The sequence below is a fragment of the Candidatus Delongbacteria bacterium genome, from assembly GCA_041675285.1.
Taxonomy (GTDB): Bacteria; CAIWAD01; CAIWAD01; order CAIWAD01; family CAIWAD01; genus CAIWAD01.
Window position 1 is genome coordinate 403,583 of the sequence record JBAYTZ010000001.1, and the last position, 42,913, is coordinate 446,495.

The 42,913-nt window shown below is 66.9% G+C and carries 39 protein-coding genes, 1 tRNA gene and 1 riboswitch (1 of these 41 only partly in view); of the genes, 28 read left to right on the forward strand and 12 right to left on the reverse strand.

Annotation, left to right across the window (positions count from 1 at the left end):
• From WC326_01485 to WC326_01550, 14 genes are all read left to right on the forward strand, one after another.
• On the forward strand, nucleotides 1-863 hold the 3' end of the coding sequence (locus tag WC326_01485; protein ID MFA7329721.1) for a flagellar hook-basal body complex protein. The gene continues 1,051 nt to the left of window position 1, outside the view; only the last 863 of its 1,914 coding nucleotides appear in the window; the start codon falls outside the window, past its left edge; the stop codon is at nucleotides 861-863.
• A 206-nt stretch (nucleotides 864-1,069) separates the two neighbouring features.
• Complete coding sequence (locus tag WC326_01490) at nucleotides 1,070-1,837, forward strand: motility protein A (GenBank protein ID MFA7329722.1); 768 nt, start codon at nucleotides 1,070-1,072, stop codon at nucleotides 1,835-1,837.
• Nucleotides 1,837-2,523 carry a flagellar motor protein MotB gene (locus tag WC326_01495; GenBank protein MFA7329723.1) on the forward strand — a complete coding sequence of 229 codons (687 nt, stop codon included), beginning with the start codon at nucleotides 1,837-1,839 and terminating at the stop codon, nucleotides 2,521-2,523. Before WC326_01490 ends, WC326_01495 begins: the two co-directional genes overlap by 1 nt.
• A gap of 868 nt (nucleotides 2,524-3,391) precedes the next feature.
• Entirely contained in the window at nucleotides 3,392-4,384 is a 993-nt protein-coding gene (gene fliM, locus WC326_01500; GenBank protein ID MFA7329724.1) for a flagellar motor switch protein FliM, read from the forward strand.
• 39 nt (nucleotides 4,385-4,423) lie between these two features.
• Nucleotides 4,424-5,482, forward strand: a complete 1,059-nt coding sequence (fliN, locus tag WC326_01505) for a flagellar motor switch protein FliN (GenBank protein MFA7329725.1) — start codon at nucleotides 4,424-4,426, stop codon at nucleotides 5,480-5,482.
• Nucleotides 5,482-5,886 carry a flagellar biosynthetic protein FliO gene (locus WC326_01510; GenBank protein ID MFA7329726.1) on the forward strand — a complete coding sequence of 135 codons (405 nt, stop codon included), beginning with the start codon at nucleotides 5,482-5,484 and terminating at the stop codon, nucleotides 5,884-5,886. The genes fliN and WC326_01510 overlap by 1 nt, the downstream gene beginning before the upstream one ends.
• On the forward strand, nucleotides 5,883-6,689 hold the full coding sequence (gene fliP / locus WC326_01515; protein MFA7329727.1) for a flagellar type III secretion system pore protein FliP: 807 nt from the start codon (nucleotides 5,883-5,885) through the stop codon (nucleotides 6,687-6,689). Before WC326_01510 ends, fliP begins: the two co-directional genes overlap by 4 nt.
• A 37-nt stretch (nucleotides 6,690-6,726) precedes the next feature.
• The gene (fliQ, locus tag WC326_01520; protein ID MFA7329728.1) at nucleotides 6,727-6,990 is read left to right on the forward strand and encodes a flagellar biosynthesis protein FliQ; all 264 of its coding nucleotides are present in this window, start codon (nucleotides 6,727-6,729) and stop codon (nucleotides 6,988-6,990) included.
• 9 nt (nucleotides 6,991-6,999) lie between these two features.
• Complete coding sequence (gene fliR / locus WC326_01525; protein ID MFA7329729.1) at nucleotides 7,000-7,773, forward strand: flagellar biosynthetic protein FliR; 774 nt, start codon at nucleotides 7,000-7,002, stop codon at nucleotides 7,771-7,773.
• Nucleotides 7,774-8,014: 241 nt separating this feature from the next.
• Nucleotides 8,015-8,210, forward strand: a riboswitch (cobalamin riboswitch).
• 166 nt (nucleotides 8,211-8,376) lie between these two features.
• Nucleotides 8,377-10,278, forward strand: a complete 1,902-nt coding sequence (locus tag WC326_01530) for a TonB-dependent receptor (GenBank protein ID MFA7329730.1) — start codon at nucleotides 8,377-8,379, stop codon at nucleotides 10,276-10,278.
• A complete protein-coding gene (locus tag WC326_01535; GenBank protein MFA7329731.1) occupies nucleotides 10,278-11,192 on the forward strand; it encodes a helical backbone metal receptor in 915 nt (304 codons plus the stop codon). The genes WC326_01530 and WC326_01535 overlap by 1 nt, the downstream gene beginning before the upstream one ends.
• 21 nt (nucleotides 11,193-11,213) lie before the next feature.
• Nucleotides 11,214-12,014, forward strand: coding sequence for an ABC transporter ATP-binding protein (locus tag WC326_01540; GenBank protein ID MFA7329732.1), 801 nt, complete (start codon nucleotides 11,214-11,216; stop codon nucleotides 12,012-12,014).
• Nucleotides 12,011-13,030, forward strand: coding sequence for an iron ABC transporter permease (locus WC326_01545; protein ID MFA7329733.1), 1,020 nt, complete (start codon nucleotides 12,011-12,013; stop codon nucleotides 13,028-13,030). Before WC326_01540 ends, WC326_01545 begins: the two co-directional genes overlap by 4 nt.
• A 91-nt stretch (nucleotides 13,031-13,121) precedes the next feature.
• A tRNA-Gly gene (locus WC326_01550) sits at nucleotides 13,122-13,194 on the forward strand.
• A gap of 67 nt (nucleotides 13,195-13,261) precedes the next feature.
• Here WC326_01550 and WC326_01555 read toward each other — a convergent pair.
• The 5 genes from WC326_01555 to WC326_01575 all read right to left on the reverse strand — a co-directional run bounded on the left by WC326_01555 (nucleotide 13,262) and on the right by WC326_01575 (nucleotide 16,766).
• Nucleotides 13,262-13,414 carry a hypothetical protein gene (locus WC326_01555; protein MFA7329734.1) on the reverse strand — a complete coding sequence of 51 codons (153 nt, stop codon included), beginning with the start codon at nucleotides 13,412-13,414 and terminating at the stop codon, nucleotides 13,262-13,264.
• A gap of 9 nt (nucleotides 13,415-13,423) precedes the next feature.
• Nucleotides 13,424-14,545 (reverse strand): sodium ion-translocating decarboxylase subunit beta, encoded by a 1,122-nt coding sequence (locus WC326_01560; GenBank protein ID MFA7329735.1) that lies wholly within the window; start codon nucleotides 14,543-14,545, stop codon nucleotides 13,424-13,426.
• Nucleotides 14,546-14,794: 249 nt separating this feature from the next.
• Nucleotides 14,795-15,628, reverse strand: coding sequence for a T9SS type A sorting domain-containing protein (locus WC326_01565; protein MFA7329736.1), 834 nt, complete (start codon nucleotides 15,626-15,628; stop codon nucleotides 14,795-14,797).
• 365 nt (nucleotides 15,629-15,993) lie between these two features.
• Nucleotides 15,994-16,374 carry a NifB/NifX family molybdenum-iron cluster-binding protein gene (locus tag WC326_01570; protein MFA7329737.1) on the reverse strand — a complete coding sequence of 127 codons (381 nt, stop codon included), beginning with the start codon at nucleotides 16,372-16,374 and terminating at the stop codon, nucleotides 15,994-15,996.
• A 59-nt stretch (nucleotides 16,375-16,433) separates the two neighbouring features.
• A complete protein-coding gene (locus WC326_01575; GenBank protein MFA7329738.1) occupies nucleotides 16,434-16,766 on the reverse strand; it encodes a DUF134 domain-containing protein in 333 nt (110 codons plus the stop codon).
• Nucleotides 16,767-17,394: 628 nt separating this feature from the next.
• Between WC326_01575 and WC326_01580 the strand changes: the two genes are divergently transcribed.
• A complete protein-coding gene (locus WC326_01580; protein ID MFA7329739.1) occupies nucleotides 17,395-18,564 on the forward strand; it encodes a site-specific integrase in 1,170 nt (389 codons plus the stop codon).
• A gap of 270 nt (nucleotides 18,565-18,834) precedes the next feature.
• Here WC326_01580 and WC326_01585 read toward each other — a convergent pair whose 3' ends face one another.
• The 7 genes from WC326_01585 to WC326_01615 all read right to left on the reverse strand — a co-directional run bounded on the left by WC326_01585 (nucleotide 18,835) and on the right by WC326_01615 (nucleotide 29,488).
• Entirely contained in the window at nucleotides 18,835-19,905 is a 1,071-nt protein-coding gene (locus tag WC326_01585) for a YncE family protein (protein MFA7329740.1), read from the reverse strand.
• Nucleotides 19,906-20,038: 133 nt separating this feature from the next.
• The gene (locus WC326_01590; protein ID MFA7329741.1) at nucleotides 20,039-21,145 is read right to left on the reverse strand and encodes an ATP-binding protein; all 1,107 of its coding nucleotides are present in this window, start codon (nucleotides 21,143-21,145) and stop codon (nucleotides 20,039-20,041) included.
• Entirely contained in the window at nucleotides 21,145-22,506 is a 1,362-nt protein-coding gene (locus tag WC326_01595; protein ID MFA7329742.1) for a sigma-54 dependent transcriptional regulator, read from the reverse strand. The genes WC326_01590 and WC326_01595 overlap by 1 nt, the downstream gene beginning before the upstream one ends.
• A 74-nt stretch (nucleotides 22,507-22,580) precedes the next feature.
• Nucleotides 22,581-25,859, reverse strand: coding sequence for a CusA/CzcA family heavy metal efflux RND transporter (locus tag WC326_01600; GenBank protein MFA7329743.1), 3,279 nt, complete (start codon nucleotides 25,857-25,859; stop codon nucleotides 22,581-22,583).
• Nucleotides 25,860-25,884: 25 nt separating this feature from the next.
• Entirely contained in the window at nucleotides 25,885-27,540 is a 1,656-nt protein-coding gene (locus WC326_01605) for an efflux RND transporter periplasmic adaptor subunit (GenBank protein MFA7329744.1), read from the reverse strand.
• A complete protein-coding gene (locus WC326_01610) occupies nucleotides 27,537-28,799 on the reverse strand; it encodes a TolC family protein (protein MFA7329745.1) in 1,263 nt (420 codons plus the stop codon). The genes WC326_01605 and WC326_01610 overlap by 4 nt, the downstream gene beginning before the upstream one ends.
• Nucleotides 28,799-29,488 (reverse strand): hypothetical protein, encoded by a 690-nt coding sequence (locus tag WC326_01615; protein ID MFA7329746.1) that lies wholly within the window; start codon nucleotides 29,486-29,488, stop codon nucleotides 28,799-28,801. The genes WC326_01610 and WC326_01615 overlap by 1 nt, the downstream gene beginning before the upstream one ends.
• 784 nt (nucleotides 29,489-30,272) lie before the next feature.
• Here WC326_01615 and WC326_01620 point away from each other — a divergent pair.
• From WC326_01620 to WC326_01680, 13 genes are all read left to right on the forward strand, one after another.
• Nucleotides 30,273-30,980: a hypothetical protein gene (locus WC326_01620; protein MFA7329747.1), complete on the forward strand. Its 708-nt coding sequence runs from the start codon at nucleotides 30,273-30,275 to the stop codon at nucleotides 30,978-30,980.
• A gap of 62 nt (nucleotides 30,981-31,042) precedes the next feature.
• The gene (locus tag WC326_01625) at nucleotides 31,043-31,354 is read left to right on the forward strand and encodes a hypothetical protein (protein MFA7329748.1); all 312 of its coding nucleotides are present in this window, start codon (nucleotides 31,043-31,045) and stop codon (nucleotides 31,352-31,354) included.
• A 24-nt stretch (nucleotides 31,355-31,378) separates the two neighbouring features.
• The gene (locus WC326_01630) at nucleotides 31,379-32,134 is read left to right on the forward strand and encodes a hypothetical protein (GenBank protein ID MFA7329749.1); all 756 of its coding nucleotides are present in this window, start codon (nucleotides 31,379-31,381) and stop codon (nucleotides 32,132-32,134) included.
• Nucleotides 32,135-32,225: 91 nt separating this feature from the next.
• Entirely contained in the window at nucleotides 32,226-34,235 is a 2,010-nt protein-coding gene (locus WC326_01635; protein MFA7329750.1) for an ATP-dependent DNA helicase, read from the forward strand.
• On the forward strand, nucleotides 34,232-36,283 hold the full coding sequence (locus WC326_01640; protein ID MFA7329751.1) for a DEAD/DEAH box helicase family protein: 2,052 nt from the start codon (nucleotides 34,232-34,234) through the stop codon (nucleotides 36,281-36,283). The genes WC326_01635 and WC326_01640 overlap by 4 nt, the downstream gene beginning before the upstream one ends.
• Before the next feature lie 9 nt (nucleotides 36,284-36,292).
• A complete protein-coding gene (locus WC326_01645; GenBank protein ID MFA7329752.1) occupies nucleotides 36,293-37,684 on the forward strand; it encodes a toprim domain-containing protein in 1,392 nt (463 codons plus the stop codon).
• Nucleotides 37,685-37,689: 5 nt separating this feature from the next.
• Nucleotides 37,690-39,213 carry a hypothetical protein gene (locus tag WC326_01650; GenBank protein MFA7329753.1) on the forward strand — a complete coding sequence of 508 codons (1,524 nt, stop codon included), beginning with the start codon at nucleotides 37,690-37,692 and terminating at the stop codon, nucleotides 39,211-39,213.
• Between the two features lie 19 nt (nucleotides 39,214-39,232).
• A complete protein-coding gene (locus tag WC326_01655; GenBank protein ID MFA7329754.1) occupies nucleotides 39,233-40,624 on the forward strand; it encodes an AAA family ATPase in 1,392 nt (463 codons plus the stop codon).
• A complete protein-coding gene (locus tag WC326_01660) occupies nucleotides 40,614-41,228 on the forward strand; it encodes a hypothetical protein (protein MFA7329755.1) in 615 nt (204 codons plus the stop codon). The genes WC326_01655 and WC326_01660 overlap by 11 nt, the downstream gene beginning before the upstream one ends.
• Nucleotides 41,229-41,244: 16 nt before the next feature.
• Nucleotides 41,245-41,658: a hypothetical protein gene (locus tag WC326_01665; GenBank protein ID MFA7329756.1), complete on the forward strand. Its 414-nt coding sequence runs from the start codon at nucleotides 41,245-41,247 to the stop codon at nucleotides 41,656-41,658.
• Nucleotides 41,659-41,829: 171 nt separating this feature from the next.
• A complete protein-coding gene (locus WC326_01670; GenBank protein MFA7329757.1) occupies nucleotides 41,830-42,090 on the forward strand; it encodes a hypothetical protein in 261 nt (86 codons plus the stop codon).
• Nucleotides 42,087-42,572: a hypothetical protein gene (locus WC326_01675; GenBank protein MFA7329758.1), complete on the forward strand. Its 486-nt coding sequence runs from the start codon at nucleotides 42,087-42,089 to the stop codon at nucleotides 42,570-42,572. Before WC326_01670 ends, WC326_01675 begins: the two co-directional genes overlap by 4 nt.
• A 10-nt stretch (nucleotides 42,573-42,582) precedes the next feature.
• Nucleotides 42,583-42,798 (forward strand): hypothetical protein, encoded by a 216-nt coding sequence (locus WC326_01680; protein MFA7329759.1) that lies wholly within the window; start codon nucleotides 42,583-42,585, stop codon nucleotides 42,796-42,798.
• Nucleotides 42,799-42,913: the final 115 nt, after the last annotated feature.

The following is a 42,913-nucleotide window of genomic DNA, read 5'->3' on the forward strand; positions in this document are numbered from 1 at the left end:
GCGGCGTGGTGCTGGAGCAGGTGCCCATCGCCCTGGGCGAAGTCAACCCGCTGGACGGCCAGGTGACGGACGTGCTGGACCTGGGCGGCGGCGGGGTCACCGTGCTGGCGGCGGGCGGCCTGCAGGCCGGCACCTTCCAGGTGGCCACCGAGGACACCGTGCACGAGACCAGCATCGTGGTCTACGACAGCCTGGGCGCCAGCCACACCATGAGCGTGTCCTTCACGCGCGGCGAGGAAGCCAACATGTGGTACTGGGAGGCGACAGTCCCCCCGCCCGCCGGCACCATCTCAGGCAATACGGGCGTGGTGCGCTTCTCCGAGCAGGACGGCAGCCTGGGTTCCTTCACCTACGACAACGGCGCCGCCGCACTCAGTTTTGATCCGGGCAACGGTGCCCTGGTGCAGATCGGCCTGGACGCGGGCACGGTGGGCGCTCTGGACGGGCTGACCCAGACCGCCTACACCACCACCAGCCTGGCCATGAGCCAGAACGGCCGGGCCATGGGCGAGCTGGAGTCCGTCGACTTCCTGGACGACGGGCGGATCCAGGGCGTCTACTCCAACGGCGACACGCGCACGCTGGCCCAGGTGCTGGTGGCCGAGTTCACCAACACGGCGGGCCTGAGCGCGGCGGGGGGTTCCAACTTCGTGGAGACCGGCGCCAGCGGCACGCCCCGGCTGGGCCTGGCCGGCAGCGAACTCGCCAGCGTGATCAAGAGCGGCTACCTGGAGATGTCCAACACCGACCTGAGCAAGGAATTGACCGAGATGATCCTGGCCCAGCGCGGCTTCCAGGCCGCGGCCCGGGTCATCAGCACCAGCGACACCATCCTGGGAGAGGTGATCCAGCTCAAGCGCTGATCCCCCTCCCGACGCCTCGACGGGGGACGCCGGCCGGCGGAACGGGCCCACAGGGGGGACCCGCACCGCCGGCCGCGCGCATTTTTCCCGCCCGGGTGCGCTCCCGGGCTTGGTTCGGTTGCAGGAAAGTCGCGCGCGAGCCGATAAGGCCGAGGCAACGGGTTCCGCTCGGGTGGCAAGCGGCAGGTCAGGGAATGTGAGGGGGCATGGATTTCTCCACGCTCATCGGCTTGGTTGTCGGCTGGGGCCTGGTGGTCTGGGCCATCGCCTCCCAGCCGGGCGCCGGCTTTTTCGTGGACTTCGCCTCCCTGCTCATCGTGCTGGGCGGCACCGCCGGCTCGATCTTCATGAACTTCCCGCTGTCCAGCGTGCGCAGCATGAACAGCACCTTCCTCAAGGTGATCTTCCACCGCGAGCCCGGCCTGAACGACACCATCCAGACCCTGGTGCTGATCGCCGAGCGCGCCCGCCGGGAGGGCATCCTGGCCATCGAGGAGTCCCTGAATTCGGTGGAGGATGAGTTCCTGCGCGACGGCCTGCGCCTGGCCGTGGACGGCACCGAGCCCGAGATCATCAAGAGCATCCTGGAAATCGAGATGAGCACGCTGGAGGAGCGCCACCAGGCGGGCCAGTACCTCTGGCTGCAGGTGGGCACCTACGCCCCGGCCTTCGGGATGATCGGCACGCTCATCGGCCTGATCCAGATGCTCCAGGCCCTGGACGACCCCTCCAAGATCGGCATCGGCATGGCCACGGCCCTGGTCACCACCTTCTACGGCTCGATCATCGCCAACCTCATCGCCCTGCCCATCGCGGGCAAACTGGCGCTGCGCTCCAAGGAAGAACTGAACCGCAAGACCCTGATCGTCGAGGGGATCCTCTCGATCCAGAACGGAGACAATCCGCGGCTGGTGGCCGAGAAGCTGCGCACCTTCCTGCCGCCGGGCGGTCGCAGCATCCCAGGCCGGGACTGATGGCCCGCAAGGTCTCCAAGCCCCCCGAGTCCCCCGCGGCGCCGGGCTGGACCACCACCTACGGCGACCTGATGAGCCTGCTGCTGGTTTTCTTCATCCTGCTGGTCAGCTTTTCCACCCTGGAGATGTCCCAGTTCCACAAAGCCGTGGGCAGCCTGAAGGGTGGCGAGGGGATCTTCAAACCGGGCACGGGCGAGAACGCCGTGGAGGTGCCCGAGGCCCTGCGGGCGACGGACTTCGACCGCGCCGTGGCCGAGCTGGGGGACGAGCTGGCCAAGGAGAAGCTGCAGGAGCAGGTGCGCGTCTTCTGGGACAGCCAGGGCGTGCGCTTCATCCTCCAGGACGAGGTGCTCTTTCCGCCGGGGGACGCCGCGCTCAACCCGCGCTATCTGGGCGTGCTGGACGCCATCGCCGGCGTGATCCGCACCATCCAGGTGGCCGAGCTGCAGGTGGAGGGCCACACGGACGTCACGCCCATCCGCACCGCGCGCTTCCCGTCCAACTGGGAACTCTCCACCGCGCGCAGCGTGGCCGTGCTGCACTATCTCGAGCGCCTCAACCTGGTGCCTGCCCGCAAGCTGGTGGCCAAGGGCTTCGCCGAGTTCCGCCCCATGGTGCCCAACGACAGCCCGCAGAACATGGCGCGCAACCGCCGGGTGGAGATCTACCTCTTGCGCCAGAAGTAGCGCCGACAGCGCCAGGTTCTTGCGTCTTTCTTTGCTGGCTCAAAGAAAGACGCCCAAAGAAAGAGCCTCTTTTCAGCGGCCGTAACTAGGCGGCCTCACGGCCGCCGTCGAACAGACGGCCGGCCAAAGACCTTCCTGGTGCCGTGTAGGTGGTTCGCCTGACGGCTTCACCCATTTTCTGGTTCAGCCCTGCGGGCTTCACCTCGCTTGCCTGTGCGTGTCGCGCCGAAGGCGAAGCGCCTGACACCATGCGGGCAAATCGTCCCAGCCTCTCACTTCCGTTTTACGATTCCCCCGGTGAAGGCCGCAGGCCTGAACCAGAAAATAGGTGAAGCGCGAAGCGCGAACCAACTACGCGGTGGCAGGAAGGAAGTGCTGCCGCCAGCGGAAGCCCGCCGGGAGGCGGGCTGACTCTGGCGGGTGAGAAAAAGCGCCTCTTTGGCGCCACCTTTCTGGCGCCAGCAGAAAGGTGGCAAACAAGGGCTCCCGGCAGTCCCCGGGCTCGGCCGCCTGACCGCCGTCGGGCAACCGCTCATGCCACCATTCTGGCGCCAGCAGAAAGGTGACAGAACACGGCGCACCGGCGCGGAAACGCATACGCGCAGCAGAGGCGCCGCGCCAGCAGAGGCACCACGCCAGTGGAGGCCCCGTGCCAGCGGAGGCGCCGCGCCAGCGGAGGCACCGCGCCAAGCGGCAGCGCTTGCCCACGCCCCTGAAGCAATTACCGCCGCCCGCCGCCCGCCCGCCCCTGGCATCCGCCCCGCCCCCATGACCGCCAAGCGCTTTCCGCCCGCTTCGGAACTTCCGCCGTTTGGGCACGGCCTTTGCCCTGAGAGCCCTTGCGTGGCCTGATCCAAGTGGAGTTCGCATGAACAAGATTCTCTCCCAGGACGAGATCAATCAGCTCCTGAACTCCTACAAGAGCCAGCGGACCACGGATTCCACGGGCGAGGATTTGCGCGAGATCCAGCCCTACGACTTCAAGCACCCCGAGCGCATCTCCAAGGACATGATGCGCTCCATGCGCACCATCCACGAGGGCCTGGCCCGGGCCATGGGCACGCACCTCTCCAGCACCATGCGCCAGATGGTGGAGATCAACCTGCTCTCCATGGATCAGGTGACCTACGCCGAGTACACCATGAGCCTGCCGGAGATGAGCTGCCTCTTCGTGCTCTCGACGGAGAAGGGCGGCGGCTCGGTGATCGTCGAACTGGCCCCGCAGTTCGTGCTCTACATGGTGGACCGCCTGCTGGGCGGCACGGGCGACGTGCTGACGGAGCCCCGCGAGATCACCGTCATCGAGCAGAACGTGATCTCGCGCATGGTCAACCAGCTGGTGCTGACCCTCAACGAAGCCTGGTCGATGATCTTCCCGATGGAGTTCGTGCGCGAGAGCTTCGAGTCCAATCCCCAGTTCGTCCAGATCGCCCCGGCCAGCGAGACCGTGGCCGTGGTCTTCTTCGAGATCCGGGTGAAGGCCTACACCTTCCCCATGAACATTTGCATCCCCTATTTCGTGCTCGAACCCGTCCTGCCCTACCTCACCCAGGGCCGGCGCCTCTCGATGGAGCGCCGGGGCGACCGCGAGCTGCAGGCCACCATCGCCCACAAGATCCTCTGCGGCCAGCTCGAACTGAAGGCCCTGCTGGGGCGCGTCGACCTGAGCCTGGAGGATTTCCTCAGCCTGCGCGAGGGCGACGTGCTGACGCTGCCCAACCGCGAGCGCGAGGAGCTGGAGCTGGAGGTGGGCGAGAAGGTGAAGTTCCTGGGTCGGCCCGGACGCATGGGGCAGCGCAAGGGCTTCCGCATCACGCGGCCCGTGGACTTGATGGAAGACCCGATCTACAACGAGAAGTGACCTGGCCCGCCGGGCCGGAATTCTGGAGCCGGACACACCATGGCTGATTCCCTGACCCCCGCGCTGCTCGAGCTCTTGAGGCTGAACGAGGAGGAGTTCGCCGGCCGCGCGGGCGAGATCTTCCGCACGGTCATCAACCTCGAGACCCGCTTCACCCTGCTGAGCGTGGAGAGCGCCGACCAGGCCCTGCTGCAGGCCCGCTTCAATGAGGAGCTGGTCTGCGTGGAGGCCCCCTTCGTCAAGGGCCTGCCCGGCAGCGTGGTCTTCCTGCTGGAGAAGTCCTTCACCGCCCGGGTCGTGGACTACATGATCATGGGCGACGGCGAAGTGGAGTTCATGCCCGAGGAGCACCTGGACGGCATCGTCGAGGCCGTCAACCAGCTCATGGGCAACGAGCTGACGGAACTCTCCGGCAAGATCGGTCTCAGCCTGCGCAACGAGGTGCGGCCGGCCCGGCTGGTCACGCCCGCCGAGTTGGCCGCCACCTACGCCGGCCATCTGCTGGTGGAGTTGGAAGTCCTGATCGACGGCCGCGAACCCGTCCGCCTCTGGAAGCTCCTCTCGCCGGACCTGTCCGCCAAGCTGGCCGACATGCTGGGCAACCTGGACGCCACGGACGACGGCGACGACGGGTTCGGCCTGCCGCCCGACCACTCGGTGGATCGTCCCGCCGCCGCCCCCGCCCCGGCCCCGCCGGCCGCCGCCGCTGCGCCGCACGGGAGTCCGCCGCCCGCCGCGCCCGCGCCGCCCCGGGACGTGCGCCAGGCCCAGTTCACCGAGTTCGGTCCCCAGGGGCCGGCTTCCCGCGGCCCGCTGGAGGAGAAGTTCAACGACCGCGGCCTGGGCCGCGTGTTGGACCTGCGTCTGCCCGTGGTGATCGAGCTCGGGCGCACGCACATGCTCATCAAGGATATCGTGGAGCTCAGCCCGGGATCGGTGATCGAGCTCAACAAGCTGGTGGGCGAGCCCGTGGATCTCTTCGTCAACGGCAAGCGCTTCGCCCAGGGCGAGGTGGTGGTCATCGACGAGAACTTCGGCGTGCGGGTGACGGAACTGGTGCCGCTGGAGCAGCGCCTGCGCCAGGCCGGGGAGGCGTGATGGCCGCGGACAGCCTGGCTCTGGTGGCGTCCGACGGTCCCGGCTGGTTGGGTCTGATCTTCCGGCTCTTCCTCAGTCTGGCCCTGCTGGCGGGCGGTCTCTGGACCCTGCGCTGGCTCAAGGCCCGCCGGCCCGCGGGCGCGGCCGACGAGCGCCCGATGGAGGTCCTCTCGGCCCTGAGCCTGGGCACGCGCCGCCAGGCCGTGCTGCTGCGCGTCTCGGGCCGCGTGCTGCTGCTGGGCCTGGGCGAGGGCGGCATCCACCTGCTGGGGCGCTTCAACGGGCCGGAGGCCGACGAGCTCATCGCCCGCGCGGGCCGCGGCCCCAATCCCTTCCACCTGCGTTTTTTCGAGGCCAGCCAGCGCCAGGCCGCCGGCCCGCCCCCGGGAGGCCCGGCCGCATGATCCCTGCCGCGCACCCGCTTCGGCCCGGCCGCTGGTCGCTGCGCCGGCTCTCTTTTGTCGTGGCCATCGGACTGACCCTGATCCTGCTGCTGGCCCTGCCCGGGCTGGCCCAGGCGCCGGGGCCCGCGGGACCCTCGCTCTCCCTGACGGTGGGCGGCGCGTCCAGCCCCAAGCCAGACTTCGTGGTGGCCATCGAAATCCTCTTCCTGATGACCCTGCTGGCCCTGGCCCCGGCCATCCTGATCCTGGGCACCTCGTTCACGCGCATCCTCATCGTCCTGCACTTCCTGCGCCAGGCCCTGGGCACCCAGCAGTTGCCGCCCAATCAGGTGCTCATCGGGCTCAGCCTCTTCTTGACCTTCTTCATCATGCGGCCCTCCTTCGACCGCATGAACCAGGACGCCCTCCAGCCCTATCTGGCCCGGCAGATCACCCAGAAGGAGGCCATCGCCAAGGCCCAGGTCCCCTTCAAGGAATTCATGCTGACCCAGGCCCGCACGGAGGACCTAGCCCTGTTCGTGCGGCTGGCCAAGCTGGAGCGGCCCACCAAACCCGCAGACCTGCCCATCACGGTGGTGATGCCCGGCTTCCTGATCAGCGAGCTGCGGATGGGCTTCCAGATCGGCTTCCTGATTTATCTGCCCTTCCTGGTCATCGATCTGGTGGTGGCCAGCGTGCTGATGAGCATGGGCATGCTGATGCTCTCGCCCATCATGATCAGCCTGCCCTTCAAGATCCTGCTCTTCGTGCTGGTGGACGGCTGGAATCTGCTGGTGCGCTCACTGGTGGAGGGCTTCCGGTGATACAACGAGCGCAGCCGGCCGCGGAAGGAGGGGAGAGATGAGCGAACAACAGGTCATGCACCTGATGCAGCAGACCTTGTGGGTGACCCTGGAGCTCAGCCTGCCCATCCTGCTGGTGGGCCTGGTGGTGGGCCTGGGCGTGGGCATCCTGCAGAGCGTGACCCAGATTCACGAGATGACCCTGACCTTCATCCCCAAGATCCTGGCCGTGGCCGCGGTCTTCGTGCTCACCCTGCCCTGGATGATGCAGGTCATCCTCACCTTCACGCGCGACCTCTTCGCCCTGAGCGCGCAGCTGTAGGCCCCCCGCATGTTTTTCGACTGGCCCGTCGCCTGGGGCGAGGTCTTCCTCCTCGTGCTGTTCCGCGTGGCCGGCATCGTGGGCTCCATGCCCGTGCTCAGCTCGCGCGCCGTGCCCGTGCGCATGCGCCTGGCCCTGGCGCTGGTACTCACCGTGGCCCTGCTGCCCGCAATCCCGCTGGCGGCCTGGCCGCTGGAGCCCAAGGGCATCTGGGTCTTGAGCGGTCTGATCGTCCAGGAGGTGGTGCTGGGCCTGCTGCTGGGTTTCGCGGCCCAGATGCCCATCCTGGCCATGCAGGCCGCCGGCGACATGATCGGCCTGCAGATGGGCTTCGGCGTGGCCGCGGTGTTCGACCCCGACTCCGGAGCCCAGGAGAACCTGGTGGCCTCGCTGCTGCGCAACGGCGCGCTGCTGCTCTTCCTGCTCTTCGGCGGCCACCACCTGGTGCTCCAAGCGCTGGCGGACAGTTTCCGCACCCTGCCACCCGGCTCCTTGAGCCTCTCCCCCGACCTGCTGGACGAGGGGATCCGGCTGACGGGTCACCTGCTGGAATTGGGCCTGCGGCTGGGCGCCCCCGCCCTGGCGGCCCTCTTGCTGGTGGAGGTGGGGCTGGGTCTGGTGGCCCGCACGGTGCCCCAGATGAACATCTTCATCGTGGGCTTCCCCTTGAAGATCGGCCTGGGCTTCTTCATGCTGGCCGTCACCCTGCCCTCCATGCTGCTGCTCTTCCGCCAGGAGATCGGACAGCTGGGCGCGCTGCTGGGGCGCCTCGCGGCTCCCTGAGCCTCCCTCTCCACAGGGACACGAAGAGCACGAAGCTCGGAGAAGAGCACGGAGAGTTTGAAGGAGTAGATCGAAGCCTGGCTCCTGTTCGTGGCAAACTTGGCCATGAGGAATAGCTGAAGCGCATGTCCGACATAGGCCCGTCCGCTTCCGCCTTCCATCCAAACATCGTCTTCGCGTTCTTCTCCGAGCTTCGTGCTCTTCGTGTCCGAGTGTGGGCTTTTCGGGGCCGCGGGCGATTGCCATGTTGGGGCCTGTGGGTGCCTGAGCGCGGCCGGTGCCGCGGGAGGGCGAAGAGGGAAGACGGTGCAAGTCCGTCGCGGGCCCGCCACTGTGACCGGAGACGACGCCGCAGGTGCCACTGCCTGAACAGGTGGGAAGGCGCGGCGAAGGATGACCCGGAAGCCAGGAGACCTGCCCACCGGCCGCGCGGCCTCTGCCGCGGCGGCTGTCAAGCTGAAGGCCGTCCTCGTGGAACGGGATGCCTTCGTCCAGGCAAAAACGGAGCCCGGACCTTGTGCGAGGTCCGGGCTTTTTGCGTGGCGGAAGGCGGGTTCCCGACGGCACTCTCAACCGGACCCCGGCGCGGGTCAGGGAGGCCTGATGGGTGGGTGGAAGAATCGGGTGGGCGGGCTGTCCCTGCTGCTGCTGGGGACGCTGCCGGGCTGGTCGCAGGACGTCGGCTTCGACCGCCCGGTGGAGCTCGAGGAGCTGGTGGTCACCGCCACGCGCACGCCCCTGCGCCTGGAGCAAGTGGCCAGCGCCGTGACCGTGCTGGGGCGCTCGGAGATCGAGCAGAGCGGGGCGGCGGACCTGGCCGCGCTGCTCGAGCAGCTGCCCTTCCTGGACATCAGCCGGGCGGGCGGTCCCGGCGGGACGGCCACGCTGCGCCTGCGCGGGCTGAACGACTCGCACACCCTGCTGCTGGTGGACGGCGTGGAACTCAACGATCCCATCAGCCCGGGACGGAGCGTGGACCTGGGCACGCTGCCGCTGGAGTCCATCGAGCGCGTGGAGGTCCTGCGCGGCCCCCAGAGCGCGCTTTACGGCGCGGACGCGGTGGGCGGCGTGGTGCAGATCTTCACCCGTCGCGGGCGGCCCGGCGCTTGGGCCTCGCTTTCCGGCGGCAGCCACGGCCGGACCGGCAGTTCTGCCGGCTTCAGCCGGTTGCTGGGCCCCCTGGAACTCAACCTGGATCTGGGGCGCGAGAGTCTGACGGGGTTCTCCGCCGCGCGGCCGGCCCCGGAGGCGGGCGACGCCGACGGGCTGCGCTCCAGCCACGGTAGACTGGGTCTGGCCTGGCAGGCGCGGCCCGGTCTGCGCCTGAATGCCGACCTAAGCGGCGAGCGCTCCCGCGCCGAGCTGGACAACTTCGGTGGCCCCGGCGGCGACGACCCCGACTATCACGCCCGGACGGAACGTGCGGGCGGCCGTCTGGGGGCGGAGCTGACGCAGGCGGGCGGACAGAGCGTCGCCACCGTCTGGGAGCAGGCCACCCGGCGCGAGTACCGCAATCGTCCGGACGCGGCCCATCCCGGCGAGAGCGAGGATTCCGAGTACCGCGGCCGGATCACCCACGCGGGACTGCAGCACGTGCGCGGCCTGCCCGGCGGACACCAGTTGCTGGTCGCCGCGGAGTGGGAGCGCGAGGCGGGCGACTATCGCTACGCCTCCGCCAGCTCTTTCGGTCCCTGGCTGGAGCAACTGAGCGAGCGGAGCCAGCACCAGCTCTCGTTCGTGTTACAAGACCAGTGGACACGCGGCCCGCTGCTGCTCACCGGCTCCCTGCGCCGGGACCAGCCCGCCCAGGAATCCGCCCGGCTCACCGGACGCATGACGGCGGGGGTTGCGCCGCAGCCGGGCTGGTGGCTGCGCGGCAGCTACGGCAGCGGCTTCAAGGCCCCCAGCCTCTATCAGCGTCACAGCCCCAGCGGCAATCTGGAGCTGGCTCCTGAGCACGCCCACGGCTGGGATCTGGGCCTGGATTGGCACGCCGCGGCCCTGCAGGCCTCCTTCAGCTGGTTTCGCACCCAGCTGCAGGATCAGATCGACTACGACGCGGCCAGCTGGCGCTACGTCAACCTGGGCCGCACCACCGCTGCGGGGCTGGAGGCCGACGGCCGCGGCCCGCTGCCCGGCGGGCTGGAGTGGAGCGCGCGCTGGACCTGGCAGCACTCCGTGGACGCGCGCACGGGGCGGGACCTGCTGCGCCGACCGCGCCAGCTGGGCCGGCTGGGCCTGAGCGGGAGCTGGGGCGCGGCCCGGCTTGGGGCGGCCTGGCGCCACGAGGGCGCGCGGAGGGATCTGGACTTCAGCGCCTGGCCCGCCCAGCCCGTGGAATTGGCGGCTTTTTCCTGCGTGGACCTGCGCGCCGCCTGGGAGCCAGTCCCGCGCTGGCAGGCCTGGCTGAGCGTGCAAAACGTGCTGGCCGCGGACAGCCAGGAGATCTGGGGCTACAACGGTCAGCCGCGCGCCTGGCGGCTGGGTCTGGACTGGAACCTGTGATGAAGCATCGGTGCGGTGGTGATGCCCTGCGCCGCGCCGGGCGCGGACTCCTGCTGTTGATAGGTCTCTTGCTCGGGCTGGCACCTGTTGTCCGGGCCGCGGCGCCGCGCCGGGTGGTCAGCCTGGTGCCCAGCCTGACGGAGACGGCCGCGGCCCTGGGCGCTTCTGCGCAACTGGTGGGTCGCAGCCGCTACTGTCTGCATCCGGCCGCCCTGCGCCGCCTGCCCGACGTGGGCGGCTACCTGGATCCGGCCTGGGAGGCGCTGCTGGGCCTGCGGCCCGACCTGGTGCTGCTGACCCCCCAGAGCCGCGAGACCAGCCGGCGCCTGCGCCAGCTGCGCGTGCCCGTGCTGGAGATTTCCCAGGACCGCCTGCCCGAGATCTGGGCGGGGATGGAGACCCTGGCGGCCGCGCTGGGCCACCCGGGCCGCGGTGCGCGGCTGGCGGATTCCCTGCGGGCCGAGCTGCGCGCGCTGGGCCGGCGGCCGGCCGGACCCGCACCGGGCGTGCCTCCACGCGTGCCTCCACGCGTGCTGCTGGTGGCGGGGCGCAGCCCCGAGGCCGGTCCGCCGCGCGACCTCTGGGTGATCGGGCGCGGCAGCTGGCTGAACGACTTGTTGGAGGCCCTGGGGGCGCGCAACGCCGTGGCGGACCTGCGGCCCAGTCTGCCGGCCCTCTCGCGGGAGGGCCTGCTGGCCCTGCAGGCCGACTGGATCATCGAACTCTGGCCCTCGGGCTCGCCGCCACCGCGCTCTGCCGCCGCCCTGGAGCGCGATTGGCTGGCCTGGCCCGAGCTAAACGCCGTGGCGCGCGGGCAGGTGCGCGTGCTGCTGGACGACCGCCTGATCGTGCCCGGCCCGCGGCTGGTGGAGGGCGCCCGGCGCCTGGACGAGCTTCTGCATTCCGGCCGCTAAACCGCCTGGAGACGAGAGACAATGGTCCTGAGCGTGGAGCAGTTGGAGGTTCCGGTCAGTCCGGACTTCGTCCTGCACGACGTGGACTTCCACCTGCCCGCGGGTTCGCGCCTGGCGCTCATCGGACCCAACGGCTCGGGGAAGTCCACGCTGCTCAAGGCCCTGATCCTGGCCCTGCCCGGCCGGGGCCGCGTCCTGCTGGACGGCCGTCCGCTGGCCGCGCTCTCCGCCCGCGCCCGGGCCCGGGCCCTCTGCCTGCTGCCCCAGCAGGAGGAGGGCGGCGCGGCCTTCAGCGTGGAGGACTACGTGCGGCTGGGTCGCTATCCGCACCTGGGTTGGCTGGGGAGTTTCAGCGCACTGGATCAGGAGCGCGTGGACTGGGCCCTGGAGCAGGCGGGCTGCCGCGCCTGGCGCGCCCGGCGGCTGGGCGAACTCTCCGGTGGTGAGCGGCAACTGGTGCGGCTGGCGGCCGCGCTGGCCCAGGAGTCGCGCATCCTGCTGCTGGACGAACCAGCGGCCTTTCTGGACCCCGGGCAGCGCCGCCGGCTCTGGGAGCGCCTGGAGCACGTGCTGGCCGGCGAGGGCCTCTCGCTGGTGTTCGTCAGCCACGACGTGAACGAGGTGCTGCGCCGGGCGGACCGCTACCTGGCCCTGCAGGGTGGCGCCGGGCTGCGCTCAGGACCCGTGGCCGAACTGGCCGAGGGCGACTGGCTGGGCGATCTCTACGGCCTGCCCCTCCAGGCGCACCGGCTGCCCGGCCAGGCGCGCCCCTGGCTGCTGGAGCGCGACGCCGCCCCCGCCGCCGGGAGCGGATCCGCATGAGGCGGGCCGGCATGCCCCGGCGCGGGACGCGCTGGCCGGCCTGGCTGCTGCTGTGCCTGCTCAGCCTGCTCAGCCTGCCCTTGGCCCTGTACAGCGGCGCCCTGCCGCTGGACCTGGCCCAGGCCCTGCACGATCCCCACTCCACCAGCGCGCTCATTCTCTGGGAGATCCGCCTGCCGCGCGTTCTGCTGGGCTGGCTGGCCGGGGCCGGGCTGGCGCTGGCGGGCGCGCTGCTGCAGGCGCTGTTCCGCAACCCGCTGGCCAGCCCCTACACCCTGGGCATCTCCAGCGGCGCGGCGCTGGGGGCCGGCCTCGTGCTGGGCGTGGGCGGCGGACTGGGCGGCAGCCTGGGCCAGCTGCTGCCCGGCTGGAGCGTCCAGGGCGGCGCCTGGCTGGGCGCGGCCATCACGGGAGGGCTGGTCTGGAGCCTGGGCCGACGGGCGGACCGCCTGGCGGGCGGAGGCCTGCTGCTGGCGGGCGTGGCCCTGAACTTCACCTTCGCCAGCCTGCTGCTGCTGCTCCAGGTGCTGGCGGATCCCAGCCAGAGCCTGCGCCTGCTGCGCTGGCTGATGGGCGGCCTGGACGCCGCTGCCTGGTCCGCCCTGCCCGTGCCCGCGCTGGTCTGCGGCCTGGCCCTGGGGCTGGCCTGGCTGGGCTCGCGGGAGCTGGACCTGCTGAGCCTGGGCGCCCAGACGGCCCACACCCGGGGCCTGCACTTGCCGTGGCTGACAGCCGGGATCTTCTGGCTCTCCTCGCTGGTGGTGGCCGCGCTGGTGGCGGTCACCGGACCCATCGGCTTCGTGGGCATGATGGCGCCCCACGCCGCGCGCCTGCTGGTGGGACCCGGCCATCGCCGCCTGCTGCCCGCGGCCGTGCTGCTGGGCGGCGCGTTTCTGGTGCTCTGCGACGCCCTGGCGCGCCGGTTGGTGGCGCCGGCCGAACTGCCCGTGGGTGTGATCACCGCCTGCGTGGGCGGCCCGGTCTTCCTGCTGCTCCTGCTGCGCCGCCCGCGCTGACCCGTCGCCCGGCGGCCGCGCCAAGCACCCGGCTTGCGGCAGGCGCACCCGGCTTGCGCCGGGCCTGCTCCAGCCCTATCTTGGGGGCCCTGCGAGCGTAACTCAGTTGGTAGAGTGCCAGCTTCCCAAGCTGGTTGTCGCGAGTTCGAGCCTCGTCGCTCGCTTACAAAAAGGCCGCCCTTGAGGCGGCCTTTGTCGTGTGCTGCGCGGCGCGTCCGCGCGGCGCGGGCCTTATTCGCCCGCGGCCGGTTTGGCGGGGAAGAGCTTGATCAGGCCTTCGATGATCGCGTAGAACACGCCCATGAAGACGAACAGCCCCAGCATGCCGTTCAGGGTCACCCAGACGGCGCACTTCAGCACCCAGATCGCATGTGCATCCAGCATGAGAGTCTCCTAACTCACCAGGGCCAGGATCAGCCCGCCGGCGATGACGCTGCCGATCTGGCCCGACACATTGGCGCTCACCGCGTACATCAGCAGATAATTCGTGGGATCTTCCTTCAGGCCCATGGTGTGGATCACCCGGGCCGACATGGGGAAGGCCGAAATGCCCGTGGCCCCGATCATCGGGTTGATTTTCCGCTTGAGGAAGAGGTTGAGCAGCTTGGCGAACAGCACGCCGCCCGCCGTGTCGAAGACGAAGGCCACCAGCCCCATGGCGATGATGAACAAGGTGGCGGGGGTCAGGAACTGCTCGGCGCTCATGGTGGCCGCGATGGTGATGCCCAAGAGCAGGGTTACCAGGCTGGCCAGCTCGTTTTGCGCGGCCAGGGAGAGCTTGTTCAGCACGCCGCATTCGCGCACCAGGTTGCCGAACATCAGGAAGCCGATCAGCGCCACGCTGGTGGGCGCGATCAGGCCGGCCAGCACGGTGACGACGATGGGGAAGAGGATCAGCACCGTCCGCGAGACCTGGCGGGCGGGCGCGTCCATCCGGATCCGCCGTTCGGCCGGCGTGGTGAGCAGGCGGATCACCGGCGGCTGGATGATGGGCACCAGCGCCATGTAGCTGTAGGCCGCCACGGAGATCGGCCCCAGCAGATGTTTGGCGAAGCGCGTGGCCACGTAGATCGAGGTGGGGCCGTCGGCGGACCCGATGATCCCGATGGAGGCCGCCTCTTTCAAATCGAAGCCGAACAGCGTGGCCACCATCATGGTGAAGAAGATCCCGAACTGGGCCGCCGCGCCGAACAGCATCAGCTGGGGCATGCGAAAGAGCGGCGAGAAGTCGATCATCGCCCCGATGGCCACGAAGATCAGCAGGGGGAAGATCTCCGTCAGGATGCCAAAGCGGAACAGCAGGCTTAAGGCGCCTTCGATGTGCTGTCCGTCCACCACCTGATCCAGCGCCGCCGAGAAGGGGATGTTGGCCAGAATGGCCCCGAACCCGATGGGCAGCAGCAACCCGGGTTCATATTCCTTTTTGATGGCCAGGTAGATCAGCACCCCGCCCACCAGCATCATCACCAATTGGTCCCAGCGCAGGGCGGTCAGCCCCGCGAACAAGCCATCCATCGCGTCTCTCCCAGCTTGCCAACTCTGTCGCGGGGCGCTCTGGACCCGCCGGCCCCAAGGTAGGTGTCAACATTCTAACATGCCGGAAGCTGGCCCAATCCTTCAGCCCGAATGGAACACTGTGCGCCCGTGACTATGTGGTGATCAGCTTTCCATCCAGGAGCATCTGTCCACCCTGGGCGCAAGAAAACGGGCAGGAAGCCGTCAAGCCTCCTGCCCGCAGAGTTCAGCGCAATGCCCAGGCGGGGATTACTTCACCAGGACCATTTTGCGCGTCTCCACCTGGCCCTGGGCCTCCAGCGTGTAGTAGTAGACGCCGGACGGCAGGCCGTTGGCCTCGAAGCGCACGCTGGTCTCGCCGCGGGCGGCCAGACCGTTCCAGAGCTCGGCCACTTCCGCGCCCCGCAGGTCGTACACGGTCAAGCGGACCGGCGCGACCTCGCTCAGGCTGAAGCGGATTTCCGTGCTCGGGTTGAAGGGGTTGGGGGCGTTCTGCTCCAGGCTGAACAGCTGGGGCTGCTCCTCGGCGCCGACGAAGATGCCCGTGGCGTCGGTCTCGACGTTGTCGATCACCCAGTAGTTGCCCGAATCGTGGACGATCACGTAGGCGATGTAGCTGCCGCTGGGGGCGTCCACGTGCAGGCGACCGGGACCGTTCTCGTTGCTGTTCAGGAAGCGCAGATTGGGGCCGCCGGCGTCCATGTCGATCATCACGTCATTGACGTCATAGGCTTCCAGGTAGAAGTTGCTGTAGGCGCTGTAGCCGATCTCGAAGTAGGTGGCGTCGGCGTTGTCCACGGTGATCTTGCCGTAGCTGGAGTTCTGCGTGGCCCAGGCGCCCACGCTGTCGTTGATCCAGTACTCGCCGCCCCAGGCGCCGCTGGGGTAGCTGGAGCAGTTGTAGAGCTGCCCGTCCAGGTACACCCAGGGATCTCCCAGGTCGTTTTCGAAGGACACGCCGTTGTAGGACAGGATTTGCTGCCCGTCCTGGCCCAGCCCCATCTCAAAGGTGAACAGATAGGCGGATGCGCTGCTGCACAGGCCGGCGATCGCCATCAGGGAAAGAACCTGCTTCATGCTCATGGTCGCTCCTTTTCTGGGGCCGTCCGCTGCTTCGCACAGGACAAGCACGGCCCGTGGGTGTGGTCGTGGCGGAGGACTCCAGCCCGCCGACGTCCCGCTCCCGACAAGACAAGAGACATGGACCGGACAAGCGGCTGAAGTGCATCGAATGCTGGTTGAATCGTGTGTGAGATTGCCAATTCCCTGCCGGCAGACCGACTCCCGGCAGGCCAGCCCTTCGGTGCAAAGTCCGTGCCCACCCCCAGGGCTCAGCCTAAACAATTGACAGTGAAGAACTTGATGCCCGGCTCGACGCGGCGGATCCACCCATCTGTTCAATTCCGCGCTGCATTTCGCCGGATTTCGCACACCCAGGGTTGTGGACCTTAGGAGTGGCTGTGGCCGTGGGCATAGTGACCGCTGCAGGCCTGGCCCGGGAGCATGGGGGCCAATGTGCCCGCTTGGAAGGCGCTCAACACTTCACCGGCGGTGGCGTGCGCGGACATATAGACGCGGATTCCCGCCGCGTCCAGCTTGCCCAGCGCGCCCATGCCGATGCCACCCACGACCAGCGCGTCGAAGGTCTCACCCTGCAACGCCTGCAGGGGCATGCACATGCCATGGGCGTGATGTTGGTTGCCGTTGACAACGGCGCGGCAGGCTCCGTTCTCAACGGTTACGAAGAGAAAGGCCGGGGCCGAACCGAAATGGGAGCAAACCGGGCTGTCCAGCGCCTGGTCCGCGTCGATGGGGATGCAGAGGATCATCGCAGGGTTCCTTGTTATAGAAGTGGGCGGGAACGGGGAGGAGAGTTCCGGCTCCCCGCTCAGCCGCCCGGTGTGTCGTGCAAGCGGCAGCAGCGGCGCTCCGTCATGGTCACGGGGCCGCCTTCGATGCGCAGCGCCTTGCCATGCACCAGGGCGTCGGCCACCTTGCGGTGGGCCGCCTCGAGGATGCGACCGAAGGTGGCGCGCGAGACTCCCATCCGCAGGGCCGCGTCCTCCTGGTACAGGCCGTCAAGGTCTGCCAGGCGCAGGGCCTCGAACTCGTCCAGGGTCATCGCCACCTGCTCCAGCTCGCAGAGCGGCAGGCCCTGGGGCTTGAAGAGCGCCGCGGCGGGTTGGCCAGCGATGCGTCGACGGCAAGGGGGTCGTGACATCGTTCCTCCTGGAGCGCTAATAATGGGCATATGATCATAAATCGCAAGCAACTGAGACGTTCCGTCGATGCCGAACTGGCTCAGTGACGCCTGCCACGGCGCTGGGAGCACGCATCCGGCCACGTGCGACCCTCCCGGGCCTACCGTTGCCCACCGGGGACGGCCCGATGTTGCGGTTTAGTCGCATGCGGCTCGCCACCGGGCTCTCCACTATCAGGCCGATGCCCGCCGGGACCTTCAGCCTGGGCGCCGTGGCATGCAATGACCGCCCCTCAGACTGCGGCCAATCGTGGCAAGTGGATCCATCGCCGGGGGCAGGGAGAACCATGACGAGCACAGGAGGCGGGGCGTGGGCGGACAACGAAAAAGGGGTCCCGGTTTCCCGGAACCCCTTTATCCTCAAGTGCACCCAAGAGGAGTCGAACCCCTAACCTTCTGATCCGTAGTTACAACTCCTCCACACAAGCCCCGTCGAGACTCGTCCAGCCTTGTCCATAAAGATCAAACATATCAAAGACTTCGCCTATCTGCGCTTGTGACAGAGCCCTGAAAACTCCATGCTCTTGCAGGCTAGTTGAGTAGACGGAAAGTAGACGGGTGGCAATGCCCGGTGTTTCCTGGAGGCAGCATGCGCCGATTTCGATTTACGCAAAAGACCCTTGAAGATCTGCGGACTGACCTGCCGCGCGAGTACGTGTATGACGAGCAGATACGCCTGCTGGCCGTGATGGTCACGCGGGCCGGTTCTAAGTCATTCTACGTGCTCAAGACGCGGGAAGGAAAGAAGAAATTCGTCCGCATTGGCTCCGTAGCGGAAGTGCCAATTCCGAGGGCGAGAACCCTAGCGGCGGAAATCCTGCTGAAGGTCGCCACGGGGGAGGAGGTCGGAGCCCCAAAGGCGCGTGCCGCACGCGCTGGCGCATTCACACTGGAGGTCGCCTACCTGGAGTACCGACGGTATTTGGAGCAGCATCGCAAGCCCAACACGATCTACCAGTTCAACCGCCAGTGGGAAAAGTTCCTAAAGCCATGGGCGGGGGACAGACCCATGAGGTCAATTCGCCGTCACGAGGTGGTTAACCTGCACCAGCAGATCGGCGAGCAGAACGGCCACCACCAAGCCAACCGCGTGATCGCCTTCCTGCGCGCCATCATCAACCGGGCCATCCGCGAGCACGAGCTGGCCCTTGCCAACCCGGCAAACGCCATCATGTTTTACCGTGAAAACCAGCGTTCTCGCAGGCTGATGCGCGAGGAAGTTCCTGCCTTCTTTCGCTCCGTGGATGATGAGCCCAATGTGGACATCAGGGACTTTATCCTGGTGTCCTTGTTCACCGGCGCACGCAAGTCCAACGTGCTCTCGATGCGTTGGTGTGATATCTCCCTGGACCGCGGCGTCTGGATCGTGCCAGCCAGCGACTCGAAGAACAGCAAAGAGCTGGACGTCCTCCTTTCGAAGCCCGTGTTGGACATCCTCCAGACGCGCCTGCAGCATGTGCGTGGCGAATTCGTCTTCCCGGGACGCGTCGGGCGCACGAACCAGCACATGATGGATCCCAAGATGGGCTGGTACCGGATCTGCGAGCGGGCAGGGATGACCGATCTGCACATGCACGACCTGCGCCGCAGCCTGGCCTCCTTCCAGATCGACGCCGGAACGCCGCTGGAAGTGATCCAAAAGACCCTGGGGCACGAATCCAAGACCACGACAGAGATCTACGCGAGGATGGCCTTGGAAACGGTGCGGGCCAGTGTGGAGCGTGCGGCCGAGGACATTCTGCGGGCGAAGAAGGGATGAATCATTCCACCGGCACACCACCAGCGCGACTTGGCATCCTTCTGATCAACGCCGGCACGCCGCTGTAAGTGTTACAAAAGACCAAGTGACCACTGAGATCTGCGTCAGACTGCGTTGGATCCCGTTCGGGCGAGTGTCGAGAGGGCGGCAGAAGAGATGCTGCGGCAAGCGAAAGCACCCAAAGAAACCGACCTCACTGCTTGATCCTCCACCACAAGGCAGCAGGGGGGCCGGCCAGCACAATATACTGGCCGGCCGCACCCAGTTGGCTCAGTTCTGTGCCCGGAAGACGACTCCATTCGGTGTGTTACCCACGTTGATGGTATGCAGCACCGCGTGCGAATTCACATCCACCACGCACACCGTACCCGCGCCCTGATTGCTGATGTAGGCCTTGCCAGCGCCGTCAAACGCAATCGCGTGCGCGCCCATCCCAGTTGGCGTTTCCCCCAGGCGATCGTCCGCATCTGCATTGAAGAACACGACTTGGCCATGGTCCGCGTCCGTCACCCAGAGCTCGCCATTGGGGGCCAGCGCCGCCATGCCGGGAGTGAAGCCCAGGTTGTAGGTGTGATGCATTGTCATGCTCATGGCGTCCATGACCATGATCGTCATCGAGTGTTCGCAGTCGACGTACATCATGCCATTAGCGCCCGGCCAAGCACCCACTGGGTCCTCACCCACGGGCAGGGTCTCGAGAACCGCGCGGCTTGCCACGTCAATGATCGTGACGGTGTTGGAGCCTGTGTTGGCCACAAAAGCGCGCATGCCGTCCGGGCTGAAGGTCACCTCTGCCGGCATGTTCCCCACCGGGATCTCCGCCAGGATGTCCAAGGACTCGGCGTCAAGGACCAGGACGCTCCCAGGCATGGTCATCTGGGAAGTCCAGAGCTCGGTTCCATCGGGTGATGGTGTCACGTTGTGATTGGGCGCCGGCAATTGGCAGGAGGCCAGCATGGCCCCTGTGTGCGCGTCCATCACCATCACGGTTCCATGAACTCCGTGTTGCATGCCATCATCCCCATGCCCCATGCTCAAGTCGTAGCCAGGTGCGGAAACGACCAGCTTGGAGCGATCAGGACTTAGGTAGCCATGATGGATGTAATTGACGCCGCTTAGCTCGATGGTGCCGGTGACCGCCTGTGTGGTCGTGTTGATGACCGAGATCGAGCTTTCGGCTCCATTGAGGACGAACACAGCGTCGTAGGTGATGGAGGCGATCGGCGTGCTGGCGGGGCCGTCGGTCCCATCATCCCCCGATTCGCAGCCCATCAATAGCGTCGCCAGCGCGATGGGTGCGGCCCACAGCGCGGCCTTCCTGAGGCGAAGGGAGCTGAACATGTCTCTTCCTTTCAATATTAGGGCGAACTACTTTTGTGTATTTCGCCAAACTTCAAGACCAATCGAATTCAAAGCTTCACTAACACATGGCACGATGCCAGGCCACGCTCCTTCAGCGTGATCCCTGACGGGGTCAGGCAGGCAAGACCACGCGGAACTCCGCTCCGCCCTCCGGACGATTCTCTTCCTCGATCCAGCCCCCATGCTCATCCATCAAACGGCTGGCGATGGACAAGCCCAACCCCGTGCCTTCCGGCCTTGTGGTGAAGAAAGGGTCAAACAATTGTTCCCGGTGGGCGGGATCCACTCCCGGTCCTTCGTCGCGCACGCTGATCACGTGCACGCTCCCCTGGGGTCGGGCGAGCCGCTCGTAGACGATTTCAATAAGGCCTTGGTCCGGACTGAACTGCACGGCATTGAGCAGCACGTTGAGCAGGACCTGGGCCAACCGGTCCGGATCGCAGGAGAGGCTGACGGAGGCCGACGAGGAGGCCTCGATGAGGATTCCCCGCAAATTAGCCTGTGGGCGAGCCATGGCCGTGGCACGTTCGATGACCTCGGAGACCTCGACCTGCCGCACCTGCAAGGCCGCCGGGCGGGCGAAGGCCAGGAAGCGCTCCAACAGTCGCTCAAGACGCACGAGTTCCTGCTCCAAGATGCCCACGAAGCGTCGACGGGGCGATGTCTCGGGAACCTCTTCACCCACCAGCGCGGCGGCGGCTTTCAGCGTGGCCAGCGGATTGCGGATCTCGTGGGCCAGGCCCGCGCTCAGCTGTCCCAGGGCCTGCAGGCGCCCAGTCCTGATCACCTGTGCCTCGATCTCCCGCATGTGCTCCATCTGCTGCTCCAGCTCGGCGCGTGCGCGATGCTCGCGTTCGACCAGAAGGCCCGTGACCAGGGCCACGACGTTGTAGAGCAGGATCTCCAGGACTTTGTTGGCCGTGCCGGTGGGATCGTGGTGCAGCATGGACCCTTGGTGGTCCATCATCATGAAGGCGTGCGGCAGATAGAGAACGGAGGACACCACGGCCACGGCCAGCGAGCCCCGCAGCCCGAACAGGAAGGCCGCCAGGATGATGGGCATGTAGTACAAGCGCCTGAGGATGTCGTGCAGCCAGTCCTCCGTGTCCGGCGTGAGAAAATGCGCCGCGGTGATGACCAGGATGGGAAGCCACAGCCAGAGCAGCGCCTTGCGCGTGACGGGCCAGGCCCACGGGTCGATGGGGATTGGGATGGGCATCAGGCTTGCCCTCGGGCAGGAATGCCGAATTTCTCCATGCGGTGCAGCAGGAGATGGCGTGGGATGCGCAAGAAGCGGGCCGCCGCGCTCTGGTTGTCGTGGTTCATCTCCAGGGCTCGGACCAGGATGGCCCGCTCAAGCTCCAGCAGGGACACGCCCTCAGGGGGCAAGTCGACGCCGGCGGCCGAGATGATGGGCGCGCCTGGTTGAGTCCCTGACGGAGCCAGGAATTCGCCCGAGAGCAGGGTGTCGTCGGAGAGCAGCGCCGCGCGCTGGCAGAGGTTCTCCAGTTCGCGGACATTACCGGGCCAGGGCATGGCGCGCAGCCGACCGGCCACGTCGTCGGGGATGCGCCACTCCCTTCCCCCGCTGTAGCGGGCCAGAAAGGCGCGGGCCAGACAGACGACGTCCTCCGGCCGCTCACGTAGCGCAGGCATGCGCAGCGGCACGACATTCAAGCGGTAGAAAAGGTCCTGGCGGAAGCGCCCCGCCGTTACCTCGGCCTCCAGCGGACGATTGCTGGCTGCCAGCACGCGCACATCCACGGCGACGGGTCCGTCCGCTCCCACCGGATCCAGGACCCGCTCCTGCAGGACGCGCAGGAGCCGGGACTGCAGATCCAGATGCATTTCCGCAATCTCATCGAGGAAGAGCGTGCCGCCCGCGGCCTGACGGAAGCGCCCGGCCCGATCCTGCACGGCTCCGGTGAAGGCTCCGCGCACATGCCCGAAGAGTTCCGACTCCAAGAGGTCGTGCGGCAGGGCGCCACAGTTGACCGCCACGAAGGGTCCTCCCTGGCGCGGGCTGGCGGCGTGGATGCGACGAGCCAGCAGTTCCTTGCCTGTGCCGCTTTCGCCTTCGATCAACACGGTGGCGTCGGAGGCGGCAATGCGGTCCGCCGTGGCCAGCAGGGATTCCATCCGCTCCGAGATGTGGATGAGGGGCTTGCTCCCGCTGTCCGCCTGCCCTCGAAGTTCGCGCACTTGGCGCCGCAGGCGCGCATGCTCCATGGCGCGACGGACCGTGAGCCGGAACTGGTCGCGGTCGCAGGGCTTGGGTAGGAAATCGAAGGCGCCGGCCCGCATGGCGGCCACCGCGTGCGGCACGTCGCCGAAGGCCGTCACGACGATGACCAGGAGGTCGGGATCGAGGCCGCGAGCCTTTGCCAGCAAGGTCAAGCCGTCCATGCCGGGCATGCGCAGATCGGTGATCATGAGCGGAAAGCTGTCCAACGCCAGACACTCCAGCGCTTGCGCGCCACTCGCGGCCTTCTGCACGGGATAGCCGTCCTCCTCGAGCAGGAAGCACATGACTTCGAGATAGTTCGTGTCGTCGTCGACAAAGAGGATGCGTTCACTCATCGGATGGGTCCCGTCTCAACTCATGTGTCGGGTCACTGACGCCCGCCTTCTCAGCCCCAAGATCGCGCATTCCATCAGGCGGCTTCCGGCGCCGTGGTGGCCCGTCCGACTTTTCTCAACTCCGTGCGCAGCATCCACAGCTTGTAAACAGCGGGATAGACCAGCAGCTCCAGCGCGAAGGACGTGATGAGCCCGCCGATCATGGGCGCGGCAATGCGCTTCATCACGTCCGACCCCGCCGAGGTGGACCACATGATCGGCAAAAGGCCCATGAAGGCGGCGGTCACGGTCATCATCTTGGGCCGCGCACGCTTGACGGCGCCGTGGATCAGGGCCTCGTCCAGCTCGGCGCTGGTGGACAACCGGCCCGCCTGCCGCGCCTCGTCGCAGGAGAGGTCAAGAAACAGCAGCATGAACACACCCGTCTCGGCGTCCAGGCCCAGCAGGGCGATCATGCCCACCCAGGCGGCGATGGAGACGTTGTAGTCCAGCAGCCAGAAGAGCCAGATGGCTCCCACGGCCGAGAAGGGCACGGCCAGCATCACGAGCATGGCCTTGAAGCCCGAGCGCGTGTTGAGGTAGAGCAGGAGGAAGATCAGGCCAATGGTGACGGGAATGATCAGCTTCAAGTGCTCGCGCACGCGCTGCATGTTCTCGTACTGGCCACTCCAGAGCAGATTGGTGCCCGCCGGCAGCTTGACGGCGGCGGCGACCTTGGTCTTGGCCTCCTCCACGTAGCTGCCCACGTCCCGGCCGGCGATGTCCACATAGACGTAGCCGGAGAGGAAACCGTTCTCGTCGCGCAGCATGGAGGGCCCGCTGGCGATGCGGATGTCGGCCAGCTGCCCCAGCGGGATCTGGGCGCCACCCGGCGTGGGCACCAGCACGCGGGCCAGTTGGTCCACGTCGCTGCGCAGCTCGCGCGGGTAGCGCAGGTTGACCGGGAAGCGCTGGCGGCCCTCGATGGTGGTGGTCACCTCCTCGCCACCAATGGCGCTGGCGATGACCATCTGCAGGGTATTCACCGTTAGGCCGTGGCGGGCCAGTTGCGCGCGGCGCGGCTCGATGTCGAGGAAGTAGCCGCCGGCCACCCGCTCGGCATAGACACTGCGCGTGCCGGGCACATCCCGGATGGCGCGCTCGATCTCGGAGCCCACGCGCTCGATCTCCTTCAAATCCCCGCCCATGACTTTGATGCCCACCGGCGTGCGCACGCCCGTGGTCAGCATGTCGGTGCGGGCCTTGATGGGCATGGTCCAGGCGTTGGTCACGCCCGGCGTCTTGAGCGCGCGGTCCATCTCGTCCACCAATTCGTCCCACGAGAGGCGGTCGGGCCAGATCGGCCGCAGCAGCGGCTGCAGGAAGCCCGGGACCCAGGACGAGTACCAGCGTTCCTTGCCGCGCCATTGGTCGTGCGGCTTCAGCACCACCGTCGTCTCCATCATCGAGAGCGGAGCCGGATCGGTGGCCGTGTCGGCCCGACCCGCCTTGCCGAAGACGCGTTCCACCTCGGGGAATCCCTTGATGATCTGGTCCTGGGTCTGCAGCAGCGTCTGCGCTTGGCTGACGGAGATGCCCGGCAGCGTGGTGGGCATGTAGAGGATCGTCCCCTCGTTCAGGGGCGGCATGAATTCCGTGCCCAAACGAAAGTAGACGGGCAAGCTGATTGCGACGATCGCCAGGGCAGCTCCCACGGTTTTCCAGGGATGCCGAAGGACTAGCCGGCAGACCGGATCGTAGACGCGGAAGATCGCCCGGCTGACGGGGTGGCGCTCCTCGGCGTGATAGGTGCCGACGGCCACGCCGCTGGCCAGGCGCGCGATCCAGCGCGGGCGGAAGTGGAAGGGCTCGATGCGGGCGAACAGCATGCGCAGGGCCGGGTCCAGGGTGACGGCCAGGAGCGCGGCCATCGCCATCACCAGGTTCTTGGAGAAGGCCAGGGGCTTGAAGAGCCGGCCCTCCTGGTCCACCAGGGCGAAGATGGGCAGGAAGGCCACGGCGATCACCAAGAGTGAGAAGAAGACGGAGGGCCCGACCTCGGTCAGCGCATCCAGGCGCACCTGATGGAAGTCGCCCTTGCCTCCCGCCGCCTGCCAGCGGTGGATGCGGTTGTAGGCGTTCTCTACCTCGACGATGGCTCCGTCCACCAGCACACCGATGGAGATCGCCAGCCCCGCCAGCGACATGATGTTGACGCTGATGCCCAGGAAGTAGAGCGGGATGAAGGAGAGGAGCACGGCAATGGGAATGGTCAGGATGGGCACGATGGCCGAGGGGATGTGCCAGAGGAAGAAGAGAATCACCAGAGAGACGATGATCATCTCCACCGTCAGCTCATGCTTCAAGGTCTCCAGTGCCCGGTGGATCAGGTCGGAGCGGTCGTAGGTCGTCACGATCTCGACGCCTTCGGGCAGCGAGGCCTTGAGACCCTCCAGTCGCGCCTTGACCGCTGTGATGACGTTTAGCGCGTTCTCGCCGTGGCGCATGACCACGATGCCGCCCACGGCGTCGCCCAGCCCGTCCAGGTCGGAGATGCCGCGCCTGAGCTCCGGTCCGTAGCTCACGCGCGCCACGTCCTTCAAGAGGACCGGCACGCCGCCGGGTCCGCTCTTCAGGACGATGCCCTGGAAGTCGGCCAGCGCGCGGGCGTAGCCCCGCACGCGGACCATGTACTCCACGCCGCTCCACTCCACCAGCCGGCCGCCCGTCTCGCCATTGGACTCGCGGATGGCCCTAGCCACTTCGTCCAGCGGCAATCCGTAGGCCGCCAGCCGGTTGGGATCGACGCTGATCTGCACCTGCCGCACGTAGCCGCCGATGGAGGCGACTTCCGAGACGCCGGGCACGGCCTGCACGGCGTAGCGCAGGTTCCAATCCTGGAAGGCGCGCAGCTCGTCGAGCGAGTGCGTGCCTGAGCGGTCCACTAGCGCATACTGGAACACCCAGCCCACGCCCGTGGCGTCGGGGCCCAGTTCCGTCTTCACGCCCTGGGGCAAGCCGGATTGGATCTTCGAGAGGTATTCCAGCACGCGGGAGCGGGCCCAGTAGAGGTCGGTGCCGTCCTGGAAAATCACGTAGACGTAGGAGAAGCCGAAGTCCGAGTAGCCACGGATGGCCTTGACTTGTGGCGCACCCAAGAGCGCGCTGACGATGGGGTATGTCACCTGATCCTCGATCAGGTCCGGCGAGCGGTCCCATTTCGAGTAGATGATGACCTGGGTGTCCGACAAGTCCGGCAGCGCGTCCAGGCGTGTCTTGCCCAGCAGGTTGATGGAGACGGCGCACAGCGCGACCACCGACAGGAGGACCAGTATGCGGTGGTGGGCCGACCAGGTGATAATGTGCCGGATCATGGCGTCACTCCAGCTTTGGTCTGTATCAATTTGCCTGCGCTTCCAGGGAGCCGCGGATGCGCGCCTCGGAATCCAGCAGGAAATTGCCCGCGATGGCGACGCGCTCGCCCTCCCGGAGCCCGGTCAGGACCAGGGCCTGGCCGCCGCCGCGCTGCCCCGTGCGAATCTCCCGCGGGGCGAAAGTGCCGGGCTCCGTCTCCACGTAGACCACCTGGCGCAGGCCCGTGTCCAGCACGGCGGAGTCGGGGATGAGCAGGCCCGCGCGCGGCGCGACCTCTGTCTCCACGTCCACGTACATGCCGGGTTTGAGGGCCTGGGCCGGATTGTCCAGGCTGGCGCGGACCCGCAGGGTGCGGGAGTCGGGATCAAGGGCGGGCAGGATCTGGGTCACGCGGCCCGACAGGCGCAGGCCGGGCTGGTCGGGCTGCTCGAAGGCCAGGCTTTGTCCCACGCGCACCAGGGCCGCCTCGCTTTCGGAGAAGGCCGCCTCAACCCACACACGCGAGAGGTCGGTTACCGTGAAGAGGGCCTCGCCGGCCTCGATGCGCTGCCCCTGGACCACCTGCTTGGCCATCACGTAGCCGCTGACCGGCGAGCGCAGGGTGACGGTCCGCTGCGCCGCGCCCCCCTGGTCCAGCTCTTGGATCAGGGAGGCTGGTACGTCCAACAGTTGCAAGCGCCGGCGGGCTGCCTGCACTAGCGCGGCTGTGCCCAGTTGCGCGTCGCCGGTGCCGGCGCTCCGGGCCGCCTTCACGGCCTGCAAGAACTCCTCCTGTCCAGCCAGGAGATCAGGCGAGTACAGGGAGAGCAGGGGATCGCCCTGGCGCACAAACTGGCCGGAGGTGGCAACGTGCAGGGTCTCCACCCAACCGGCGCTCTTCAGAGAGACCTGGCGCACGCGGGCATCGTCGGCGGTGATCGTCCCCACGGTGCGGATGCGCCGACCCAGCTCGCCGCGGCGGGCGGCTGTCACCTGCACTCCCGCCTGCCGCATCCCCTCGGCATTCGTCCGGACCACGGCCAGGCCGGGAACCGTGCTCCTGGCCTGGCCGACATCCTCGTAGACCGGTACGTAATCCATGCCCATCTCGTCCTTGGCGGGAGTCGGCGAGTGGACGGCAGGGTTCATAGGATTGCGGTAGTAGAGGAGCCGCCCCTGGCTGGTGGTGGCCGGCGCAGCCTTCACGACTTTCTTCTCAAGCGCCATGCCGCACTTGGGACAGCGCTCCGCCTTGTCCGACACGACCTCCGGGTGCATGGGGCAGACATACTGCGCCGCCGCTGGAGCGGCCGCCTTTGGCTTGGACGGCACCAGGTCCATGCCGCAGGTGGGGCAACTGCCCGGACTGGCGGAGTGAACTTCGGGGTGCATGGGGCAGGTGTAGGCCAGGCTGTCCGGGGCGGCGGAAGCCGACGCAGACGTCTTGCCCACCGCGCTGTCGCTCGTGTCGGCCACAGCGGGAGTTCCGCCCCGCGTGGACTCGACGGGCACAAGCCGCATGCCGCAGATCGGGCAGTCGCCCGGCTTCTCGCTGACATAGGTCGGGTGCATGGGGCAGTGATACTGGACGGCTTCTACCGTCGTGTGATTGCTTCGCAGGCTGACGACCGTGGCGGCGCCGATGCCGGCCAGGCCGATCACCAGCAGGACCCACAGCAGCGTGCGTGTGCCGCGTTTCATGGCGTGTCTCCTCTTCCTTGCGCGCTCGTGGCGCGCGGTCCCAGGGCCTCGATGCGGGCCCAGATGCTCAGGCGGTCGGCCTCGGCCTGTGCCGACTCCGCGCCCGCCTCAAGCAGCAGATTCAAGTCTTCCACGACAAGGGCGAATTCCCCCCTGCCGGCGGCGTAGGCCGCCAGCGCGGCATCCAGGGCGGACTGGCTCTGCGGCAGGATGGTGGTTTGGAATTCGCGAAGCGTCTCCTGTGTGCCGCCCCACTCCGCCACTAGGCCGGCCAGATCCGTGGATAGGCGGGCGCGTTCGGCCTCCAGGGCAGCCTCCGCCGCCTGGAGATCGTGACCCGCGGCCTCGCGGAGTCGGTCCTGCTTGCTGCGCTTCCAGATGGGCAGGCTCATGCCCAGTCGCAGCATGACCACCGGCTCTGGCATCGCGGTCATGCCGCCTCCGGCACCGACCATGAAGTCGGGACGGCCTTCCAGACGAGCCTCCTCGAAGCGACGCCGGGCCGCGAGCACCTCGGCCTGCCTCATGAGCAGCTCGGGCGAGGCCTCAATTCCGGCGCGCAGGCTGTCGGGCGGCGGCGGCACCACACTCGGAAGCGCAGTGATTTCGCCAAAGGGATGATCCGGCGCCTCGCCCAGCAGGCGATTGAGCTCTGCCACAGCGCCGGTGCGTTCGGCCTTCAGCCCGGCCGCCTGCTGGCGGATGCGTGCCGCCTGGATCTCCAGCCGCAGAACGCTCTCCTGATCCACCTGGCCGGCGCTCAGTCGCGCGGACATGGTGCGGATCGCTGCCTCGATCAACTGGCTGGCGACGGCCAACACGTGCCCACGCCGGTCGATGGCATAGAGATCTGCGTAGTGTGTGCGCACGGCGATCACGACTTCAGCCATACGCTGCAGCCGTGCCGCCTCGCGGGCGGTCACCTCCGCCTCAGCCACGGCCCGGCGCGCGCCCCGCTTGCCGGGGAAGGGCAGTTCCTGGCTGAGTTCAAGGGTGAGGGTTGAGTTGTCGCCTGGAGGCAGGCCCATGGCCTGCCCACCCAGTTCCAACGCGGGATCAGGCAGTGCCGCTGCGGGTGTGACACGCGCCTGGGCGGCCTTCACGGCGGCCTCCATCTCTGGTAGCTCAGGTGCCTGCCGCAGGGCTCGCTGGACCAGGGAGTCCAGAGACACTTGCCCGCTGGCTGGCATTGTGCCCAGCAGCACGAGGGAAACCAGGAAGAGGAGGACTGGACGCACGGGGCACCTCACCGAATCCATTACATCTCACTGTGTGCGATGATTCCACCCTGATGGCCAGCACTCAGGCTCAGCGCCAGGACAGCGACCAACACGACCCAGTAAGCGACTCGCAATCCGGTCGACGGGCGGCGTCGCAGCAACAGTCGAAGACCTGCGGCCAGCCCCATCAACACACATCCGGACAACGCCAGATTGCGGTGGAAGCGAATCACCTCCTGCAGCGCCGGCGCGGCGGACGCCATCTCGTGGGCGTGCAGCAGACCCGTGACGGCCGTGGGGAGAAAGCTCAAAGCCGCCAGGATGGCCAGGGGCAGGCCCATCTCGGGAATCGGACGCCCGCGGAACATGGACCAGCCCTCCAATAGGACCAGAAGAAGAACCCAGGCGATGGGGAAGTGGACGATGGCCGTATGCAGATCAGCCGCTCGATCCAGGATCGCACCAACAAGAGTAGGGCTATCTTCTGAAGATCCATTGCCCATTTGCATGCCTGCGTGAACTGTGCCTGTCTTGACGGCTTCAGCGACAGGTTCAATCGAGGCGGTGTCTGACGATGCTGCGACAGTTCCTGCCGCCTCGAGATGGTCCTCATGCGAATGGGCAGATGCAGAACCCATGATGAACAACAGGCAGCAGAAAAGGGCTAGAATCCAGTGAGGCTTGGTATTAGCCTTGGTTGCGATGAGACGAGATCCTCGAATCGACATGTTGGCCTCCCTTTTCACAGTGTGTGGCAAGCCTTATGCCAATTCGAGCGACCAAAATTCTATTGATAAGCAAAGACTTAATGTCAGGTCGAGCCAGTTGTCCGCTCCTTTGTCGACATGTCTCCAACGACCTGGAGAAATCTCTCCAAAGGTGGCTCAGCATCGATGAGCTCCGACAGGCTGAAGGCAACATGCTGTCGTTCGTATGGCGGCGGGTGGTAAGGGTCGCCTCCGCAGAGGCCTTTCGCGCAAGTGCTTGATCGCAAAGAAATTCGAAGTCTTGAGTACAACAGGTCAGCTGCTGGAGCAGGCAAAATCCCATACAAAACTCAGTTGGCTGAAGACTTTGCGCGGAAGCCATGGATTGACAACGGGGCTTCCAGGGTATGTTGCACCCCCACCTATCTTGGCTCCCGTAGCCTCACGCTCACCGCCTCCCTTGGAGCCAATCATGTCTTGCCTGAATAGATTCCAGCCCCCCGCCGATCGTCGGCGTGTTCATCATTGCGCCCTCTCCCGATCCGTTCTGCTGATCCTCTTCTAACCCGGACCGACAGTCAAGGCCTGGCTGATTACCAGGCTTAAGCAGGGACTTGTCTGCCCGGGCTTCCTCATGCCCATTCCATTCCCGTGAAAAGCACGGGCCGGGTGATCCATGCCTGTGGGTCTCCTGGGCGGACTCTGTCCACTCCCTTCATCTGTTGGCCCGGCGCGCATCAGCGCCCGGGTTTAATCATGCCTCTTGGCGGCTTCGCGCCGGCGCTGACCCAGCGCTGGAGCCATCGTGCTGCCCTCCAAACAAGACGCCTTCACGCCCGCGTCCACCACCGATTACCTCGCACTCGCGGCTCGCGAGCCGGCTTTGCCGCCCACGTTGACAGACTTCCTGGCTCTGCTGGGACCGGCGGCCAAAACCCAGCAAGCGGCCCGCCAAGCGGCTCTCAGCGCCTCCATCCACCATCTGCAGGCGGGCGTGCCCGAAGCCGCAAGCATCCAGCTCTGGCTACTCGTCTCCTACGCCCCGGCGCTGCAGGCCTTGGCTGGTCGCTATCGGATGACGGGCAGCAGCCTGGAAGAGACCGAGAGTTCGGTGATCATGGCGTTCCTGGAAACCCTGATGGGACTGGGGGAAGGGCGCCTGACGAACCCGTGTTTGGCGCATGAGCTCCTGCGTGACACCAAGCTCAGGCTTCGCGTTGCCCAGGGATTGAGGGACTACCAGCGTGTGGCGAAGGTGACCATCGCGCCCGACGAAGTCGTCATGCAAGACCATGTCCCGGATGAGCGCGTCGACGCCTACCAATCCCTTCAGGATCTGATCCAAGACATGCCCCTCACCGATGCCGAACGGGGCCTGCTGGTCGGTCTCTACGTCTACGGGTACTCGCTGCAAGAGATGGCATCCATGTTGGGCGAAGCCTACGACACCACGCAGAAACGCCACAACAGGCTGCTAAAACGGTTGCGTCAAAAAAGAGAGAGAATCTCCTGACCCCTGTCCGATTTCGGCCTTTTCGCCGCCCCTTTGGTGGGAAAGGACGAAGGAGAGACAGGATGTCCGAGCCCAATCCCACCGACGCCACCAAGGTGGACCAGATCGAAGCCCGCGTGCGCGGCGCCTTCCTGGAACTGGCCCTGACGGTCGGCGGCATCGTCGCCGAACACCCGACCCGTGACCCGGTCGTGTTTGCCCTCAGCCGCTCCGTGGAAAGGGCCTACCGCTCCTGCATGGCGCCCCTGGCCGACTTGCGCGAGAGCGGTGTTGGCGAGCCCCAGGCACCCATGATCAATCTGCGCAGGCACCCGGCCATCCTGCACCTCCTCTCCGTCATCGAGACGAAGTCCAGACACGAGATCCAGCACTAACCCACACCACAAGGAGGACCCACCATGGGCCGGTTCGATGGCATGAACAAGACCTACGAGGAGCACGACCTGCAGAGCGGGCGCTACCTCAAGTTCGAAGACGGAGACAAGCACCTGGTCGCCTTCCTGGGCGAGCCCCACATCCGGGCGGTCTATTGGGATGGCGCGACCTACCACCCCTGGACCGACGGCTGCGGGAAGGAGAAGACACTCAAGACCAGCATGAACGTGGCCGTGCTGGAGAACAGGAACGGCGTCTATCAGATCAAGGCCGTGAAGGTCCTGGAGAACTCGAAGACCTTCTACAAGCAGGTGTCCAAGATGGACACCAAGTACGGCGTCGACAACCAGGTCTTCGAGATCGAGCGCACCGGCACGAAGGCCAAGGACACGAGCTACACGGTGCTGCCCGAGGCCACCATCACCCCCGCCCTGCGCGCCCAGCTCGACGCCCTGGACCTCTACGATTTGACGTCGGACGGCGGTGAGGATGCCGACGACAAGAAGGGCGGCGGGCCCAAGAAGCCCGAGCCCGCGGCCATCCTCACCCAGACCGATGGCGATGCGCTCATCGCCCGCCTCAAGGCACTGAAGGCCACGCTGGGCGACGCCCAGGGCGGCCAGATGATGAACGACTTCCTGGCCACGTTCTCCATCGCCAAGATCCGCGACCTGCCGGCGGGGTCCCTCTCCGTAGCCCAGACTTGGGTCACGCAGGAAGAGGAGAACGCGCGGCACGCGGCCAACGACGGCGACGTCCCCGGCGATCCCTTCGCCTGATCTCTGCAGCCCCCACATCCGGGCCCGGTCGGCACGTGCGCACCTCTTGCCGGCCGGGCCCACTTCACGCCGCACAAGCCTGTGAGAGATCATGCACCAAGACGCGACGGACTTCCCGGCCTTGCTGGAAGTGGCAGCACCGCCTACCCAACCGAAGCCGACCCTCACGATGGACGAGGTCTTCGGCCCTGGTGGACGGATGGCCCAGCAGCTGCCCGGCTACCAACCGCGCGAGAGCCAGCTCATCATGGCGCGCGAGGTGGCCGCCGCCCTGGCGACAGGCAGCACCCTGCTGGTGGAGGCCCCGACAGGGACTGGGAAAGGCATGGCGTACTGTGCGCCCGCCATCCAGCACGCCCTGGCCACGGGTCAGCGCGTGCTCATCGCCACGGCCAACATCGCCCTGCAGGAGCAGTTGGTGCAGAAGGACCTGCCCTTTCTAGCGGGCATTCTGCCCGAGCCGTTCCAGTTCACCCTGCTGAAGGGTCGGTCGAACTTCTTGTGCAAGGACCGCCACGACGAGCACAAGAGCCAGCTCTTCGCCGGCGCCGTGTCGGACGAGGACCAAGACGAGTTCTACCAGGTGCTGGCCTGGGCCGGGACGACGTCCACGGGCGACGCCAGCGAGATCCCCTTCAAGGTCACCCCGCGCGTCTGGCGCCACTTCTCCGTGGCCGACACCAGCGAGTGCGCCGGCTGCAAGCTCCTCTGCTTCCACCGGGCGGCCGTGACAGAAGCGGAAGACGCGCAGGTCGTCGTCTGCAACTATCACCTGCTCTTCGCCCACCTGATGGTCCAGCAGGCCACGGCCGGCAATGCCGGCGTCGTCCCGCCCTTCGATGTCCTCATCTGCGACGAGGCCCACGAGATCCCGGACATCGGCAGCGACTTCGCCGGCGAGCAGATCGGCCGCTGGAGTTTTCGGGGATTCAAGCGGCACCTGTCCCAGAGCGGATTCCAGACCCTGGATCGCGCGGCGGAGAACCTCGCGCGCGCCATCAAGCAACTGAGCTTTACGCATGGCGCCCAGGGCAGCGGCCGCATCAAGGAAGCGGGCCTGATCGACGAGGGCCCCATCCTGGACGCCCTGCGCGACGCCTTGCGCGAGTTGAAGGCCACCAAGCGCCAGCACCTGGAGGACTCGAAGGAATTCAAGCAGCTGGAGCGCCAGGAAGAGCAGTGCACCCAGATGGCCAAGCGCGCGCGCGCCCTCATCTGGCAGGAGCACGCGGAGTGGGTCTACTGGACTGAGCGCATGGAATCGGCGTCGGGCGAGACGTGGAAACTCTGCGGCAAGCCGGTCTCGATCGCGGCCTTCGTGCGGCAGGCCTTGCTGCCCTGGGTGTCAAGCTTCATCGGCACCAGCGCCACGCTGACCACCACGCGTGGCGACTTCTCCTTCATCCGCGAGCGCATCGGCCTGTCCGTGGACACGCGGCAGGTGATCCTGCCCAGCCCCTTCGACTTCGACCGCGCGGCTCTGCTGGTGGTGCCGGCCGGCTTGCCCGAGCCAAATGCGCCGGAGTTCCGGGACCGCGTGCACGACCTCCTGCACGAGGCTGTGCTGCTCTCTCAGGGCCGGGCCCTGCTTCTCTTCACCTCCAGCCAGGGGATGCGGGCTGCGCATGACCTGCTGGCGCCGGAGTTCGAGCGGGCGGGCTACCGCTGCCTGCGCCAGGGCAACGCCCCCTCCACCCTGCTCATCAAGCAATTCCAGGAGGACGTGCACAGCGTGCTCTTCGCCACCCGCACCTTCTTCCAGGGCATCGACGTGCCTGGGGAGAGCCTGTCCCTGGTCGCCCTGGATCGCCTGCCCTTCCCCTCGCCGGCGGATCCCGTCATGGACTACATCGCCGAGCACGACCCGAAGGGCTGGTTCGGTGGTCACAGCCTGCCCATCGCCGTGATCGCGTGGAAGCAAATCTTCGGACGCCTCATCCGCCGGCACGATGACCGCGGCGTGGTCCTGCTGCTGGACGGCCGGGTCACCTCCAAGAAGTACGGGCGTCAGTTCCTGAAGGCCATCCCCGGTGGGCGCATGAGCCACGAGGTGGCGTCCATCCGGAGCTTCCTCTCCACCAGCGAGGACCCCTTCGAATGAGCATCGACGTCGCGAGTCTGATTCGCATCCCCCTGGCCGAGCTGCCGGCCGGCGCCCGCGAGCGCCTGGAGCGTGCTCTCTCCTATGCGAACCCCGCCTACGTGGCGGCCAAGAAGCGCGGCATCCAGGTCCCGAAGGAGAAGGTGGACGGACGCTGGCGGGAGATTCCCAAGCGGCTGGAGGGCTTCCACGTTGACACGCAGGGCTGCTGGTGCGCTCCACGTGGAGCGATCGCCCTCCTGAAGGAGGCGCTGGCCCCCTGGCCGGGCGCCCAGGACCACAGGGCGTTATGGCCGACGTCCATCCCTCCTTTCCATCCCCCACTGCGGCCCTACCAGGAGGCGGCCAAGGTGGCCATGGTCCAGCGCCAGCAGGGCGTGGTGGTGATCCCCGCCGGCGGCGGGAAGACCTTCACGGCCCTGGCGGCTCTGGCCGAGATCCAGCAGCGCACGCTGATTCTTGTCCACACGCTGGATCTGCTTGAACAGTGGCGGGACGAGATCGAGGAGCTTTTCGGATTCCTGCCCGGCGCGGTGGACCTGCGGACCAGCCCGCCCATCACTTTGGCCACGGTGCAAACCCTGACCCGACTGGAGACCGGCGCCCTCGCGCGCGAGCTGGCCCAGTACGGCTGCCTCATTTTGGACGAGGGTCACCACTGCCCGGCCAGCACCTTCGACCGCGTCGTGAATGCCTGCCCTGCCAAGTGGCGCCTGGCCCTGACGGCCACGCCCGAGCGCGAGGATGGGTTGACCCAGAAGCTCTTCCACACGTTTGGCCCGATCCTGCATGAGACCCGCCAAGCGGACCTGCTGCAGGGCGGCTGGCTGGTGCCGGCGGTCATCCACGAGGTGCACACGGCCTTCACCTTCCCCTACCGCGGCGCCGGCGATTGGCAAGCCCTGTCGGGCGCCCTGGCCAAGGATGAAACCCGTCGTCAACTGGTGCTGGACACGCTGGAAGCCCTCCACCAGGACGAGGAGCGGGTGATCCTGGTCCTGTCCGGCCGCGTGGAGGACCATCTGGAACCCCTGTTCCAGGCGGCCAAGGCACGGGGTATCGTGGGCGAGCTGCTCGCCGGGAAGGTCAAGAAGGACACGCGGCGCATGATCCGGCACGCGGTTCGGTCCGGACATGTGCGCGTCCTCTTTGCCTCGACCGTGGCCGATGAGGGCCTCAACATTCCCGAGCTCAACACGCTGCTGCTGACCTTTCCTGCCAAGGCGGAAGGGCGCGTGGAGCAGCGCGTCGGGCGCGTCATGCGCGCGGCGCCGGGCAAGACACGGGGCGAGGTCTTTGACTTCATCGACAGCGCCGTCACCAACGTGGACAATGATTCGAAGCCCCTGCTGCGCCAGTACGCCGGCAGGAAGGCCGCCTACAAGAAGCTCATGGCGACGATCGTGAAGGCCCAGCCGGCCAGCCAGGCGCAGCAACTCGAAGCGGCGCCGGCGCCCATCCTGGCCGCGCCCACCATCCTCGTTCGTCCCGGCGGGCCCGCCCGCACCGCCGTCGGCATGGACCCCTCCTTCACGCACTTCGCCCTGGTGGCCGTCGACCTGGCCACCTGGTGGCCCGTGGCCATGACCACCCTTACGACCCAGCCCAGCGACAAGAAGCTGGGCCTGCGCAAGGCCGACGACGACGGCCGCCGGCTGGAGATCCTGGCCACCGGGATCCGTGACTTCCTGCTGGCCCACCCGCCGGCCATCCTCTGCTGCGAGACGCCATCCAGCGGCGCGCAGAGCGCCGCGGCCTTGAAAGGCCTGGCCTATGCCAAGGCCCTGCTGGTGGCGGCGCGCGTCTACCACAACGTGCCCACCATCTGGCTTCTGCCGGGCGAAATCAAGGAGCGCGTGGGCGGAGGACTGACGGCCACCAAGACGCGCGTGGCGGACGTGGTCCGGGCGGTGCTGGCCCGGGACGGCCAGGCGTGGGCAGGAGCCGGCTGGGACGTGACCAAGGACAAGAGCGAGCACCAGTACGACGCCGCCGCGGCCATCATTGCCGCGCGCAGCGACGACCTCTTCATGGCGGCCATGCGATAAGGAGCCCACGTGGGGCACTACGTAGATCTCGCTGAGCGCATCAAGCGCGAGCTGACCATGGACAAGCTCGTTCCGCACCACACGGGACGAAAGCCCATCCGCTGCCCGCTTCCTGGCCACGCGGATAAAAACGGATCGTTCATCGTTTACAGCGAGACCAACTCCTGGTGGTGCCCCAGCCACCAGACGACCCCGTGTGGTGGCAGCCCCATTGACTTCATCATGGCGGACAAGGGCCTCGACTTCAAGGGGGCCGTGCGCTACGCGGCCGAGCTCATGCACCTGGACCTGACGCCGCCCACGGAGGAAGAGCGGGCGGCCGAGGAGGCCAAGCACAAGCGTGAGGAAACCCTGAGCGTCCTGGCGCGCTACGCGCACGGCCAGCTCATGGCCGACACGGAACCCGCCCGACTGGCGCGCGCCTATCTGGAAGGCCGTGGCTACTCTCTGGAGCTCCTGAAGGAGCACGTGGTCGGGCTTGCCAACCTGGCCAAGGTCTATCAGGTCAGGGCCACGCACCCCATCCTGGGCGAGTTCAATCAGGCCGACTTTGAAGAGGCGGGGCTCCGCACGGAGCGGGGTGGACTCCTCTTCCGCGACACCCGCATCTCCTTCCCCTTGCTCAAACGTCACCGCGTCACGGGCATGTCCTTCCGCGCACTACCCGAGTCCGAGGACAAGCGCAAGTTCGTCCACCTGGCCGGCCAGGCCGCGGGCCTGTGGAACGTGGACGCCCTGCACAACCCCGAGCGCAAGCTGGTGCTGGCGGAAGGCATCCCGGACGCCCTGCAGGTGGATACCTGGGGCATCCCCGCCGTGGGCAACCTGGGCCTGGAAGTCGCCAAGAACGCCCACCATTTCGCCCACCTGAAGGACGTCACCCTCGTATGGGACAACGACCCCGCCGGCCGTGGGCGCGTGGTGACCTCCGCGCGCGCCATCCAGGCCGCCCTGCGGGACGGCGAGGTGCGCATCCTGCACATGCCAGGCGAGAAGGACATCAACGACTGGGCCCGCGCCGGCGGCACGAAGGAAGAGTTCAAGGACCTGCTGGACGACGCGCCGGACCTGATCACTTACCAGATCGAGCAGTTGCCCGATGTGAAGGCCGGCGGGAAACTGCGGCGCGAGGATCAGGCTGCGGTGCAGGATGTCCTGGAGTCCATGACAGCCCTGTCTGAGCTGCGCCAGGCCGTCTATCTGGATCTGCTGAAGAAGCGTTGCGGACTCCAGATGGGCAGCCTTCGCGCGTCGCTGAAAGAGATCAAGTCGACTCAGGCAGAGCGGGTGCGGGCACAGGAAGCCGTTGTGCAAATGGAAACGAGCGCCGCAAGCAAGCTCATCTTCGAAGACACACTCCCCTACATCGCCTCTCTCTCCTTCACAACGGAAAGGACTTAAGTAGCATGAGCAATTTTCCCACCGCCAACATCGGTCTATGGATGGACGTCGACGACAACGGATTGCGCATCAAAGAGCGCTACGTGATCGAATCGTCGATCACGGATGACGGCATCCATGTGGTGCTGGTCCCGTACAAAAATCGTCAAGTGAATGACCCCAAACTCACGCGTTTCCCCGATCCGGACTTGCCACGGTGGAGCCACCCATCCACCATCCCTTTCAGCGTCGAGCGCTTCCTGAAGGACCCGGCCGCCAACACGCCCAACACCGCCGAGCTCTTCCAAGACATCCGGGCCCTCTTGAAGGAGTTCATTTGGTACCCGGCAGACCACGAGTTCGACATCATCGCCCTTTGGATCATGATGACCTACGTCTACCCGCTCTTCGGCACGCTGGGCTACCTGCACTTCAACGGCATCACGGGATCGGGCAAATCACTCTCGCTGGACTTCATCGCCGCCCTGGCCTTCAACGCCCGCAAGACCACCAGCATCACCGAGCCGGCCCTCTTCCGCTTGGTGCACGCCAACCGCTCCACCGTCATCCTGGACGAAGCAGAGAAGCTGAGCCACCCCAAGCCCGGGACCATGGAGGCCACCATCCGCCTGCTGTTGAACGACGCTTACAAGAAGGGGGCGAGCGCCAGTCGCACGAACATGGACACGGGCATGGTGGAGATGTTCGAGACCTTCGGACCCAAGTGCCTGGGAAGCATCAACGAGATCGACCACGTCTTCGGCAACCGCTGCGTCGTCATCCACAGCCTGAAGAAGCAAAAGGATGTGCGGCTCAAGGACTACGCCCAGAACGCGGCGGAGATCGAGGCGCGCACGATGGCGCTCAGGAACCGCCTTCACTGCTGGGCCCTGACCAAGTTCCTCGCGCTGCACCAGATCTACACCGTGGACCTCATGGGTGCGCTGCCGGACCTCATTAGCCGGGAGCGGGAAATCTGGCTCCCTCTGATCACCATCGCCCACCAGGTCGACCGCGAGTCCAACCTGGACGAAACGCAGTCACTGGTCGACATCCTTCTCAAGACCCAGAAGGAAAAGGAGAAAGAGCGGGACGAGCGGGCCCGCCGCGAGAACCTGGACATCCTCATCCTGCAGACGCTACTGAACTTGATCACGGGTGACGACCGGAAGATCTACGAGATCCTGATGGCCCCCCACGTCTACTTCTCACACAAGCTGGCCGAGGCCATTCACGCCGAGCTCGTCGACGATGGCGCGTGGCCCTTCGAGAAGAAGCTGACCACCAACCGCCTGACCAACACGCTGAAGACCCACCACGTCATCACGGAGAGCGACATCAGCCGCCCCACGGATGGTGGGAAGCGTGTGCGGGCGTTCCGCCTGCTCGAAGCAACCCTGAACGAGGCGTTGCGGCGCCTCCAGGGTCAGGAAGAGGAGGACGTGGGCCAGGATGCCAAGCCAGCGGCAGTAGCCTCCACGCAGCCGTCTGTGCCGCCCGGGCTGCCCGCCCAGACCACCACTCACGACGACGAACAACTCCCCTTCTGACGGAAAGGACTGAACCACCATGGCGAAGACCACCAAGCCGGCCCACCAGCTGGCGGACAGCTACCGCATCGTCGGGCTTGAGGCCGAGGATTTCATGCGCCTGAAGGCCGTGCGCATTGCCTTCGACCCTGCCGCACACGCGGTGGATCTATCCGGCGAAAACGGTCAGGGCAAGACCAGTGTCATCCAGGCCATCTGGACGGCCCTGGGCGGCGCCAAGGTCACACCGGGCGAGCCCGTGCACGAGGGCGCCGAGAAGGCCACCATCGTGCTGGACCTGGCGCCCGCGGACGACGCCCGCTCGAACAGCCCGCGGCGCATCCGCGTGACACGGACGGTCACGGCCGAGGGCGGCTGGGGCCTGAAGATCTGGACCCCGGACAAGGGCAGCTTCCCCAGTCCCCAGGCCATCCTGGACGCCTTCTTCCACACGCTGTGCTTCGACCCCAGCGAATTCGTGCGCATGAAGGCCGAGCTCCAGAGCAAGGTCATGATCGACCTGGCTGGCGTGAAGGAGCCCATCGACGCCCTGAAGGCCCGGCGCCAGGTGGTCTACGATCAGCGGACGGACATCAACCGCGACTTGAAGGCCGCCCAGGGGCGCCTGGAGGCCCTGGCCATGCCAGCCGCGAGTGTCCCCACGGAAGTCAGCCTGACGGAGCTGACCCGTCAGATGGACGCCGCGCGTGAAGTCGAAGACGCGGGCGCCGACACGCGCCAGGCGCTTCAGGATCTCTACCAGGAGCATGCCGAAGCCAAGGCCGAGGTCACCCGCCTGGAGATTTCCCTCACGGCCGCGCGCGAAAAGGTGACCCGCCTGGTGGCGCAGGGCAAGGAGAAGAAGCTGCTGGTGGACGCCCTGCAGCCGTCCGGCCTGGAGGCCCTGCGGACCAGGCTGGCCACGGCCGAGGCGGACAACGAGCTGGCCCGGTCTGCCAAGACTTACCGAAGGACGGAGGCCGAGGTCACGCGCCTGCAGGGCGAGAGCGAGACGCTGACCACCCGCATCGACGCCGTCAACGACGAGATCTCCCAGGTGCTGCTGGGCGCCAAACTGCCCATCGATGGACTGGCCATCACCGAGGACGGCACCATCCTCTACCGCGGCAAGCCCTTTGCCCAGGCCAGTGACGCTGAGCGCCTGGAGGTCTCGCTGTCCATGGGCGCGGCCATGCATCCCAAGCTCAAGTTCCTGGCCCTGCGCGAGGCCTCGATGATGACGGAGCGGACGCGCGAGCGGGTGAAGGCCTGGGCGACCGAGCAGGACCTCATGGTGCTCTTTGAGCTGGCCACCAGCCAGGAAATCGGGATCCACATCGTGGACGGCGGAGTTGCCGGAGCGAGCAGCGATCCCGGCAAGACCGCAGGCCTGGCGCCCGAATCCGACCCTGCGGACGACGATGAGGATTGACGCCATCGATCGCTGGCCGGGGGGCGCACAGCCCCTGTTTTTCGCCACCCCGGCAGCCTGGGAGATCCTGCATCTCCTGGATCGCCGCGGCCTGTCCATGAACGAGAAGCTTCGTCTCTTGGCGCCCTATTCAATGCGTGACATCCGCGGAGCTTACTTCCTGACCCGGGAACGTGGCGCGCTGCAGCGGCGCGAGACCTTGGTGTCCGGAGAGGACAAAGGCCGCGCGGATCGCATCAACGCCAGGCATGCCCTGCGCCGGGCGTTCTGCCAAGCTCAGGCGATGGAAGAGGCCGCGCAACTTGAGCGAGAGACCGAGTCCATCCTGGAAGAGGTGCGGGCCTCCCCGCCGGCCGGGTGTGGCTACCGAATCAAATCCGCCCGCCAGGTCCTGGCCTTGGCGAGTTCCCTGCAGCCGCTTCCGGTGCGGCTGCAATTGCTCATGGAGGTGCGCGTGGAGGACCTGGCGGCGGGCATCGCGCGCTTGCAAGCGCTGACTCCTGGCCAGTTCATTCACGCACGCTGGCCAACGCCCCACGAGCGCCACATGACCATCCGCGCCCTGGAGCTGGCGATCGGGCTTCTGGCCGAAAGGAAAGCGTAGGCACGGAGGGTCGTCCATGGCCACACCCAAGAAGAAGCGGCGGCCTGGCGCACCACCGCGCGAGGATATCAACACGGATCCCCGCTGGCTCAATTGGGAGTTCCTGGCCGCCTTTGGCGTGGATGATACCGGCCATACCTACCTGGACGCCATCAAGCAGCACTGCTGCATCAAGAGCGACGAGGATCAATGGCTGGAGGACCTGGTGCGGCGTGCGCACCAGGTGCATGACCGGGCCGGGCACAGCACCATGGGCCGGGCCGCCGCCTGCGACTTCCTCCGCCGGGCAGGCATGGTCCTGCTGCCCGACCTCATGGACGACCTGGGCGTGGGCGGCACGCTGAAGCCCCGCGCGGCGTTTTGGTGGCCGGCAGCACTCACGACGGTCATCGTGCAAACGAACTGGAAGGTCTCCTCCATGCCCGCTTAGTCTTGTGCCCTCCGCACTTTTCTCACCTTTTTCGGACCCCCTGTCCGATTTCGGCCCTTTCGCCGCCCCTTTGGTGGGAAACACCAACGGCGGAGGCGACATGCCCATTCCCATCCAAACCTCCAAGCGCGTCACCATCGCGCCCACGTGCGCCAACGGATGTGGCGCGAAGTGAAGATCGCGTCCGAGGACTCCAGCCGAATCCTGGCGGCCATCCGCACAGAGCTTGGACACGACCCCGCGCGCCCGCCGGCCTATCTGACGGAGGTCGAAACCGCCACCGTCCTTCACCAGAAGCGCTCCAACATCCGCAACTGGCGCTACGCCGGCAGCCAGCCCCTCCCCTGGCGAAAAGTCGGCGCCGTTGTCCTCTACCTGGCTGACGACGTCGCCCAATTCCTGCTGACCAAATCCACTGGAGAGAAAGCATGACCACCCAGCTTGTCGCACTGGGCATTGTCGCCGTTTGTCTGCCCCTCGCATGGCTGTGGCACCGCCACGACGTCCGTCGCCAGGTGGCCACGGACCGCGCCGCTTGGCGCCTGGAGATCGCCCGCGGCCTTTCGGAGGCAGCTGTCGCCACGGCCGCGGCATCGGATGCCGCCAGCGAGGCCATCACCACGATCGCCGAGGCCATCCAATGCACGGGCGAGATGGGCCTGCTGGAGTCCAGGGTGCTCATGGAGCGCGTCAAGGCCGGCGCCCAGGCTGACGACAGACGCTCTCGCCAGGACCTCCTCATGCGCTTGGCGACCGTCCTGCAAGGCGTCGTCGGCGCGCGCGAGCTCATCCGCGTCATGCTCCCCGAGACCCGCCGCGACACTGGCCTGCAGGGTGACGCCATCACGCTGCTTGACGCGACGGAAAGCGCCTGCAAGGGCCTCCCCACCCTCGTCACCAACCCCACTTCATAGGAGCCCGCGCATGACGAGAGCCAAGCAACACACCCAGGACGCGACCACGCCTGCCCAGGAAGGGGTGAAGGCGCCGCGCCCGCCACAGACGGACCTGGATGCCTACGACCGCCAGCTGAAGCACGTGTTCGAACTCCAGGCCATCACGAGCGACCCGAGTTGGGCATGGTTCTTCGGCGGCATGCTGAGTGACTCGGTGACGGCCACCAAGGCGCTGATGACCTGACCCCCTAGAACTGATCCAGGCCGAGTGTTAGGATTCGGCCGGAAATGGGGGGACGTGATGGCGAAGAAGCGATTCAGCCCGGAGCAGATCATCACCTACCTGCGCCAGGTGGAGA

Bases quoted from the DNA above. Each gene is read 5' to 3' on its own strand.
- WC326_01490 (MFA7329722.1), top strand. From the start codon at position 1,070: ATGGATTTCTCCACGCTCATCGGCTTGGTTGTCGGCTGGGGCCTGGTG.
- WC326_01495 (MFA7329723.1), top strand. From the start codon at position 1,837: ATGGCCCGCAAGGTCTCCAAGCCCCCCGAGTCCCCCGCGGCGCCGGGC.
- fliM (MFA7329724.1), top strand. From the start codon at position 3,392: ATGAACAAGATTCTCTCCCAGGACGAGATCAATCAGCTCCTGAACTCC.
- fliN (MFA7329725.1), top strand. From the start codon at position 4,424: ATGGCTGATTCCCTGACCCCCGCGCTGCTCGAGCTCTTGAGGCTGAAC.
- WC326_01510 (MFA7329726.1), top strand. From the start codon at position 5,482: ATGGCCGCGGACAGCCTGGCTCTGGTGGCGTCCGACGGTCCCGGCTGG.
- fliP (MFA7329727.1), top strand. From the start codon at position 5,883: ATGATCCCTGCCGCGCACCCGCTTCGGCCCGGCCGCTGGTCGCTGCGC.
- fliQ (MFA7329728.1), top strand. From the start codon at position 6,727: ATGAGCGAACAACAGGTCATGCACCTGATGCAGCAGACCTTGTGGGTG.
- fliR (MFA7329729.1), top strand. From the start codon at position 7,000: ATGTTTTTCGACTGGCCCGTCGCCTGGGGCGAGGTCTTCCTCCTCGTG.
- WC326_01530 (MFA7329730.1), top strand. From the start codon at position 8,377: ATGGGTGGGTGGAAGAATCGGGTGGGCGGGCTGTCCCTGCTGCTGCTG.
- WC326_01535 (MFA7329731.1), top strand. From the start codon at position 10,278: ATGAAGCATCGGTGCGGTGGTGATGCCCTGCGCCGCGCCGGGCGCGGA.
- WC326_01540 (MFA7329732.1), top strand. From the start codon at position 11,214: ATGGTCCTGAGCGTGGAGCAGTTGGAGGTTCCGGTCAGTCCGGACTTC.
- WC326_01545 (MFA7329733.1), top strand. From the start codon at position 12,011: ATGAGGCGGGCCGGCATGCCCCGGCGCGGGACGCGCTGGCCGGCCTGG.
- WC326_01555 (MFA7329734.1), bottom strand. From the start codon at position 13,414: ATGCTGGATGCACATGCGATCTGGGTGCTGAAGTGCGCCGTCTGGGTG.
- WC326_01560 (MFA7329735.1), bottom strand. From the start codon at position 14,545: ATGGATGGCTTGTTCGCGGGGCTGACCGCCCTGCGCTGGGACCAATTG.
- WC326_01565 (MFA7329736.1), bottom strand. From the start codon at position 15,628: ATGAGCATGAAGCAGGTTCTTTCCCTGATGGCGATCGCCGGCCTGTGC.
- WC326_01570 (MFA7329737.1), bottom strand. From the start codon at position 16,374: ATGATCCTCTGCATCCCCATCGACGCGGACCAGGCGCTGGACAGCCCG.
- WC326_01575 (MFA7329738.1), bottom strand. From the start codon at position 16,766: ATGTCACGACCCCCTTGCCGTCGACGCATCGCTGGCCAACCCGCCGCG.
- WC326_01580 (MFA7329739.1), top strand. From the start codon at position 17,395: ATGCGCCGATTTCGATTTACGCAAAAGACCCTTGAAGATCTGCGGACT.
- WC326_01585 (MFA7329740.1), bottom strand. From the start codon at position 19,905: ATGTTCAGCTCCCTTCGCCTCAGGAAGGCCGCGCTGTGGGCCGCACCC.
- WC326_01590 (MFA7329741.1), bottom strand. From the start codon at position 21,145: ATGCCCATCCCAATCCCCATCGACCCGTGGGCCTGGCCCGTCACGCGC.
- WC326_01595 (MFA7329742.1), bottom strand. From the start codon at position 22,506: ATGAGTGAACGCATCCTCTTTGTCGACGACGACACGAACTATCTCGAA.
- WC326_01600 (MFA7329743.1), bottom strand. From the start codon at position 25,859: ATGATCCGGCACATTATCACCTGGTCGGCCCACCACCGCATACTGGTC.
- WC326_01605 (MFA7329744.1), bottom strand. From the start codon at position 27,540: ATGAAACGCGGCACACGCACGCTGCTGTGGGTCCTGCTGGTGATCGGC.
- WC326_01610 (MFA7329745.1), bottom strand. From the start codon at position 28,799: ATGGATTCGGTGAGGTGCCCCGTGCGTCCAGTCCTCCTCTTCCTGGTT.
- WC326_01615 (MFA7329746.1), bottom strand. From the start codon at position 29,488: ATGTCGATTCGAGGATCTCGTCTCATCGCAACCAAGGCTAATACCAAG.
- WC326_01625 (MFA7329748.1), top strand. From the start codon at position 31,043: ATGTCCGAGCCCAATCCCACCGACGCCACCAAGGTGGACCAGATCGAA.
- WC326_01630 (MFA7329749.1), top strand. From the start codon at position 31,379: ATGGGCCGGTTCGATGGCATGAACAAGACCTACGAGGAGCACGACCTG.
- WC326_01635 (MFA7329750.1), top strand. From the start codon at position 32,226: ATGCACCAAGACGCGACGGACTTCCCGGCCTTGCTGGAAGTGGCAGCA.
- WC326_01640 (MFA7329751.1), top strand. From the start codon at position 34,232: ATGAGCATCGACGTCGCGAGTCTGATTCGCATCCCCCTGGCCGAGCTG.
- WC326_01650 (MFA7329753.1), top strand. From the start codon at position 37,690: ATGAGCAATTTTCCCACCGCCAACATCGGTCTATGGATGGACGTCGAC.
- WC326_01655 (MFA7329754.1), top strand. From the start codon at position 39,233: ATGGCGAAGACCACCAAGCCGGCCCACCAGCTGGCGGACAGCTACCGC.
- WC326_01660 (MFA7329755.1), top strand. From the start codon at position 40,614: ATGAGGATTGACGCCATCGATCGCTGGCCGGGGGGCGCACAGCCCCTG.
- WC326_01665 (MFA7329756.1), top strand. From the start codon at position 41,245: ATGGCCACACCCAAGAAGAAGCGGCGGCCTGGCGCACCACCGCGCGAG.
- WC326_01675 (MFA7329758.1), top strand. From the start codon at position 42,087: ATGACCACCCAGCTTGTCGCACTGGGCATTGTCGCCGTTTGTCTGCCC.
- WC326_01680 (MFA7329759.1), top strand. From the start codon at position 42,583: ATGACGAGAGCCAAGCAACACACCCAGGACGCGACCACGCCTGCCCAG.